This is a genomic window from Enterobacter sp. JS8-1, assembly GCF_049187015.1.
In the GTDB taxonomy this organism is placed as follows: Bacteria; Pseudomonadota; Gammaproteobacteria; order Enterobacterales; family Enterobacteriaceae; genus Enterobacter; species Enterobacter mori.
On the sequence record NZ_CP185806.1, the window covers coordinates 115,343 to 169,036 of the forward strand.

Annotated in this window: 57 protein-coding genes and 2 pseudogenes (1 of these 59 running past the window's edge); 9 read left to right on the top strand and 50 right to left on the bottom strand. The window is 54.4% G+C overall.

From position 1 onward, the window contains the following. The 5 genes from traC to ACOQH0_RS23740 all read right to left on the bottom strand — a co-directional run. Window positions 1–2,227, bottom strand: the 5' portion of a protein-coding gene (gene traC, locus ACOQH0_RS23720) for a type IV secretion system protein TraC (protein WP_148577016.1). Its footprint begins 383 nt before the window's first position; the window shows 2,227 of its 2,610 coding nt (coding positions 1–2,227); it begins with the start codon at window positions 2,225–2,227; its stop codon lies off the left edge, out of view. Then, window positions 2,224–2,478: a hypothetical protein gene (locus tag ACOQH0_RS23725; protein ID WP_234651799.1), complete on the bottom strand. Its 255-nt coding sequence runs from the start codon at window positions 2,476–2,478 to the stop codon at window positions 2,224–2,226. Before ACOQH0_RS23725 ends, traC begins: the two co-directional genes overlap by 4 nt. Continuing rightward, a complete protein-coding gene (gene traV, locus ACOQH0_RS23730) occupies window positions 2,475–3,029 on the bottom strand; it encodes a type IV conjugative transfer system lipoprotein TraV (protein ID WP_234651798.1) in 555 nt (184 codons plus the stop codon). Before traV ends, ACOQH0_RS23725 begins: the two co-directional genes overlap by 4 nt. Before the next feature lie 61 nt (window positions 3,030–3,090). Beyond that, window positions 3,091–3,489: a hypothetical protein gene (locus ACOQH0_RS23735; protein WP_421512408.1), complete on the bottom strand. Its 399-nt coding sequence runs from the start codon at window positions 3,487–3,489 to the stop codon at window positions 3,091–3,093. Then, window positions 3,486–4,016, bottom strand: a complete 531-nt coding sequence (locus ACOQH0_RS23740) for a hypothetical protein (protein WP_421512409.1) — start codon at window positions 4,014–4,016, stop codon at window positions 3,486–3,488. Before ACOQH0_RS23740 ends, ACOQH0_RS23735 begins: the two co-directional genes overlap by 4 nt. Window positions 4,017–4,162: 146 nt before the next feature. On the opposite strand from ACOQH0_RS23740, the gene istA reads away from it, so the two are divergent. Then, window positions 4,163–5,185, top strand: coding sequence for an IS21-like element ISSen3 family transposase (istA, locus tag ACOQH0_RS23745; protein WP_421512410.1), 1,023 nt, complete (start codon window positions 4,163–4,165; stop codon window positions 5,183–5,185). Next, on the top strand, window positions 5,182–5,964 hold the full coding sequence (gene istB, locus ACOQH0_RS23750; RefSeq protein ID WP_001531258.1) for an IS21-like element ISSen3 family helper ATPase IstB: 783 nt from the start codon (window positions 5,182–5,184) through the stop codon (window positions 5,962–5,964). Before istA ends, istB begins: the two co-directional genes overlap by 4 nt. 207 nt (window positions 5,965–6,171) lie before the next feature. Here the strand turns inward: istB and ACOQH0_RS23755 are convergent, their stop codons facing one another. The 10 genes from ACOQH0_RS23755 to ACOQH0_RS23800 are packed head-to-tail and all read right to left on the bottom strand — an operon-like array spanning window position 6,172 to window position 11,922. Beyond that, complete coding sequence (locus ACOQH0_RS23755) at window positions 6,172–6,903, bottom strand: hypothetical protein (protein ID WP_421512411.1); 732 nt, start codon at window positions 6,901–6,903, stop codon at window positions 6,172–6,174. Continuing rightward, complete coding sequence (locus ACOQH0_RS23760; protein ID WP_127728889.1) at window positions 6,893–7,366, bottom strand: hypothetical protein; 474 nt, start codon at window positions 7,364–7,366, stop codon at window positions 6,893–6,895. Before ACOQH0_RS23760 ends, ACOQH0_RS23755 begins: the two co-directional genes overlap by 11 nt. Before the next feature lie 10 nt (window positions 7,367–7,376). Then, entirely contained in the window at window positions 7,377–7,757 is a 381-nt protein-coding gene (locus ACOQH0_RS23765; protein ID WP_127728887.1) for a hypothetical protein, read from the bottom strand. Beyond that, a complete protein-coding gene (locus tag ACOQH0_RS23770) occupies window positions 7,754–8,029 on the bottom strand; it encodes a hypothetical protein (protein WP_127728885.1) in 276 nt (91 codons plus the stop codon). The genes ACOQH0_RS23765 and ACOQH0_RS23770 overlap by 4 nt, the downstream gene beginning before the upstream one ends. Then, window positions 8,026–8,505: a hypothetical protein gene (locus ACOQH0_RS23775; RefSeq protein ID WP_148577012.1), complete on the bottom strand. Its 480-nt coding sequence runs from the start codon at window positions 8,503–8,505 to the stop codon at window positions 8,026–8,028. Before ACOQH0_RS23775 ends, ACOQH0_RS23770 begins: the two co-directional genes overlap by 4 nt. Window positions 8,506–8,516: 11 nt before the next feature. Further along, window positions 8,517–9,920: an F-type conjugal transfer pilus assembly protein TraB gene (gene traB / locus ACOQH0_RS23780; protein ID WP_421512487.1), complete on the bottom strand. Its 1,404-nt coding sequence runs from the start codon at window positions 9,918–9,920 to the stop codon at window positions 8,517–8,519. 2 nt (window positions 9,921–9,922) lie between these two features. Continuing rightward, the gene (gene traK, locus ACOQH0_RS23785) at window positions 9,923–10,663 is read right to left on the bottom strand and encodes a type-F conjugative transfer system secretin TraK (RefSeq protein WP_421512412.1); all 741 of its coding nucleotides are present in this window, start codon (window positions 10,661–10,663) and stop codon (window positions 9,923–9,925) included. 11 nt (window positions 10,664–10,674) lie between these two features. Next, the gene (locus tag ACOQH0_RS23790; RefSeq protein ID WP_168445044.1) at window positions 10,675–11,256 is read right to left on the bottom strand and encodes a TraE/TraK family type IV conjugative transfer system protein; all 582 of its coding nucleotides are present in this window, start codon (window positions 11,254–11,256) and stop codon (window positions 10,675–10,677) included. Between the two features lie 6 nt (window positions 11,257–11,262). Then, window positions 11,263–11,565, bottom strand: a complete 303-nt coding sequence (gene traL / locus ACOQH0_RS23795) for a type IV conjugative transfer system protein TraL (protein ID WP_023338040.1) — start codon at window positions 11,563–11,565, stop codon at window positions 11,263–11,265. A 3-nt stretch (window positions 11,566–11,568) separates the two neighbouring features. Next, complete coding sequence (locus tag ACOQH0_RS23800) at window positions 11,569–11,922, bottom strand: type IV conjugative transfer system pilin TraA (RefSeq protein WP_032645467.1); 354 nt, start codon at window positions 11,920–11,922, stop codon at window positions 11,569–11,571. 196 nt (window positions 11,923–12,118) lie between these two features. On the opposite strand from ACOQH0_RS23800, the gene ACOQH0_RS23805 reads away from it, so the two are divergent. Continuing rightward, window positions 12,119–12,760, top strand: a complete 642-nt coding sequence (locus ACOQH0_RS23805) for an Arc family DNA-binding protein (protein ID WP_333482640.1) — start codon at window positions 12,119–12,121, stop codon at window positions 12,758–12,760. Window positions 12,761–12,792: 32 nt separating this feature from the next. Here ACOQH0_RS23805 and ACOQH0_RS23810 read toward each other — a convergent pair whose 3' ends face one another. Beyond that, the gene (locus ACOQH0_RS23810) at window positions 12,793–13,188 is read right to left on the bottom strand and encodes a conjugal transfer protein (protein WP_029403780.1); all 396 of its coding nucleotides are present in this window, start codon (window positions 13,186–13,188) and stop codon (window positions 12,793–12,795) included. 573 nt (window positions 13,189–13,761) lie between these two features. On the opposite strand from ACOQH0_RS23810, the gene ACOQH0_RS23815 reads away from it, so the two are divergent. After that, a complete protein-coding gene (locus ACOQH0_RS23815) occupies window positions 13,762–14,301 on the top strand; it encodes a lytic transglycosylase domain-containing protein (RefSeq protein ID WP_248229911.1) in 540 nt (179 codons plus the stop codon). Between the two features lie 28 nt (window positions 14,302–14,329). Here the strand turns inward: ACOQH0_RS23815 and ACOQH0_RS23820 are convergent, their stop codons facing one another. The 30 genes and pseudogenes from ACOQH0_RS23820 to parM all read right to left on the bottom strand — a co-directional run bounded on the left by ACOQH0_RS23820 (window position 14,330) and on the right by parM (window position 33,040). Then, window positions 14,330–15,151 (bottom strand): DUF932 domain-containing protein, encoded by an 822-nt coding sequence (locus ACOQH0_RS23820; protein WP_421512413.1) that lies wholly within the window; start codon window positions 15,149–15,151, stop codon window positions 14,330–14,332. Between the two features lie 16 nt (window positions 15,152–15,167). Further along, window positions 15,168–15,461 carry a hypothetical protein gene (locus tag ACOQH0_RS23825; protein WP_252076432.1) on the bottom strand — a complete coding sequence of 98 codons (294 nt, stop codon included), beginning with the start codon at window positions 15,459–15,461 and terminating at the stop codon, window positions 15,168–15,170. Window positions 15,462–16,165: 704 nt separating this feature from the next. Further along, window positions 16,166–16,522: a hypothetical protein gene (locus ACOQH0_RS23830; protein WP_420095165.1), complete on the bottom strand. Its 357-nt coding sequence runs from the start codon at window positions 16,520–16,522 to the stop codon at window positions 16,166–16,168. Further along, complete coding sequence (locus ACOQH0_RS23835; protein WP_421512414.1) at window positions 16,522–16,896, bottom strand: hypothetical protein; 375 nt, start codon at window positions 16,894–16,896, stop codon at window positions 16,522–16,524. The genes ACOQH0_RS23830 and ACOQH0_RS23835 overlap by 1 nt, the downstream gene beginning before the upstream one ends. Window positions 16,897–17,588: 692 nt before the next feature. Next, complete coding sequence (locus tag ACOQH0_RS23840) at window positions 17,589–17,924, bottom strand: hypothetical protein (protein WP_059312598.1); 336 nt, start codon at window positions 17,922–17,924, stop codon at window positions 17,589–17,591. Between the two features lie 42 nt (window positions 17,925–17,966). Then, entirely contained in the window at window positions 17,967–18,758 is a 792-nt protein-coding gene (locus tag ACOQH0_RS23845) for an N-6 DNA methylase (RefSeq protein WP_421512415.1), read from the bottom strand. Window positions 18,759–18,798: 40 nt separating this feature from the next. Next, window positions 18,799–18,999, bottom strand: coding sequence for a hypothetical protein (locus ACOQH0_RS23850; protein ID WP_032641245.1), 201 nt, complete (start codon window positions 18,997–18,999; stop codon window positions 18,799–18,801). A gap of 87 nt (window positions 19,000–19,086) precedes the next feature. Continuing rightward, window positions 19,087–19,548, bottom strand: coding sequence for a DUF1419 domain-containing protein (locus ACOQH0_RS23855; protein ID WP_176261213.1), 462 nt, complete (start codon window positions 19,546–19,548; stop codon window positions 19,087–19,089). A 77-nt stretch (window positions 19,549–19,625) separates the two neighbouring features. Then, complete coding sequence (locus tag ACOQH0_RS23860; protein WP_226878501.1) at window positions 19,626–19,784, bottom strand: hypothetical protein; 159 nt, start codon at window positions 19,782–19,784, stop codon at window positions 19,626–19,628. A 108-nt stretch (window positions 19,785–19,892) separates the two neighbouring features. Then, complete coding sequence (locus tag ACOQH0_RS23865; RefSeq protein WP_032664442.1) at window positions 19,893–20,207, bottom strand: hypothetical protein; 315 nt, start codon at window positions 20,205–20,207, stop codon at window positions 19,893–19,895. Between the two features lie 878 nt (window positions 20,208–21,085). Then, window positions 21,086–21,208 (bottom strand): type I toxin-antitoxin system Hok family toxin, encoded by a 123-nt coding sequence (locus ACOQH0_RS23870; RefSeq protein ID WP_224776414.1) that lies wholly within the window; start codon window positions 21,206–21,208, stop codon window positions 21,086–21,088. Further along, a pseudogene (locus ACOQH0_RS23875) lies at window positions 21,153–21,368 on the bottom strand (DUF5431 family protein); the annotation flags it as partial. The pseudogene ACOQH0_RS23875 and the gene ACOQH0_RS23870, both read right to left, overlap by 56 nt. Window positions 21,369–21,504: 136 nt before the next feature. After that, entirely contained in the window at window positions 21,505–21,726 is a 222-nt protein-coding gene (locus tag ACOQH0_RS23880; protein ID WP_081758237.1) for a hypothetical protein, read from the bottom strand. Continuing rightward, the gene (locus ACOQH0_RS23885; RefSeq protein WP_032664444.1) at window positions 21,723–21,953 is read right to left on the bottom strand and encodes a hypothetical protein; all 231 of its coding nucleotides are present in this window, start codon (window positions 21,951–21,953) and stop codon (window positions 21,723–21,725) included. Before ACOQH0_RS23885 ends, ACOQH0_RS23880 begins: the two co-directional genes overlap by 4 nt. After that, window positions 21,950–22,681, bottom strand: coding sequence for a plasmid SOS inhibition protein A (locus ACOQH0_RS23890; RefSeq protein WP_032664447.1), 732 nt, complete (start codon window positions 22,679–22,681; stop codon window positions 21,950–21,952). Before ACOQH0_RS23890 ends, ACOQH0_RS23885 begins: the two co-directional genes overlap by 4 nt. Next, the gene (psiB, locus tag ACOQH0_RS23895; RefSeq protein ID WP_063409761.1) at window positions 22,678–23,112 is read right to left on the bottom strand and encodes a conjugation system SOS inhibitor PsiB; all 435 of its coding nucleotides are present in this window, start codon (window positions 23,110–23,112) and stop codon (window positions 22,678–22,680) included. The genes ACOQH0_RS23890 and psiB overlap by 4 nt, the downstream gene beginning before the upstream one ends. Before the next feature lie 37 nt (window positions 23,113–23,149). Next, window positions 23,150–25,162 (bottom strand): ParB/RepB/Spo0J family partition protein, encoded by a 2,013-nt coding sequence (locus ACOQH0_RS23900; protein ID WP_421512416.1) that lies wholly within the window; start codon window positions 25,160–25,162, stop codon window positions 23,150–23,152. Between the two features lie 67 nt (window positions 25,163–25,229). Then, window positions 25,230–25,595: a hypothetical protein gene (locus ACOQH0_RS23905; protein WP_032641231.1), complete on the bottom strand. Its 366-nt coding sequence runs from the start codon at window positions 25,593–25,595 to the stop codon at window positions 25,230–25,232. A 43-nt stretch (window positions 25,596–25,638) separates the two neighbouring features. Next, entirely contained in the window at window positions 25,639–25,911 is a 273-nt protein-coding gene (locus ACOQH0_RS23910; RefSeq protein ID WP_023337954.1) for a hypothetical protein, read from the bottom strand. 757 nt (window positions 25,912–26,668) lie between these two features. Next, on the bottom strand, window positions 26,669–26,866 hold the full coding sequence (locus tag ACOQH0_RS23915) for a hypothetical protein (protein ID WP_032664460.1): 198 nt from the start codon (window positions 26,864–26,866) through the stop codon (window positions 26,669–26,671). A gap of 49 nt (window positions 26,867–26,915) precedes the next feature. Then, complete coding sequence (locus tag ACOQH0_RS23920) at window positions 26,916–27,326, bottom strand: DUF1380 family protein (protein ID WP_032664463.1); 411 nt, start codon at window positions 27,324–27,326, stop codon at window positions 26,916–26,918. Window positions 27,327–27,368: 42 nt separating this feature from the next. Then, a complete protein-coding gene (locus ACOQH0_RS23925; protein ID WP_008502215.1) occupies window positions 27,369–27,797 on the bottom strand; it encodes an antirestriction protein in 429 nt (142 codons plus the stop codon). Between the two features lie 356 nt (window positions 27,798–28,153). After that, a complete protein-coding gene (locus tag ACOQH0_RS23930) occupies window positions 28,154–28,576 on the bottom strand; it encodes a DUF1380 family protein (RefSeq protein ID WP_126349177.1) in 423 nt (140 codons plus the stop codon). A gap of 54 nt (window positions 28,577–28,630) precedes the next feature. After that, complete coding sequence (locus ACOQH0_RS23935; protein WP_013087144.1) at window positions 28,631–28,852, bottom strand: hypothetical protein; 222 nt, start codon at window positions 28,850–28,852, stop codon at window positions 28,631–28,633. Continuing rightward, a complete protein-coding gene (locus tag ACOQH0_RS23940) occupies window positions 28,849–29,541 on the bottom strand; it encodes a DNA methylase (protein WP_023327695.1) in 693 nt (230 codons plus the stop codon). Before ACOQH0_RS23940 ends, ACOQH0_RS23935 begins: the two co-directional genes overlap by 4 nt. Before the next feature lie 521 nt (window positions 29,542–30,062). After that, a complete protein-coding gene (locus ACOQH0_RS23945; protein WP_023327694.1) occupies window positions 30,063–30,530 on the bottom strand; it encodes a hypothetical protein in 468 nt (155 codons plus the stop codon). 374 nt (window positions 30,531–30,904) lie between these two features. Further along, window positions 30,905–31,108: a hypothetical protein gene (locus tag ACOQH0_RS23950; RefSeq protein ID WP_407365199.1), complete on the bottom strand. Its 204-nt coding sequence runs from the start codon at window positions 31,106–31,108 to the stop codon at window positions 30,905–30,907. 28 nt (window positions 31,109–31,136) lie between these two features. Beyond that, window positions 31,137–31,400 (bottom strand): hypothetical protein, encoded by a 264-nt coding sequence (locus ACOQH0_RS23955; protein ID WP_421512417.1) that lies wholly within the window; start codon window positions 31,398–31,400, stop codon window positions 31,137–31,139. A gap of 3 nt (window positions 31,401–31,403) precedes the next feature. Further along, the gene (locus ACOQH0_RS23960; protein ID WP_421512418.1) at window positions 31,404–32,066 is read right to left on the bottom strand and encodes a plasmid partitioning/stability family protein; all 663 of its coding nucleotides are present in this window, start codon (window positions 32,064–32,066) and stop codon (window positions 31,404–31,406) included. A 2-nt stretch (window positions 32,067–32,068) separates the two neighbouring features. Next, window positions 32,069–33,040, bottom strand: coding sequence for a plasmid segregation protein ParM domain-containing protein (gene parM / locus ACOQH0_RS23965; RefSeq protein ID WP_421512488.1), 972 nt, complete (start codon window positions 33,038–33,040; stop codon window positions 32,069–32,071). Between the two features lie 231 nt (window positions 33,041–33,271). On the opposite strand from parM, the gene umuD reads away from it, so the two are divergent. Both umuD and ACOQH0_RS23975 read left to right on the top strand, forming a co-directional pair. Then, entirely contained in the window at window positions 33,272–33,703 is a 432-nt protein-coding gene (gene umuD, locus ACOQH0_RS23970; RefSeq protein WP_063417392.1) for a translesion error-prone DNA polymerase V autoproteolytic subunit, read from the top strand. Further along, on the top strand, window positions 33,703–34,974 hold the full coding sequence (locus tag ACOQH0_RS23975; RefSeq protein WP_421512419.1) for a Y-family DNA polymerase: 1,272 nt from the start codon (window positions 33,703–33,705) through the stop codon (window positions 34,972–34,974). Before umuD ends, ACOQH0_RS23975 begins: the two co-directional genes overlap by 1 nt. A gap of 563 nt (window positions 34,975–35,537) precedes the next feature. Here ACOQH0_RS23975 and ACOQH0_RS23980 read toward each other — a convergent pair. Together ACOQH0_RS23980 and sopA are read right to left on the bottom strand one after the other, a co-directional pair. Further along, window positions 35,538–36,503 (bottom strand): ParB/RepB/Spo0J family plasmid partition protein, encoded by a 966-nt coding sequence (locus tag ACOQH0_RS23980; RefSeq protein ID WP_421512420.1) that lies wholly within the window; start codon window positions 36,501–36,503, stop codon window positions 35,538–35,540. Then, window positions 36,503–37,669 carry a plasmid-partitioning protein SopA gene (gene sopA / locus ACOQH0_RS23985; protein WP_421512421.1) on the bottom strand — a complete coding sequence of 389 codons (1,167 nt, stop codon included), beginning with the start codon at window positions 37,667–37,669 and terminating at the stop codon, window positions 36,503–36,505. The genes ACOQH0_RS23980 and sopA overlap by 1 nt, the downstream gene beginning before the upstream one ends. 738 nt (window positions 37,670–38,407) lie before the next feature. Between sopA and ACOQH0_RS23990 the strand changes: the two genes are divergently transcribed. Beyond that, a complete protein-coding gene (locus ACOQH0_RS23990) occupies window positions 38,408–39,418 on the top strand; it encodes a RepB family plasmid replication initiator protein (RefSeq protein WP_045325859.1) in 1,011 nt (336 codons plus the stop codon). A gap of 243 nt (window positions 39,419–39,661) precedes the next feature. Here ACOQH0_RS23990 and ACOQH0_RS23995 read toward each other — a convergent pair. Then, window positions 39,662–39,864 (bottom strand): annotated as a pseudogene (locus ACOQH0_RS23995) (site-specific integrase); the annotation flags it as partial. Between the two features lie 17 nt (window positions 39,865–39,881). After that, window positions 39,882–41,029 (bottom strand): IS3 family transposase gene (locus tag ACOQH0_RS24000; protein ID WP_421512422.1). Its coding sequence is split into 2 segments (ribosomal slippage): window positions 39,882–40,792 and window positions 40,792–41,029, totalling 1,149 coding nucleotides; the frame shifts between segments, so codons are not numbered across the junction. A 468-nt stretch (window positions 41,030–41,497) separates the two neighbouring features. Here ACOQH0_RS24000 and ACOQH0_RS24005 point away from each other — a divergent pair. Further along, the gene (locus ACOQH0_RS24005) at window positions 41,498–49,201 is read left to right on the top strand and encodes a neuraminidase-like domain-containing protein (protein ID WP_421512423.1); all 7,704 of its coding nucleotides are present in this window, start codon (window positions 41,498–41,500) and stop codon (window positions 49,199–49,201) included. A gap of 52 nt (window positions 49,202–49,253) precedes the next feature. Then, window positions 49,254–53,639 (top strand): SpvB/TcaC N-terminal domain-containing protein, encoded by a 4,386-nt coding sequence (locus tag ACOQH0_RS24010; RefSeq protein ID WP_421512424.1) that lies wholly within the window; start codon window positions 49,254–49,256, stop codon window positions 53,637–53,639. Window positions 53,640–53,694 lie beyond the last annotated feature (55 nt).

The window sequence follows — 53,694 nt, forward strand, 5'->3', positions numbered from 1 at the left end:
TGGCGCTGAAGTCCTTAATGCCCTGGGTGATGGTGATAAACGCGCCACGGTGACGACGCACGGTGCGGTAGCCGGTTTCGATAAACCTTGCCGCGTGCGGGTTGGAGCCACCCAGCAGACGCCATGCCTCGTCGATGATGCAGACTTTTTTGAGGTCGCGCGGGCTGTGGTACATCTTTTCCTGAATCGCCAGAATGAGCGAGAACAGGATGGACGAGAGCAGCTTCGGCTTGTCTTCCAGGCTCAGCAGCTCCAGCACCGCGAAGCGGGTTTCACCATCGAGCGTCGGGGTGTCTGCGTTGAAGTATTCTCCGTCAGGCCCCCAGGTGCAGTAGGTATCGAGCAGCATGGCCAGCTCAGCGAGACGCGCGATGATGGTCGGCTTATCAGCGAACGCCTGATTCACGTCCTCATTGGTCAGGTAATTATGAACGTCATCGATACGGGCTTTGTTTGCCTTTTTCTCCCACGCATCCATTACCGCTTTCTGCAGGATCGCTTCACAGACGCCATCCAGCGGCTGCGTCGGACTGGCGAGTACCGTCAGCAGGCGCACAATCCCTTCTGCAGAATGATTAATGTCCTTAACGTTGGCGAACGGGTTAAAGCGCAGCTTGGAGCCATCGAGATAAACCCCGCCGGCCTGGTGACAGTAGTTCTTGTAACTGTCCCCCATGTCGATAACCCAGCCGTAACCACCGGCGTTTAGAACATCGCGCAGCACCCCCTGTATCAGAAACGATTTCCCTGCCCCTGAAGTGCCGGTGACCGCGATGTTAAAGTTGGTACTGCCGTTCTCCTCTCCAAACATGTCATAGAACGCAACCTGGTTGCGGTAGGTCGGGAGCGGCATCCCCACGTTGGACAGCTGACGTTCGGCGACGACCGGCATCAGGCTCACCGCGTTCCATGACTTGGCGCGCAGCGTTGCTCCCGTTATCTTCAGGTCTTCCCACATACCTTCCTGCATGACGAACGGGAAGCTGGCCAGCCAGTTACGCATCTGCTGATACTGTATCGTCACCATTTCCAGCTCGTTCTTTCGGAACACGTTGACGGCGGCCAGTTCACACTTCTGCGCCTCGGTATTGTTGTCCGGCGCGAACAGGGTCAGGTTGAAGTAGGTATTGCAGAGCGCGATTTCATTACTGTGCAGCTGTTCCCGGGTACGGCGCCATTCTTCTGCCGCTTTTTTGGTACCGGGAAAGAGTGCTGCATAGGCTGAGTTGGCTTTTTTCGACAGGTCCTGGTCTTTACGGAAAGACTCGCTCTGGCTTTTGGTCTGTTCCTCCAGTTCCGTCGTCCAGGTCAGCATAAAGGGACAGGGTATCCCGAGGTCGGGAAAACGCAGGTTCTGGAGATTGTCAGCCCCCTGCCAGAGGGCGAAACGTTTAGGCGTTTTGGCAAGCTGCATGTTGATGATGCGGCATGCCGATGCAGGCAGGCGTGTCCCGCGCGCGTCGATGGTCTCCGGCAGCTCCATCCGGATATGCGATGGATGAACCTTAAGGTCAATCCCCGGATCAACCACCTGGCGGTTGAGCTTTTCATCCTCGTTGTAATCCCCGGAGGATGTCAGCACCTGCTCCTGACGGTAGTTCATCTGCTCGCGTACTGCAGACAGGAAAGCGTGCACATCGGTATTCATGCTGTCGATGCGCGCGGCCCCCAGGGAGACGCGGATGGTGTTGCGTATCTGGATCAGGTCATCCATCACCCGCTGCATCTGGGAAGCGCGCTTAATGGGCTGACCATAAACAAGAAAGATACGGTAGTTACGCAGGTAGAGCGGGTATTCCCGTTCGTTGGCCAGGCCGTGCAGCGCGGAGCGCTGCCAGAACGCACGGGTAATTTTATTGAGGTGTTCGGCCATCCCCCCTTTCCACATGTCGTTACTCACGCCGCGATCGATACGTTCCCCGACACACTTGCTGGCCAGCATAATGACGGTCACAGGGGTCTGGCGGGGAAGCTTCTTACGCAGCATGTCATCGAGCGCGGCCATCACCTGCTCGTTCGCACCAGGAAGCGGGGCGGCCTCCATAATGAAGCCCGCAGAGCCGGCGTTGACGAAAATTTCATTCTTGTCGTCGTAATACCGGTACGGCAGCGCAGCGACCAGGGACGGGTAGTCCCAGGTCTGGGAAAGGTTGTTGCGGGCCATTGCTGCCCCGTCTTCCTCTTTCCCGTTTTTCAGCATATCCATCAGGCTGTCGACAAAACTCATTTTCGGCCCTCCGCAGCGGCCCGGATCAACTCCAGGCGACGCAGCTTCTCTTCGTTCATCTGGCCGGTGTGCGGTGTATCACCGGCGGTCTTAATCTGCCAGTCACAGCTCACGCTCAGAACGGCCAGCGTTTCATCGTCGGTATCGATTGACTGTGTGGCGGTGATTTGCGCCGTTCCTTTACGTGTATGGATGAATGATTTCACCAGATGATCGACGCCGTTCTTGCCGGAAACGTGGTGGCTGCTCATTCCCCGCCCTCCCCGATGATGCGGTAGCTCTCATCCCAGTGGGATTTGTTTTTCACGAACTCGACCACAGCCGGCTGATGAAAGTTGTCGTCCGTGTCCACCCAGGGTGCAATCCACAGGCGCTGCGTGGCGTCAGGAATACGCTGAACCGGAACGCGGCCCGCAGTGTTAACCGGCACAGGGGTCGCATGACTGGATGTGGCCAGCGGCGTGACCAGCGAGCCAGACGATTTCGCCGGCGCAGTGGTCAGAGGGCGCGATGCAGCAGGCTTAGCGGCGGTGGTTCCGGTTGCTGCGGCGGAGACAGGACGGAAGGGATTCACGACCGGTGCTGAATTGCGCAGTGCCGGCAGGGTTTCACCCGCAGGCTTTTTTGCGGTTTTCTCTGCCGTCAGGTCATCCAGACTTTTACCCTGAGCGGCCAGCTTGTTGGCCTCACCGGTAGTCAGGCACTGGTCGGTCGCGGTCTTGTTGCAGTCGAAATCAGAATTGAGACCGGCGCAGCCGGTCAGTGCGCTGCACAGCAGTGCAGCACCCAGTAGATTTTTCATGGGGTAACTCCGGTTGGAATTTCAGGGTTATAAGTAAATGGGGATGATGCGGATTTGTGGCTTATACGAAAATTTCTTTCATGAAGATGAGCACAAACTGCAGGCAAAAGCTGGCCAGTCCACAGAGAGAAAACCAGTTCATTGACAGAAAATCGAAGTTCATTTGAATGAAGCCATACACGATGATGGCAATAATCGCGATGAGCCAGGGCGCGAGGGCTCCAGCAAATATCATCACCGCGTTTTCGGTACCGTGATAAGCTGCGGCACTTCCCACGATAATAATGACGCTCCAGAGTAGATATATTCGCCATTCGACGAAGTTATGGTCACCAAGTCCCTTCAGATTCAAAACCGCCCATACCGTCATTTCTGCCGCATAAATAAGCACCAAAAAAGCGACGTGTCGGTAGTCATACAGGATTTTGTTAAGTGAAAATTTTCTGGCAGTCGCTGTCATTTCATATCTCCGGCGCTAAACATACGTAAGTCACTCAACCCGCCGGCCTCACAGCGCATCACGGCTGTCATGGCCTTATCGGGGGTCCATTCCATCCGGGTGACTTCACCGTCCTTAACGCCGTAAGAGCCGTTCATTACGCAGGTAACGGGGACTGATTTACCGGCGATGCCCTGTGTTGCACTAACGGCGATCAGCGCTTGTTCCCCTGGTGTGAACGCAGATGGATAGCTCCAGTTGAATGCCACATCTGACAGTTCTGGAGGCGGTGGCGGAATCTGCTGGTTTTCTTTTTTCGCCTGCGCAATTTGTTGATTAACCCACTCCTTATCAGAGGAGGAAAGGTCGTGCTGACTCAATAACCAGACCAGCAGCGCGGTTCCCATCCAGCCCGGTCCGCTTCGTTCTTTCTCCCGAATAGCTGTCTGCAGCTTTTCTGAAGGAAGGGTTTGCGATTGAGACAAAACAGAACGGTAGCTGCCGGTTTTTTCAGGTGTCCGCGAGTTGAAGCGGTTGACCGGCGTCACGGGTACAGCGCTTTTATACGTGACCGGTCCTGACGTCGACGGTCGCGGGGAACTTCGTACTGTTACCAACGGTGCAAAACTGATCCGCCCCAACGGTTGAAAATTGATCCAGGGGTTAATCTGCTCCTCTGAATACAGGGGAGCTTATGATCACTTTTGAGATTCGTATGGAAATTAAAGTCCTGCACAAGCGGGGAATGAGCATCCGGGCCATCGCCAGGGAACTGGGTATTTCGCGCAATACTGTCCGCAGCCACCTGAAAGCCAAATCTGAAAAGCCGCAGTATTCACCACGCCCGGCATCATCATCACTGCTCGATGAATACCGTGATTACATCTCTAAACGGATCAGCGATGCACATCCCTACAAAATCCCGGCGACCGTTATTGCCAGGGAAATCATGGAGCTGGGCTATCGTGGAGGGCTGACTATCCTGAGGGAGTTCATCCGCAAACAGACCCTACCAGCACAGGCTGAACCGGTCGTTCGCTTCGAAACCGAGCCCGGACGGCAGATGCAGGTTGACTGGGGGACCATGAGAAACGGCAAGTCCCCCCTGCATGTGTTCGTTGCTGTTCTGGGGTACAGCAGAATGCTTTACATCGAGTTCACCGACAACATGCGCTACGACACGCTGGAATCCTGTCACCGCAATGCGTTCAGCTTCTTCGGCGGCGTACCGCGAGAAGTTCTGTACGACAATATGAAAACGGTGGTGCTCCAGCGAGATGCTTACCAGACCGGACAGCACCGGTTCCATCCTTCCCTGTGGCAGTTCGGCAAAGAGATGGGCTTCTCTCCCCGGCTGTGTCGCCCCTTCAGGGCACAGACTAAAGGCAAGGTGGAGCGAATGGTGCAGTACACCCGCAACAGCTTCTACATCCCGTTAATGACGCGCCTGCGCCCGATGGGGATCACTGTCGATGTTGAAACCGCAAACCGTTACGGCCTGCGCTGGCTGTACGATGTGGCCAATCAACGGAAGCATGAAACTATCCAGACCCGCCCCTGTGATCGATGGGTGGAGGAACAGCAATCCATGCTGGCACTGCCACCGGAGAAAAAACAGTATGACGTGCAGGTCGACGAAAGCCTGGTGACCTTCGACAGGCAGCCGTTGCATCATCCGCTGTCCATCTATGACACGTTCTGCAGAGGAGCCGCATGATGGTCGAACTGCAACATCAACGGCTGATGGTGCTTGCCGAACAGCTCCAGTTGGACAGCCTTATCGGCGCGGCGCCAGCACTGTCGCAACAGGCAGTGGATCAGGAATGGAGCTACATGGACTTCCTGGAGCACCTGTTACATGAGGAGAAACTGGCCCGGCATCAGCGTAAACAGGCGATGTACACGCGGATGGCAGCCTTCCCGGCGGTGAAGACGTTCGAGGAATACGACTTCACCTTCGCCACCGGCGCCCCTCAGAAGCAAATCCAGTCGCTGCGCTCCCTGAGCTTCATCGAACGTAACGAAAACATCGTACTTCTGGGGCCATCGGGCGTGGGTAAAACGCATCTGGCGATAGCGATGGGATACGAAGCGGTCCGGGCGGGTATCAAGGTTCGCTTCACAACAGCAGCGGACCTGCTGCTACAGCTGTCCACTTCACAGCGCCAGGGCCGTTACAAAACGACACTCAATCGCGGTGTCATGGCCCCGAAGCTGCTCATCATCGATGAAATAGGCTATCTGCCGTTCAGTCAGGAGGAAGCCAAGCTGTTCTTCCAGGTCATCGCCAAACGTTACGAAAAGAGCGCGATGATCCTGACCTCTAACCTGCCGTTCGGACAGTGGGATCAGACGTTCGCCGGGGATGCAGCCCTGACATCGGCGATGCTTGACCGTATCTTACATCACTCACATGTAGTCCAGATAAAAGGAGAGAGCTATCGACTGAAGCAGAAACGAAAGGCCGGGGTTATAGCGGAAGCTAATCCTGAGTAAACAAGGTGGATCAATATTAGGCCGTTGGTGGTGACGGTAAGTGGATCACTTTTTACCCGTTGTTGACACGTACAGCAGAGCCTTTGGTTGAGGACGAGCTGAAAGACCTTGAGCCAGAACCCGGGCTTTTACCGGCATGCGCAGTTAAGGTGCTGAGCAGTAGCCCTGCGGTCAGGCCTGCTGCCATAAGGCGTCTGGACATTATGTTCATTGCAGCTCCTTAAGGGCTGCCAGCCCGTTAACGGTTATGACGGTCTTATCCCGTGCCTGTTTCTGAATCCACTGAATCTGGCGGGGGTTCAGGAGTTGGGTCACCGGAGAGTGGCTTTCATCCTGCCAGATACGGCAGTTGCCGATGCAGCGAAGTTGCCAGAGATAAGCGCTGCCAGGGTCCTGCAGCTCCTGGTAGATGGAGTAAATCTTTGCAGGTGCGCTGTTCTCTCCTGCCAGCCAGGCCCGTGAGTAGTAACCCGCTGCGCGCTGGCTGTCTTTGATTGTCCACTGTCCTTTTTGCAGTATGTCCCCGGCTGTCATTAACAGCTCTTTGTCCTTCCGGTTTCCTGCTGCTTTTTCTGCGAGCATCAGGAGTGGCTCATAGAGCTCGGGTCGGCTGCCAACAAACCCCGGCGCGTCATCCCGGCTGAACACCAGGACCAGTGCATCCGGATTATTTTTCCGGGCTGCACTCAGAACCAGTGAAGCTGCCAGTTCGCTGTATTGTTCACGAATATCGCTGGAGATATTGCCTGGGTCACTGGCAGACAATTCCAGCCAGGCATGCCAGGGGGCTTTATCAGCGAGGGCCTTTTTCTTAGCCATCAGGAAGCTTTCTTCACCGCGTCCGGTCACGGACCCAAATAAAGACATCCCGGCGGTAGCAAGCTGAGGTGTACTGAGCAATACGACCAGAGAGAGTGTGAGTGCTGTTTTACGATTCATTCACTTCGTCCTTTTTGCTGTCAGCGCAGATTTTCTTCCTGAGGAACTTCAGGTCAGGTTTCTTTTCTGGCCAGACGGACCTCGCTTCTTCCTGGTACCAGCGTCTGACAATGCTGGCTGTCAGCCCTTCTGTTTCAGCCTGGTGTTTCAGTTGTTCCCAGGCGGAAAGGTTTAGGGGTTCATAAGCAGTAAGCTTCCTGTCGAATACCTCCGCCCAGCTTTCGTTGTAGCGGGGGACAATTCGCCTGCATATCCATTGACTCAGAAAAAACCAGACAACCAGGAAACCCAGTGCCCATAGAGTCAGGTAGTACGCGAGTACCAATGCTGCTGCACCGAGGAACATGGCAAGCCAAACGAAGATGAACGTACTTCTTGCAGAAGTAGGTCGCCGAGCCTCCCATTCAGCAATATGCATCCGCATGCTCCTGAGCAGACTGTTATTACGCTCTTCATCACGCATTCCAACCTCCTTATTTAGCGGTTCTGCAGGCTGAGACTAACGATGAACGGAGTACACGAAACTCAATCACATCGTTACGCTCAAGGAGCTTGAGGGCTTCTGGAGAACAGGTCATTGCGGCCTTAATTGCCAGTGAGACAGCGAGGCTGCGGTAGCGATTTTGCAGTTCGGTAGGTGCATCCCCAGGGACTGAGTCAGACACCTGCTGATACGCTTTCCAGGCATCAGGAAGGGCCAGTGCTTCGCTTTCCAGAGCTTCAAACCGGGCTGCGCGGGCAATTTGCTTTTGCGCTGCCATCTGGTTAAGAACCACCACTGTCGCGGCAGCTTTCACCGCATCCGGTGTTGTGAGGGAGAGCACCATCAACAAAGCTGAGGCAATGCGTTTCATTTGCGCTCCTTTTTGTTGTCGTCGTTCAATCCCGTCAGGGGGACGGCGGAGCTACCTGGCCAGGGTAATAAAATAAGGATGATGGCTATCAGCTGTGCTCCCAAACGACGGTAGTCATACACCTCCTCTAACCCTTTTATATTTAGCCAAATTGCCGCTATCCACCCGAGCCACCAAAGGATCGAATAGAGCCAGTTAACTGTTATCCTTACTCGACGGTTCACATCCTTTGCTTTGCAGTCTGACCCGCCCCCCTGCGCTGTTGTTTTCATTTGCCCTCTTCATTACATTCGGCCTTCAGGTCAGACTCCCGTTTTTCCAGCCATTTAGTGAAGCTGTAGCGTTGCTGCTCATCTCGCTGACGCTCGAAAAGCGCACGCGCTTCTTTTTCGTCTTTGAGCCATGCAGCAATGTCATCAGGCTCTATAGCCCTCTTCTCATTCACTGTGCGGCACAGTTTTTCGAACGCGTCTTTATCTCTCGGGCTAACCGACTGCAATGCCTGATTGATTCGGCCTTCCCAGCTATCGGGAGCGTCCATTTTGCCTGACGCTGCCAGGAACAAGAGGAAACCGAGGACCACGCCCATAATGATAAATCCAGGCTGTTGATAAAAAACACCGTAGAGAAACATGCTGCCCGGGATGGCTGCTGCGCACCAAAATATCCGGTACTTATGTAGCCTTTTCCCGGCACGCCATTTCTTCAGGTCTTCTTCGATAACATCCAGCTCAGTTTTAAACGACATATGCGGCTCCCTTAGTTGATGGTGTCACCGAGGCGCAGCTGGCTGGCCTGGCGGAGAACGTCATCCGGGTTGATGTTGCCGACTGAGGTGGTACTGGATGCCGTGGTCTGGCTCGCCGGTTGAGGAGTCACGGCGTTCTGCGCGGCGTTGCCGGCTTTCTGCAGTTCCTCTTTCGCTTTCGCGTCCTCGGCGTCCTCGATGGTTTCAAGGCGGAAACCCTTCTGGAACACGACTGTGACCTGGTTGCCGGCACCGATATCAATTACCGGATGGTACTGCTCGGCGCGCTTAATCCAGTACTGGCTCAGCGTTTCAGCGGCCTTATTAGCCCCGCCGCCAAAGCCCTGCTTAAACACATCAGCGGCGCCAACATCAGCAGTAGCACCGATACCTACTGATGGCGTAGCGGCAGATTTGATACCTTCACCAAAACCTGAGAGGAGGCCCGCTGCACCGGCGTAGCCGACAATCATGCCGTTTCGCATAACGGGCTTGCCGCGAATGCCTCCTTTACCCTGGAAGCTGACGTGCCCCTGAAACTCCATGTCCACGTGCTTGCCGTTTTTCAGGATGCAGCTGATGGACTGGGTGCGGACGTTTCCGCGTTCGCTGGAAATATCGCCCCACATCTCACCCACAATAAAGCAGCCGTCAGCGTTGAACTCCTTGTTGTTGGGCATCTGAATGTTGCCCTGCAGGCGGATGGTTACAGGACTGGTATTCTGCTGACCGGTGACGCTGGCGTTCGCGTCGGCCCCCTCAATCAGAACAGCATCAGAGAATGAGCCGGATGGAATCCAGGGGAGTTTGGTTGGCCTTTTCTTCAGGCTGTCGTAGCTGAACTTTGTTGTCGAGAGACCGCCTGTCATGCGCTGGCCAGAGTCGCCCGGATAGAACGCTGCGCCCTGCCCCATATTCACACCGGTGGCGGCCGGTGCACCTGCGGGGGTCACATTGTATTCGGGTGGTCGGGCCTGACCGGCAGCAACGGGACCGGGGAGTGGTGTTCCGTTCTGGCCAGCAGGTGGTGTCTGCTGGCCAGTGGTCTGGTTGCTGCCGGGGGCTTTCGTAAGCTGGTCATTCAGGCGCTGAATTTCAGCATCCTTTTCAGCCAGCTTTTGCTCGGTGGTGAGCTTGTTCTGCGCGAACTGCTGAGCAAGCGTGGCAAGGTTTTGCTCAAGAGCGGAGGTCTTTGCCTGCTGCTGTGTCAGCGCGGCATCGTTGACCTGTTCGTTAAACGTCGCGGTCACAACGCCGGTCAGGTTTGGTGTTGCAACCGGTGCGGGTTGCTTTTGTTTTTGCTGGTATTGCCCGTACCACATTACGCCGCCTGCTGCAGTTGCGCCGCCAATGATGACAGCGGCCAGGATGGCCAGCTGCTTGCGGCGGGTTTTCAGGTTTTCATTCAGGCTGATGGTCATGGGCGGGCATCTCCGTCATCTGAAAACACAATCCAGGCATAGCCTTCGCCGCCAGCGTAGAGCTGATTCTGCGACAGCATTACGGCCCGGACACCCTTGCGCCAGAAATCGCGCTCGCGGAGGTTTCGGGTGATGCTGCCCGGGTTGCTCATCCGGAAGCGAACAACGCGCAGGTGGTTGCCCACGAACTGGCGTTCCGGCGTCAGGCGTACATCACTGGCGGGTGTGTAAGCCGGCATGCGGCTTACCGGGTATTCCCGGTAGTCTTCCGGTACCTGACCATTGACTACGGCGCGGGATAGCGCAACCAGCGTTTTTTCATAGGTCTGCCCTTCTTCCCATGCCTTCGCATCGTCGTTCTTGCGAAGTGGTGGTGACATTGGGGTGAAGCGCAGTGTTTTGCCGTTACCCGGCTGCGGCCTGACGTTCAGGCTCAGCGATGAGCCGTGGTCAGTCTGGATAAACAGGGTGAAGTTCTGGCCGACAAGCGGAGACAGGATAAGCGCTCCGTCCTCGGTCTGGCTCTGGTCATACGCACCGGTTGGTCCGCTGATGCTGGTAATGAGTTCCCCGTCTACAACAACCTTGCTCGGGTTGGTGTTGCTGAGAGTGACGTTAAAGGCGGCGTCGTTCTCAAACGGAATGGCTGCGGGTGCGGAAGCGGCCCGGAGGCCGCTGGTAAATAATCCCGCTGCCAGAAACACAGCAGCAGCTGCCGGTGAAATGCGAAATTTCATGGGCAGTCCTGTCAGTTAGTGGAAGATACCGGCTTGAGTTCTTCAAAGCTGTGGAGGTTAATCACACCGTTGTCATAACTCAGTTTTAGTCGGTAGGTTTTTTCCTGGTCTTTCAGTGGCGTGATGATTGCGCCGTTTGTGGTGGAGGATTTCAGTACCCCGCTGTACTGCACGGAGCCATCATCCATGACGCGAATTTCTTTCGTGTCGAACTGGGTGGTGATGCCCGCTTTCTGGATGCGCTCAGTTTCTATGTCCAGGGCTTTCTTGAGTACGTCCCGTTCGGCGGAAGGGACAAATCCAAGAATCATTTTCTGGTTATGTTCGATGTTTTCCGGGGTAACGTTGAGTCGCCAGTAAATAAAGGAAGCGGCGAACTGTGTCAGACCGGTGGCATCGACACTTTTAGAATCTGATGCAAATGGGCGGTTAAACGTTAATGGCGTGGTAATGGTTTTCTGGGTTGTGGCGAAATACCATGCCAGTGACCCTGTCATTACATTCCCTACGCCCATGAGTAAAGTTAAAGCTGAAAGACCAATAAACGCATAGCGGAGTTGTTTATCGCGCTCTCCTTTAATATTCAGTTTCATGAAAAACTATGCCCTCCAGTGCCGGAAACTTGAATCAGGTATCTGGCGAAAGGTTACTTTGAATAAAAGTGATGGCAGGTGCCAGTAACAGAAATTAAGTAACCAGTATGACCCCTGCCCTTTTTTCAGATATCTGACGATAAACCAGAGGATTCCCGCGATTACGCCAAGTTCGAGTGACAGGTTGTTAAGCACCCCCAAAACTAACAGGGGTGCGGTAACAATCAACTCGTCAATCGGTAAGCCTAAATAACGGTCCTGCTGGTTCATTGTTTCCGGGAAGTTATATTTATCTCCTTCCCCATTCATCATTTAGCTCGCGATGCCGAAGGCGACACGGGTAAAGATGATTGCCATGACGATACCGACGAACACCAGTGGTGAGCGGGCCTTAATGTAAATAAACAGGCCCATGATGATTTCGGCGATGTAGAACCATTTAACCAGTGAAGAACCAGAACCGAAGGTGGAATTAACCGTGGTGTTCTGTGAGGAAAGAAGGTCAGTACCAGATGCGAATGCCGGGTGAGTGACCATAAGTGCAATTAAAAAAGCGCCTGCTGACTTTAAGTAAAATTTAGCTTTGCGATTTTCGCGTGCTTTGCGGAATAAAGACGCTACCGCCCATCCCTTACCGACGTTAAGGGCACTGCCTTTGGTTAACATGTTTGTTTTCTCCGAAGTAAACAAAAGTGAATCGCGTAAGTGCTTGTTTACGCGGGCGCAATTGTCCCATGACCCTAAAAAAAAAAAACTGTGACGCATGTCACACTTTTTGGAATCATTCAGATTTATCCGAATATGTAAGTGAGTAGGCTTTGTTGACCAGAACGTTCAGAAATGGCCTCCGGGATCTATAGCTATGAAAGTAAAAGAGAAAATGTGGGATGGTCGCGGCCGTCCACGCAAGTTCCAGCCAGGTGAAGCGGTGGAGTGGCGATTGCGTGCTCCGGATAATCTGCTTATGGAGCTGAGAATATGTGCCAGGGCTGGCAACAGAAGTGTGAATGAGGAGATTATTGCCAGGCTTTTGTTGTCGCTGAATTATCAGCCTGGGAAACCTGTCATTAAAACTGCGGAGGGTGAGCGGCTTGTTGCACTGGCGGTGAGATTTGAAGAGTGGCTAGGGCAATTGCTTGATAGTGAATCTGTTGATGTTGTTGGTGAAATTAAATCCTCGCCCAAGCAAGAGCAATTATGGATGTGGCGTGAGGGTGAGCGGATTTTGCTTCCAGGGAAAACAACCGGATATAGCATGCGTATTCCCGAGAATCTTGCTGATGAAATCAGGGCAATGGCGAAGGTGCATAACCGTAGTCTGAATGACGAAATGCTCACCCGCCTGATGAATACGCTGGGTTATTTTACGGAAAGGTTGCTTGACCAGAACGAGGATGCTCAGGCACTTAAAGTTCTCTGTATGGAGTTTGAAGTTTTCCTGAAGGAAAAAATAAGAGAGGTAGAAAAAAGTGACCTCCCCTGGGATGAAAAATCGTCTCAGTGATCGATGCGAGCCGGAGTGTCCGGCTCGCAGATTTATTCTTTTTCGTTGATGAAGTGCCTTGCTTCCGCTTCGTTCTCAGCTGTATTTATGCCGCTAATAATCATATCGAGCGTATCTTCCAGGCTGCCCTCGCCGTCTTTTCCTGTCATTTTTAAATACATTTCAGCGAGTAGTGTTGCAATGAGAACTGTGCCTTCACGTGAGCCGGCTGCTTTTCTTATGAGGTCTCTGCGATATCCTTCAATATCAAACTGGTTACCATCCTCGCCATCGCGCTTATAAACAAGAAGTCCAAGCCTGATTAATTCGTTGCAGGTGGCTGATATGTTTGCTTCTCCAGCATTGGCGCCGTTTTGCAGGTCTTGTTGAACAATATCACGAACTTCACGTTCAATTTTATCTTTAAGGTAGATGCCGACTCTTCCCATATTTCTTACCTGTTTTAAGTTAGTGTCGGAACCGACACTGCATATAGCCTGTTGGTGGATTATCAGATTGCTGTGCAAAGGTGCAATGGATTGATACTGCTGTGAATTTACGCTCTGTACAGTAGTACAATCCAGCACCAGGATGTGCGACAGTGTGACACTGTGCGATATATAATTCAATGGAATTAAAGCATATCTACAATTGTACGATACATGTGTGACATACCGACACTAACAGGTATCAGGATTATACGATAGTGTAGTGTCGGTATGTGCGACATTTAACGGTCTTAATCCAACAACGCGCAAAATTCTTGCAGACATCATCATGAAACTAAAGGAAAAATCTGCAAGACGAAGTCTTGCGTGGGGTGTGATGTTTTAAAGGGTTAGTAAAGAGCGGCATGTTAATACCGCCTACTGCTCTGACATGTTTATTTCGGACAGGTGTTAAATCCCATCAGGAGAGCGCTCACGCGCGTTTGTAGTGAATTTACTTGATTACGACGATCCGCCGGGGTATTTTTTAAAGCGCGTCTCCAGAGCCCGTTTATTCCGCTAAAAGGCCAAACCATGAAAATATCGTTACTGCCTGCTGCTTTGCTGACTCTTTCACTATCTGCTGGCGCAGCTCCGCAGATGTGCTTTGATCAGGCCGGGAAAGATTACCAAATTGATCCGCTGCTGCTTATGTCAATTTCGATTAAAGAGAGCCATCTGGTACCGGATGCGATAAATGGATCAAACAGGAATGGAACGGAAGATGTCTGCGGTATGCAGGTGAACAGTTCCCATTACGGTAAACTTAAAAACTTCAATATTACCCGTGAGCGCCTGTTAAATGATCCATGTATCTGCGTTTATACGGGAGCATGGGTACTGGCGCACAACTTTCGGTCATACGGAAAAAACTGGGACAGCGTGGGGATGTATAATACTGGACCGAGCAAAAAGCTCATTGTACAGCGCAAGGCCTATGCACAGGACATCAAAAATATATATCGTGTATTACTGGCCAGAAAAAAGTTACTTTCAGAACGTCTTGCGCCAGCTGCGGGAAAGGAACATGATATTAAAATTACAGAAACAGCATCGTCACATAGCGTGCAGTAAAAAGCCGCTCTGTTGAGCGGCTTAATTTTCAGGCCTTCAGTTTTGCAAACTCCTCAGCCATTTTCCAGAGCGCCTGATTTAATTTGATGTCACCATCTATTCCGGTGACTTCCCGCGTTCTGGTCATCTTCCCTTTTTCCGTTCTGCCACGAATTCCCCCACGGATCACATTTTCCTGCACCACGTTAAACGTGGTCCATAAATCCTGGCCTCTGTCGAGCACACGGCGAGGGTTAATAATTTGCTCCGGTGTAATCGGCGCTGGTTTTCCATCGTATTTCAGTTCCAGGGCGGTCGCACCAAAAAGGCGCTGCTCAGGCAAAGTGAGCTGAATGCTTTTCATGAGGTCAATATTTTCATCAACCGCGTCAAATGTTTTCAGCACCGTGTAAGCGCCTTCAATAACCTGCCCGACAATATCCCCTTTGTGGGGTACGCGGATTTCACCAAAATCCTTCCATGCAACCAGACCATTACTGCAAACCTGACGAAACATGCCTGGGATCATTTTATAGCTGCTTGAGCCATCATGGCTATTCAGCAGAATAATTTCCGGTACTTCCTTTCCGTTAATCTGGTTATGACGACGCAGGCGAAGCATATGTTTTGTAAAGTCGCGTTTATCCTGGTCACGTGTACGTGACTGCGTTGCATAATACGGCTGAAAACCTTCATCACGTAAGCGATCAAGAATGTTAATGGTCGGGATATACGTATAACGTTCAGAGCGTGAATCGTGTTTATCCGATGAGAAAGCGCTCGGAACGATGAGCTGTAATTCATCATTCGTCAGCGGACGGTCTTTACGGATCGAGGTAGGCATACGATAACGGCTTGCGAAACTGACCATTTTTATTTACTCCTGATTATTTAGTTAGAGATGAAGAAATAACGCGGTGAAAATTATCCAGCGGCATTGCAGCTGCCACCGGGCGACCATCTACAACCCAGACAGAGATATAATCCGGGCATTCGTCATTTATTAACGTCAGCTCAGTGGAATTCTCTGGCGGCGTAAAAATTACCGGTTGTGGCTCCCCTTCCGATGCTGCCAGGACCCAGCAAAACAGATCCGTGAACTGGGACGTGGTGAGGTTTGAATCACATCTTCCGGTAGATTCTTGAGCGGCGGTTTTGACGTTGACGTTTCGTGTGTGCATCCTGGTTTTCTCCTGTGGTGATGGTTGTCCATCTCCCTGGTGAGTTCTCTCGCGGCAAAGGGCAAAGGAGCAACGGCGAAGGGCGGAAGGAAAGGGGCGGAGACTAAAGTTTTTGCGGCACGCAAAAAGTTTTGGCGGAGTGCATTTCACCCCTTGGATGACGACCCGACGGTGCTACGACAAGCCCTCCGCGTGAGGACGCACGGGGGATGGCCTCACCGGGGGAACAGGATGCACACACCCGACACGTCGGAACGGCGTGGCGCCATTAAAGCGACGGCATCAGCCGGCGCGGTGAAGGCGTTCCGGACGGCGCGGCCGGAGAAGCCGCAGCCCTTGACCTTAGCCATCAGACCCTAGCCGTATGGCCCGAAACCCGGAGGGGTTCGGCGGAGCCTGGCGGGTGCGCAGCGGCCGCCCTGGCGGAGTGGGGCTCGACGACCGGACAGCAGCGCTGGCCGGGAGCCGAAGGGGGCCATCGCCCTGCCCTGTTTTTCGGTTATGGCCATAACGGAGCTGCAGCAGAGAAAGTTAACCAGCAGGATGCCGGTTATGATCGCAGGGAAGGAGTGAAGCACAGCAACGGGGAAAGGCAGGAGCGCCGGAGGCGCTTATGCCCTCCCCGTTTCCCCGAAGGGGAAAGAGGGTTTGTGCGGTTGCCCTGATGAATGCCACCAGGGCTAGACCGAAACCGGGATCAGGAGCTAGTAATCACCTGACTCAATTCCCGACTCAAATGCCATCTCGATCATAAGGTCGTCATACCTCTCCTTCGCACGTTCTTCCTCAGCCCACGTCAGCATTAAGCCGCGCATCGACGCTGCTCCCATGAATACCGGGCGGTCTTTAAGAGGTAATTTAGCCAGGTAGTCCAGCGCCATTCCCAGCAAAGTGACATCATAGATTTCGTAGTACGCGCCGCATGTTTTACCAGCCCGCTTTTCCATACGAGCCAGAACCACATCAGCACGAATGACGTCGAACGGATTACGTGAGTGAATATTGCGTACAAAGCCATCAGTGCGCAGGAGCGTTGTTTTATGTGTCACCGTTGTTTGCATCATGATTTGTCTCCAGCGAAGATATTTACGAAAGAAGGTAATACGCGTGAGAAATTTTCCAGCAATGCAGCTGCGGCAACCGGGTAACCATCCAGTAGCCATACAGAGAAGTAATCCGGGACTTCCGGATCGATATAAATCAGTTCGACACTGTCAGCCGGTGCGACAAAATTTACAGGCTTAACATCAGCTCGTGATTCGCTGACGACCCATGAATACAGATCCCAGAATTGCTCAAAAGTGAGCGCAGAGACTGTTTCACTCTGCCCGACAGTTTCCACAACAAAGCCACTGGACTCAGTTTGTGTTTTTCCCCCTATCTTCCTGGAAGATTCGGGAGCGGCGGTTTTGACGTTGACGTTTTGTGTGTGCATCCTGGTTTTCTCCTGTGGTGATGGTTGTCCATCTCCCTGGTGAGTTCTCTCGCGGCAAAGGGCAAAGGAGCAACGGCGAAGGGCGGAAGGAAAGGGGCGGAGACTAAAGTTTTTGCGGCACGCAAAAAGTTTTGGCGGAGTGCATTTCACCCCTTGGATGACGACCCGACGGTGCTACGACAAGCCCTCCGCGTGAGGACGCACGGGGGATGGCCTCACCGGGGGAACAGGATGCACACACCCGACACGTCGGAACGGCGTGGCGCCATTAAAGCGACGGCATCAGCCGGCGCGGTGAAGGCGTTCCGGACGGCGCGGCCGGAGAAGCCGCAGCCCTTGACCTTAGCCATCAGACCCTAGCCGTATGGCCCGAAACCCGGAGGGGTTCGGCGGAGCCTGGCGGGTGCGCAGCGGCCGCCCTGGCGGAGTGGGGCTCGACGACCGGACAGCAGCGCTGGCCGGGAGCCGAAGGGGGCCATCGCCCTGCCCTGTTTTTCGGTTATGGCCATAACGGAGCTGCAGCAGAGAAAGTTAACCAGCAGGATGCCGGTTATGATCGCAGGGAAGGAGTGAAGCACAGCAACGGGGAACGGCAGGAGCGCCGGAGGCGCTTTCGCCCTCCCCGTTTACCCCGAAGGGGTAGCGTTTTTTGCGGTTGCCCCGATGATATGCACCGGGGCCAGGATTTCCGATCAGATCGGTTCTTCGCTGTCACCTCCGTTTTCCTGCTCATAGTGCATCATGGCCATATTCAGCAGGACATTAAATCCCTCAATGCCAGCCCCGTCCGGCTCGCACTGTTCGCAGAGGTGCAGCAGATTTGCCAGAAAATCCGTGATGACAGTTTGCACGCTTTCGCTTTCCCTGTTCAGCCCGGTTTTACGGGCAAATTTCCAGAGCACATCTGCAGCCAGCGCGGCGTGATCATCGTTGCTGCGGATTTTTATCGGTTCAGCCTGGCCTTGCAGGCGTTCTGCCATCGTCTCCAGCACGGTGGCCGGAACAGCGTTCAGTGTGTTGCTCATCATTTTATCTCTCCCTGCGGCAGGTCTGCCCTGCCGCTCTGTCAGTCAGGCGGCCACGGTGGCCAGAAAGTTTTTCATAGCTTCGAAACGACTGCGAAACTCCAGACGTCCCTGCCAGTCATTGAAGTAATAAACGGGGGTATAACGCGCGCGATTTGCTTTCAGAGTCAGCGTATTACCGGTCACGACTTTCGCAGGGATACCCAGCAGTGACAGCTGGATAAAGGCCATATCAGCCACCATCGGATCGATATCTGTGCAGGTGGCATACAGCTGTTCTGAGGGGTTATATCCCGCCTCAGCCATCCAGTATGCAAAGGCAATGACCATACCGCCGCTACCACAGGTAGGCTCATCTAGCGTCATCCAACCCTCACGCTTTATCGTCTCCTGAGCGCCGGGCATGAGTAGTCCGGCCATCAGGCGGGAGATGGAGGACGGAGAGAAATACTGCCCCATTTCGTCCGCGCCCAGCTCATGCTCCATATACAGTGCGCCCAGAAAATCATGCATTTCACCCGCCAGCCCCTCCACCAACAGGCAGAACAGCTGTCTCATGGCGTCTAAATCGTCCGGCTGATACCGCCCGCAGATTCGTCGGCTGTTTTCGATGCTTTCTGGCGAGCGTATGCTCGCTATATCAAGCCCGCTGGCGGCCAGGGTGATAAAGTCGCGGAACACTTCGGAACGGCGCATATATTTCGCGGTTTGACGGAACACACTGGCGAACTGCTTACGCGCCTCAGCTGGGGACTGCACCCGGACAGGAGCGGAAGCCCGCGGCTTCGGATCAGCCTGGTCTGCCAGGAACAGGGATTCAAAACTCAGTTGTGACATGGTTTCACCTTACCGGCCACCCGCAGGCGGCCGCCTCCTGTTAAGCCAGTCCAAGCGCCGGATAGACGCTGACAGCCAGACCACAGTCAGCCTCGGCGGCGTAGCCCGTTTCGGCATTTACCACGGACAGAAACTGCTGCCACTGTGAGAAGCGCAGCGCGGGGACGCGTGCGCGTTTTCCGGCGCGGAGGGCATTTACAAATGCCTTCGCCTGTGCGACAGTTTGCGGGTCAAATTTCACGATCAATCTCCTTACTTTGGTTGTGATTGCCGGTTCACCGTTCCAGCGGCTACCCGGCGTTGAGAAAGCAGGGGCAACCCTGCTTTTTTAATGCGCGGAATTCAGCGGCGCATCGAGACAGAAACGTGCGATCACGTCGCCAATCAGCTCACGGTGATGGCGGGTGTGCAGGTCATGGCACTCAAAGAAACGCGCGCCGTACCGGACAAAAATTGCGGTCACATCCCCGCCCGTAAACTCCATTGATTTGAACGACTCCCCGCCAAACCCCCTGCACCAGTCCACTGGCGGCAGTGTTTCCAGCTGGTCGATATACCGGGCCTCGGTGATTTCCGCCCAGGGACGGCGATAGCCGTCATTCTGCTTTTCCTGTACCAGAGTCGCGGGGATCAGCTCCGCATCCGGATAGAGACGGCGAAGGGATTCCAGCGTTTTCGCTTCACGCTGAGTCACCCACTGCCCGTCCAGTTGTGTTGCGCGGTCATAAACGGCGTTATGAGACGGAACGAAAAAGGCCATTGGTGCAGCGGTCGGGGGGTTAACGTTCATCTTTCAGGCTCCTGTTTGATTTAGTTCCGGGCAGTAGCTGCTATACAGCACCGCATCGGGTCGAAGGTAAGTCCGGGTTACTGAACGCCCAGACGGCGGAACATATCGGCGATAATATTTCTGCGGGTATAAGAAGCACCTGCAGCTTTCAGATCCTCCAGAACGTTCCATGAATAGCTCGCCTCATTGCCATAAATCGCAATTAGAGAGGCTGTTTTAGGCTCCGGGCCTGACATATGCCCATTTCCGGAACAGGCCTTTGCGGTCGGGGTGTTAACGCTCATGTTTCTGGCTCCTGTCTGATGAGGTTCCGTGCAGCGGCTGCCGCACGGGGTGAACCGGATTTAAATGTCGATACCTTCGCGCTCGATCAGGCGCACAAACTGTTTGAAGTGGTCAGCTTCAGCCACATGGATATGGCGGAACTGTTTATCGACGCCGCTGCTGAGGGCGTAGAAATAGGTGCAGCGCATTGTTTCGGGGCAGCGTCTGCGCAGTTTCTTCAGCTCTGCAAGGCTGCTGAACTCCAGAACGTCCGATTCCTCCTCAGAGTTTTTTTTCGTCTCAGCGACGAGGATCGTGTACGACACGGTTTTTCCCCCTATCTTCCTGGAAGATTCTTGAGCGGCGGTTTTGACGTTGACGTTTCGTGTGTGCATCCTGGTTTTCTCCTGTGGTGATGGTTGTCCATCTCCCTGGTGAGTTCTCTCGCGGCAAAGGGCAAAGGAGCAACGGCGAAGGGCGGAAGGAAAGGGGCGGAGACTAAAGTTTTTGCGGCACGCAAAAAGTTTTGGCGGAGTGCATTTCACCCCTTGGATGACGACCCGACGGTGCTACGACAAGCCCTCCGCGTGAGGACGCACGGGGGATGGCTTCACCGGGAGAACAGGATGCACACACCCGACACGTCGGAACGGCGTGGCGACCTTAAAGCGACGGCATCAGCCGGCGCGGTGAAGGCGTTCCGGACGGCACGGCCGGAGAAGCCGCAGCCCTTGACCTTAGCCATCAGACCCTAGCCGTATGGCACGAACCCCGGAGGGGTTCGGCGGAGCCCGGCGGGTGCGTCAGCAGCCGCCCTGGCGGAGTGGGGCTCGACGACCGGACAGCAACGCTGGCCGGGAGCCGAAGGGGGCCATCGCCCTGCCCTGTTTTCGGGTTATGGCCACGGAGCTGCAGCTGGAAAAGTTAACCAGCAGGACACCGGATATGACGCCCGGGATGAAGAACACAGGGAAAACCATGCTGAAGCCAGGTACAGGCAGGTAACTCATGGTGCTCTGACTTCAGCAAAATCAGGCAGGAAAGCCTGGAGTGTGGACAAGGCGGGGGGAGCAGAGGGGCAGCGCCGAAGGCGCGTCCCCCCTCCCCCGTTCCCCGCAGGGGAACAGCCCTTCCCGGAAGTTCAGGCGTGCGGTCGCGTCAGGAAGGAAAAAGGGGCTACCGGTAAACCGGTAACCCCTTCATAAAGGCGCTTCAGGCATGTCCAGACAGCCTCAGCCCCTTAATGGCGGGGGTTTCCCCCCGCCGGGGTTGGCTACTTAGCGGATTCGTAAGCCATGAAAGCCGCCACCTCCCTGTTCGTGTCCCTGTAACGGATTTCGCAGAGCGATTTCCGTGTCAGGTAAGTGAATATCAGTAGTGTGAGACACACAATCAATACACACCAGATCAGGGTATTTCGTGGCAGTTTCATAGCCGTCTTCTCCTTGCCTTGCGGCTGCTAAGAGGCTATTCTGTTGGTGTCTAGTCAAGCAGATGGCCTCGTTTGGTTGGTTAATGAAAATTAACTTCCTACGGGGCTTTCTTCTTTTTGCCACACAACCGGTAACAAACCACCTTCACGTCATGAGGCAAAAAGCCTCAAGCGCCATCGCCATTATATCCCGTTGTCGATCATCTGCCCAGGAATAACAGTCTGAAAACTGTATAAATCCTCATCGTTTTTCCGCGTCATTAAGTTCCTGACATCCCCAGCGCCTCACGAATTTCAGCGGCTCGCTGTTCGCTTCCGGCGGTCACGCCGGCGTTATAGACAAGGCTGATCATCGCCTGCAACATTTCCCAGTCATCCCGCTCCAGCCGGGCATCAAGACGGTACAGAATCTTCCCGCTTTCAGCATGCCGGAACACGGTACTCGTTTCTTTTTTGTCGAACCTGCGGCTGATAATGCTCAATATCCCTCCCGGTTATCCGTACCTTCTGACCACTCGCGGATCTGGTCTTCGAGCGCCTCAAGATGCCTGTCTATACTCTCAGCCAGCTGCTCGGTTTCGGTTTCCAGCCAGCCACTGAGTCCGTCCCACTCGCAGCACATCTCTTTCAGCTTTGCCGACATGGTACGGAGCTTGTTACGCTGGCTGCGGGCGACTTTCAGCTCCGTCTTGCAGGGGTTATTTCTCATTCTGCCCCCTGCTGATACCGCAACTTGTTCGGCACCTGCCAGCGCTCAGCAGTACGGACAGATTCCGGAGTCTCCCGCACGATAAACGGGATTTCGTACATCACTGCATACAGCGGCTCACCGCTGATGCGAAGCCAGTCAAGTTCCTTCAGCGACGTGAACCGCGACTGCCAGCGCCAGAACGGTGCGGCAAGCTCTGCCGCGTCAAACTCGTCGCTCCACCGGGTGTACCAGGTGCAGACGGTTTCCGGTGACTGAAAATTCAGGTCGATTTTCGCCTGCTCCAGCAGGTTCTGGCGCAGTTTCCAGCGCTGTTCGTACTCGCGGGACTGGCGGCGCAGCTGGCGCGTGGTCTTAATGCCGGACCTGTGCAGCCGTCGACCCGTGCGGGTGTGCATGACTTCAGGAAACAGTTCGGCCTGTACGTCAATCGTGAGCGGCAGCGGGCAGGCTTCGCCACTGGTGGCGATCATCGTGTTAAGCGCCTCCTCGACCTGTTTCAGGTTCGAATGACGGTTATTTGGCACCCAGTGCAGGCCAGGTATTTTATTGGCCACCGTGGCGTTGAGACGCCCGCTGCCCGTGAGAAGGCGCAGAAAAGTACGCACATACGGCATGGCGGGAAGTCGTGCGCCGCGTTCGCGGGCAGACTCAACATGGCTGATAGCCTGTATTGCAGCCTGACGGGCGGGCTTCAGGGAAACGAGCGCGTGTGAGGACGGGATCATGCTGTCACCTCCACGCTCATCAGGTTCACCACGGTGCTGGCTGTGCAGTTAAAGCGGCGCATACCTGCCAGCTGCGCGATCAGCTGGTTTATCCGGTCAGGCTGGAGCTTGTCGCTCTGGTAAAGGGTACGCACCACTTCACCGCCGGAGGAGAGCAGCACCAGAAGCCAGTAAGGCGAGACTTCGCCGGGGCTGCACACGCACAGATGCCAGTCATCGCTGCCGTCCGCGCTGAAGCGGCACTGGACGGGGAAGAAGCCGCCAAACTCGGTGCGGAACTCGGCGCAGACGCACCATCCTTCAGGTGTCGACAGAAGGCCGGTCACGGCATCGCTGAGGGCGCGGCGCGCGTCCTCGCCCTGCTGACGGATAAACTCCAGGTCTGTGGCGGTCAGTGTGTTGATTCGGTTCAGGTCATATTGCATGGTCATGTCTGTTCCCGCCGCCCGAAGGCGGCGGCCTCCTGTATTAAGCAGCGTGGTCAGTGGTGTGAGCGTCGGATTCGGTGGCTTCTTCAGCCTCAGCGGCTGGCGCTGGGCGCACCATCCAGTCAGGCAGCCAGCCCTGAGCATTCAGATCCTGCTCGGCGGCCTTCGCCGCATCGCGGCGCTTGAGCTTCACAACTTCACCCGCACGGGCGCTGAGTCCGGCTTCTTCATAGGCTTTGCCAATCTGGGAAATAGTGAGCTTACCGAAGTAGCTCTCAGCATCCGGCTGCCACCATTTGCGCAGGTCAAAGTCCAGCGCCGCTTCCAGCCCGTCCAGTTCACTTTTCTGCGTATGGTTATACATACGTTCCTGAATACCGTTGATACCGTGCGCTGCACAGAATCCCAGCAGGGTGTTCACCTGCTCTGCTGACCATGACAGCAGCCAGGTGACATCGAGATGCCAGTTTTCTGGCAGCGTTGCCTGAAGCGCTATTTTCTGTGCATTGAGCGCCGTCAGCGCCTTCCCTTCGTCACCGGATGGAGCCAGTGATGCAAGGTGATACTGATTCGAGGACACGGAGGCTTTCAGCGGTTGGCTGCGCTTGCCGTGGGTGCGATCAAAGAGCGCAAGACACAGCGTCCACGTCAGCAGCGCCACCGACACGTCAGGACGCCCCGCCAGTTCGGCCTGAACAGCCAGAGTACGTTCGGCTGACATGGCCTTAACCAGCGTTGCCGGATAGGCGTCAGCGGGAATGTCAGGCGTGGTGTATCTAATCACGTTCTTTTCACGTTCCTGACGCGCCTGTTCTTCTTCTGCCCGGTCTTCGTCGGTCAGCTTGCGGATACCAGGCTGAACCTGAAAATTGCTACCGTCCCATGACACCCAGATTCCGTGCGCGGCGCGAAATTCCGGCGTGGCTTCGCGGTACTTCGCCTCGCAGTAAATGTCATCGATCTGCTGCTGAAGCTCGTATTCGTCATCGTAGGTTTCAGTGGCTTCCCTTTGTTCTTCCAGCTCACTGACGCGCTTCTGTTCTTCTTCCGTGAGGACAGCTTTTGGCATGGCAAAACGGTACAGTTCACCGTCCTCACCGCTGAAGCTGAGTTCCGTCATACGGAACTCAGCCCAGCCCCAGCCCTGCTCCTGCTTAACACGGGCGGCGAGCACGGTGAGCTTGCCAGCCAACAGAGATTTCACCAGCGCAGCATCGGCAAAGGTGCTGTCCTTGTCGCTGAACAGGTCGGCGGTCAGCGTACCGCCAGCGGCGGTATAGGCTTCCTCGCCCACATACTCAAACATCGGGTGACTGATGGCCATCTTGTCGTCAGTCACCATTTTGCGCAGGGTCTGTACGGCTGGATCGCGCCACTGTTCAACAGCCTCTTTCCAGACCTGCTCCTGACGCTCATGGGTATCAGCAAGTGTCAGGACTTCACACTGTTCAAGGGAGATTTCATCCCGCGCCAGCGCATCCAGCAGGGAGGGGGCAAGATTCGCCAGTTTCAGGCAGCGCTGAACGTGGCGCGGGTGATAGCCCATCAGTGCGCCGATCTGAGAGGCCGTTTTACCTTCCTGCTGAAGAGTACGAAAACCGATAATCTGCTCGGCGGGATGCATGTTTTTACGTCGACCGTTCTCGATCATCGAGGCCGCCACAGCCATCTCAACGGGCAGGACTTTCACCGGAACAAACGGCGTGTCTGCATCGAGCACACCGCGCATCACCAGAATGCCTGTGCCTCTGCGACGACCTTCCCCGCCGACAATGCCGATCGTACCGTCCGGCAGTTCTGCACCGATCAGGTTCTGGAGGATGCCCATTGCCTGAATGCTGTCTGCCATCTCTTCCACTTCCTGATCGGTATGCGGAATGATGCGCGTGTTTAAGCCCGTGTGTGACAGGCGGGAGTACGGGAAGATTTGCACAGGCGTATCAGCGAGCAGCTGGACGAGCTTCTGCTCGGTAGACTGCGCGATTTTTTCCGCAGATTTTGTCTGACGGGTGGTCTTAGCTGGTTTTTTTGCCGTAGTATTGGTGGCGACCATGATTTTTACCTCTCAGTGATAGTTGTGGTTAGCCGTGGCCGGATTGCCCTCCGGTCACGGCACTCGGTTAACCGGTAATGCGTTTCGGGTGTGCTGCCAGTGCTGCAAAGGACGGATAGCCATCAAGAACCTGCATCATGACTTTTGCCCCTTCCAGCATCGCTTTATCCGTTACGCTGCCGCTGTTTTCACACACGTTGATCGTTGCCACGATCCCCGATTTCACATCTGAAAAACGCTCATACATGCGGTTGCTGAACAGGACGCGTTTGCCTCCTGCCATAACCTGCCAGTTGTTGCAGTCATTAAATCGGGTGTCCACGTTGTCAAACTCGACTACGTGGGTGTCGCTGGCCTGAATGCGCAGCAGCTTCACGATTTCGGTGCTCTGCCCGACCTTACGGGTCGCCGGACGGGTGTTAAGGTTCTGCATGTTTCCTCCTTCTCTGGGTTAAGGCCGGACATCCGGCCTCCGGTTAAAGCTGCACGTATTGCAGGTTGCGTTTCAGTTCAAAAAGAAAATCAGGCTCAAACGACCAGGCGCGCCAGTTAAGCGTTCCGTTGGTGCGGATCTCCACCTGCACGTCGCCGTATCGGGACACATCGGACAGGGTGACGGTGACACCCGCTTTCAGCGAAGTGGCCTGAGCCACCCACTCCCGTGCGACAGAAACAGGGTTTTGTTCTTCCCCCATCTTCCTGGAAGATTCTTGAGCGGCGGTTTTGACGTTGACGTTTCGTGTGTGCATCCTGGTTTTCTCCTGTGGTGATGGTTGTCCATCTCCCTGGTGAGTTCTCTCGCGGCAAAGGGCAAAGGAGCAACGGCGAAGGGCGGAAGGAAAGGGGCGGAGACTAAAGTTTTTGCGGCACGCAAAAAGTTTTGGCGGAGTGCATTTCACCCCTTGGATGACGACCCGACGGTGCTACGACAAGCCCTCCGCGTGAGGACGCACGGGGGATGGCCTCACCGGGGGAACAGGATGCACACACCCGACACGTCGGAACGGCGTGGCGCCATTAAAGCGACGGCATCAGCCGGCGCGGTGAAGGCGTTCCGGACGGCACGGCCGGAGAAGCCGCAGCCCTTGACCTTCGCCATCAGACCCTAGCCGTATGGCACGAACCCCGGAGGGGTTCGGCGGAGCCCGGCGGGTGCGTCAGCAGCCGCCCTGGCGGAGTGGGGCTCGACGACCGGACAGCAGCGCTGGCCGGGAGCCGAAGGGGGCCAGAAGTGGGATTCGGGTGTTTTGAGGGAATTTGCTGATCGGGTTTCAGAGCCGCCACGCCACGCCACGCCACGCCACGCCACGCCACGCCACGCCACGCCACGCAGGACCGTATCAGTGACAATTCGCCCTCACAATGCCTTTCATGTGCATCTCCCCGGGCTTACATCAGAGCGGGAGGGGGCAGCGCCGCAGGCGCTGGCCTTGCCGTCCGTCAGCCCGAAGGGATGACAGGGTTTTCGCGCGCGAACAGGCGGCGCATATGCCCCGCCCGGATTATTTACTGTGCATCCCCCTGACCGCCCTGGAGAATGAAGTGGCCGCAAAGATAAACGGCACACTGGCGGGTAGCCGATTCGCAGATCTCATCCAGCACTTTCGCCGTGGTTACGGGGTTGAGTCCGGATTCGCGACGTCGCTCGTTGATGAGCGTTTTATACTGGCGCAGGATGCTGCGGGTTTCCGGTGACAGTTGCATGGTGTTCTCCTTTTTTCAGTTTCCGGAGGCAACGCCTCCGGTTTCTCTGTCAGGCATCGAGCGCTGCGCGCAGGTTCAACATGACGTCGTTTTCTTCTTTCAGGGTTTCTTCTGCCGATCCGCCGCCATCCTCAGCGCATACGGCGATACGCTCCATTTCCTTCCCTGCAAGCTGCATCACCACCGCAAGCGCTGCTGCCGGAATGGTGACATTACGGTGTTTCCGTTTTTCTTCCACCATCACCTCAACAATGTTGTAGATGAGAGGGACACATCCGGAGGGATACAACTCTGCCTCCAGTCTTTCCATCACCACGTCGATCTCTTCATCACTGAGATCCCAGTCAATGCAGAGACCGCGAATATCGTTCCGGCTCCAGCTGGCGAATACAAATTTCTCGCCGTCATTATCGTCATCACGCAGCATTTCGATGGCTATCTCTTTTGCTGTACCAATCATGTTTTTCTCCATTAGTCGGGCGGCATTGCCGCCCGTGGTGAATCAGTCAAGAGCACGCCAGATCGTGGCGCTTTCAGGATGGGTATCAGCAAATGCCATAAGCTGCTCATAACGGCGGCAGAAGTGGCGGCACAGCTCCTCATGGTCATGGTTACTGTGGTGCCAGCTCCGGTGATTCAGTACCAGCGCCGTGAGGATGATCCCCGCCACCTCCCCGCTGACAGTCTGCTCAAACCAGTTGTCCGGATTGCACAGGGTCAGGCTCTCCACGTCAGGCGCCATATATCCGCCACCTTCCGGCAGCCGGTAAAACTGCCAGAATCCCCCCTGATACTCAGGGCAGTAACGCTGGGCATAGGCGTACACGGATGCCTCGGACGTCATAAAATCGCCGCCAAACAAATCAGGCAGGAAAGTCAGGCGCTGCGCACCCTCAAGACGAACAGCATCACAGGTCACGGTCTGGTTCATAGATCCTCCACGGTTAACATATTCTCGGTTCCGGCATCGCCGTGACGACACGACAGACCGGCGAAAAGCGGAGGACACAGGGGCGACGCCGCAAGCCGCAGCGCAAAGCCTTCACGGGCTGAATGCACCGTGAAGGGTGCGAACGGGTGAGGACGGAGGCGTCAGCGAACCCTTGTGGCCGATGCGGCCGGGCTACAGTGAAGTCACGGCGCATGCCGTCACCGCACGGAGCTTCAGGGGAGTTTCATTGTCCCGACGTGGCCCGGAGGGCAGCGGCGGATAGAAGCGGAAGGCACTGACATCCTTTTCGCTGTGGATGTCCACCGGTTGCCGGGGCGTTACCCCGGCTCTTTCCCTTACGCGGCCAGCGTCTCCTGTAATGCGTGAACGTCCTTCAGCTCATTCCTGACGGATTCAGGCTCCTGCCGCCCGGCTTCCCAGGCCATACCGATCCGGTTTTCCAGCTCGCATTCATAGTTACGCAGGACGCGGGACAGGAGTACCGCCGGAACACTCACCTGACGGTTTGCCACTTCCCGCTGACGGGCCAGGAGATCGCTGACAGTCAGATTATTTACCCCCTCCTGGCGGTATTGCGTCATTTTCATTTCGCCGATCGCCTTCATCAGATTCCGGATTTCAGTCCCGTCCGGTTCTGGCTGGGCTTCACGGCAGGCCACGCTAATCCCCTCTTCCGTCCAGACCAGCAGAACCAGGGGTTCGTCAAACGTGAACATGTTTTCAAGCTGTACACAAAGTTCTTCGCGGGTTCCGTACATCGTTTTTCTCTCTTGTAAGGTGTTACAGGCCGGGCATCAGCCCGGCAGGGTCAGTCAGTCCTGAAAGGTTTCGTCCAGCACCAGGGCTTCGCGGTAGGCTTCAAGAAGCAGGGTGTTGATCCGGCGCAGAGTCTGCGCAGCCATACGTTCGGTAAGCGTTGCCGCGTCGTGCCGGTGCTGCGATTCGAGGCGGTTCAGCAGCATCCGCACGTCACACATGGCATTGCTGAGCGCGGCCACGTCCGCGCGCAGGTGTTCAAGGCCCGGGTAGTTCATGCCGCCTCCGGATAGTCGGGATAAAACGCGCCGTCATTGGCCGCCGGCATCCTTCTTGCCCGTTCAACCTGTGCCAGACGTCGAACGCCGGCGGCGTGGTACTGCTCAAGCATCTCAATCCCGATATAGCGGCGGCTGGCTTCGGCGGCTGCCACGCAGGTGGAGCCGCTGCCGGCGAACGGGTCAAGGACAATAGCCCCCGGACGCGTGAGCGATTCAATCAGCGGCCGCAGGCTCTGCACCGGCTTCTCCGTCGGGTGATGTCGGTTGCCCGTGTATTTCCAGGGGATCACGTCCGGGATGGGACGGTCCGGGGTTTGCGGCCTTCCCTTTGCCAGCAGGTAGGCACTCTCATGGGTGTAACCCACGAACGTCGATTTTGAGGCGTAGCTCTTGGCAAAGACGATATGGCCAACCACCCGGAAACCGGCCGTTTTCCACGCATTCAGAAACAGATCCGCGCGGTTCCAGGCATAGAAACTCACCATCAGGCTGTCATTTTTCAGCACGCGGTACATTTCATGACAGGCGGGCTGGAGCCATTCGGCAGAGTTGTCCCCGGCCAGGGTGCGGCCGGTACGGTCCTTATAGCCAACCAGGTACGGTGGATCGGTAAGAATAAAATCGACGGCACGCGCCGGAAAACGGGACATCACCTGCACGCAGTCACCCAGAATAAAACGGGACATAGACACACTCCTCTCTGATATGCGGCACCCTGTTGCGCCGTGCCGCCACAAAAACCCGGCGAAAAGCGGAGGGCGCAGGGGCGACGCCGCAAGCCGCAGCGCAAGCCTTTCACGGGCTGAATGCACCGTGAAAGGTGCGAACGGGTGAGGACGGAGACAACGTGAACCCTTGCGACCACAGCGGCCGGGTTAGCGTGAAGGCACGGCGTTGAACACGCCGCCGGCTGGCGGCAATAAGGCGGAGGGAACCGACATCCTTCGGGACCGGTTCTGGTAGCTGATGAGTACGTGAGTGTATGGCAGAATGCACGCTGATAATGGATTCGCGCCGTTATCTGACATGTGTGCCTTTGATTTCAGGACGTCCCCGACCGGAGACGTCTTTTTTTGATTCGGATATATGGCAGGTGAAAGTGCGAAGTGATTATGTGATTATCAGCGCCGAAAACATCTTAAGGGTTTTCACCTGTAACGAATTGCATGGCTTCAGGACACCCCCTCCCCGGATGGTGTCCTTTTTTTCAGCGCCCCTTCACGTGGTCGATAGCGAACTGCAGCGTGTCCCAGTTAAAACCGATGCCTGCATCGTGGCTGTGGTCGCAGATACGCATGGCTTCTGCAATTTCCTCCTCCGACAGACTGCCATCAAGCGACAGAAAATCATCTTCCAGCCAGAACGTCCCCATACACAGTGCATCCGGTGGGTACTGCTTCAGCCTGGCGATGAGCCCTGCCACCGTCACATCATCACGACATGCAGGACGCGACGGCAGGACGCGATCGGCGATGTCGTTCCAGCACCAGTCATCGCACTCCGGTACAGGTTCCAGCAGGGTCTGTAATTCCACGCCCGGCAGCAGTGAGAGCTGCTCCAGAACCTCCCCCAGAGAAAGTCGCTCTCCGCTGGCATCTTCACTCCCCAGGTAATGGTGATTGATATAGACGGCAAACTCGCCGTTATCGAGTTCAATACAGGTCAGTCTGAACATGGTTGTGTCCTCAGCATCCGGCAACCTCTTGCGCCGTGCCGCCACAAAAACACGGCGTAAAGCGGAGGACGCCAGGGCGACGCCGAAGCCGCAGCGCAAACCCTTCACGGGCTGAATGCACCGTGCAGGGCGCGAACGGGTGAGGACGGAGACAACGTGAACCCTTGCGACCGCAGCGGCCGGGTTAGCGTGAAGGCACGGCGGGTAATTTTTTACGGGAGATAAAAAACGGAGGGAAAATTTCACATTAAATTAAAATGTGATTTACATCACAAAACAATACATTATAATCGCCGAAAAATTAAGCGTTTAGTTTTGACGGCAGGGATGAGATGTCACCCTGCCGTTTTTTTCTGAAGTGTACGGGGCCGGATTTAACGCGCAGGAGCTGCACCAATACGTCTCAGCGCATCCTCTACTTCACGCAGCCCAAAAATATCTTCCGACGGCTGCTCTTTTCCGGACAGGCTACATACCGTAAAGACGGCATTTGATGCGGTTAATCTCTCGCGGAACAACGCCTGCAGTGCCACAACGACCAGCGTACGTTCGTCTCCTGTCAGTTCTTCAAGCTGCATACTGTTTCCTTCAGGTTAATGTTCATATTTATCCCCGCCCCTCTGGTTTTTTCTCGTCAAACGCCAGGAGAACCCCGAGGCCGATCAGTGAGGCATAGCAGACCTGCATCGCGATAGTCACCGGCAGTGAGATGTTATCAACCAGAACGCCAGGAACCACGTCGGCCACGCCTGCCAGTATCATTCCCCTGCCGGTCTTTTTGACCCGTTCCGGCCACTGAGATTCAGGCACGTTCCGGGCGCGCAGAAAGTTATGAATGCACTGCACTGCTTTTTGTTTAATCACTGACATGCTCTAGTCTCCGAATGCCCGGCGCATATTTTTCTTTATGCTGGTCGCTTCAGCGGATACCGGTGCGGCAGGCTCCGCTGGTTTCTCCGGCACTGCAGCCATACTCACGTCAGCCGTACCAGCCATCTGCTGAACCAGAACCTGCAGCTCGCTGACCGTGCCGGGCGGTACCGGCATACTGGCCAGCAGACGCGGCAGCTCCGGTGCGGTCGTATGCAGGGCCAGACCGGTGATAATCAGGTTTCTCAGCAGCTCTCCGCGCAGGCGGGATGACACGCCCGTCAGCACACGCTCAACCCGTTCGCTGCTCCGGTCATCCTGAAGCGTCAGGGTGTAACGCCGGCGCTGGTATTCCGTCTCCGGTGACATGGCCAGAGCAGCCACGCCACCATCAGGCTCATCAGGAAGTCCTGAGAGTGAAGACCAGGTGCCGGATACCAGCGCCATCACGGCACAAAGCCGGATGGCACTCAGATGTCCGTCAAAGAACACCGGGATCAGCGCCGGTAAACGGGCATCCGTCTGGTACATCACCGCCCCGGCGGTGGCGGCGGTCCGGATGAAGTCACCGCGCAGGGGCTGTGAGATGGTGCTGATGGTCGCCATCGCCGCGATGTCGGTGCGACCGTCGCTGTGCAGATAGAAAGAATACTGGCCGTCCGGCACGTTTAGTCCTCTTTATTGTAAAGGGCAATCTCTCTGGCCAGCGCCAGCTGCGGATCGCCGATAACCTCGATACGGTCAGGAGCCAGAGGCCAGGCCTGACGGATAGCCTCTTCAATGAGGGATGCCCCTCCCCCGACCAGGAATACCCGGTTAACGTTCCTGAAGGCCGTCAGCTCACTGGTGACACGCGCCCCCAGGAAAGTGATTGCCTCTGTAATTTTGTTCAGAACATCATCAATTTTTCCGGCATCGTTGATCACTCGCTGCAGATACTGACGATCGTTGCGGTTGCGGATGACCGTGTCAGCAATAAGCGCGCTGGTTTCGCTGTCTGCAGTCCGCAGCGCGCCTGCAGCTGCACGGGTGACCTGTGACACGCCGACAGACGGATTACCGTGTACCGCACTGATATCATCAAACTGTCCGACAATCACGCCGGCATCGAGCGTGGTTCCGCCGAGATCGATAATCAGGGTGGTCTCAGCGGGTCCGGGCTTCAGCTCCGCGAGACGGGAGAACGCCGCCGGCAGTGATTCCGGCATCACCTTCACGTCCGTTACGGTAAATGCCCTGCCCTTATTCAGAACCAGCTCACGCATCAGGTTTTCCCGTTTGCGTCGGATGTTCTCCTCGTTCCGCTGGCAGTCCCCGTCATAATACTCGCTCAGGGGCAGCGTCACGGTCAGGCTCACCGGCTGCGGCTCAAGTCCGCTGTTCAGCAGGGCATGATGCACGGCCAGCAGGTTGAGATCACCGTACTGGTATTCCACGTTTGTCGTCGGGATGGCATCCCGGCTGACGCTGTCCCAGGTGTATTTCAGCGTGCCCACCTGATAGTTAAACGTTGCGGCACTGAATTCCGCCACTTTCCAGCCATGCCGGAAGGAGTTAGCCGAAACCCGGGTCTGCAGCTCGTTTCCTTCAAACCATGCCAGCTTAACATTAGTTGAACCATCATCGCAGTAAATATTCATCATTATGCTCCGTCAATTAAACTCAATTTGATAAATATTATAAGAGCAAAATGGAAAAATAAAAGCCTTATCTCTCATTGTGAGTAATTTAAATATCTCATAATGATATTAAATAGCATTTTGAGTAACTTAGGTTACTCACCCTGTTCATGAAGCAGGTGATCTGGATTATCCTCACGCTGTTAAATATACTGTATGCATAACCAGTATATTTAGACGTCAGGAGGAAAGATGAAACTGCAGCTTTTCAGCACCGGGAAAGCACTCCCGCCACAGGCCCGTCCGTTGTTTGCAGACCTGGCCAGCTGCGGTTTTCCCAGCCCTGCCGCTGACTATGTCGAGTCCGACCTGGATCTCCATGATTACTGCATACGGCACCCGAGCGCGACTTACTATCTCCGTGCCAGCGGTGACAGCATGTCCGACGGCAGCCTTTACAATGGCGATCTGCTGGTTGTGGACAGTGCAGAGAAGCCCCGGCACGGCGATATTGTTGTGGCCAGTGTGCAGGGGGAGTTTACGGTTAAACGGCTTCTGCTGACGCCACGACTGACGCTGCAGCCAATGAACGCCGCCTGGTCGCCGATTTATCCCGACCCGGACGATCTGGATATCTTTGGCGTCGTCACGCACATCATCCACCGCCCGAGGGAGATGTACTGATGTTTGCCCTGGCCGATGTGGACAGCTTTTATGCCAGCTGCGAACGTGTTTTCCGCCCTGATTTGAAAGGAGAGCCGGTTGTGGTGCTCAGTAATAACGATGGCTGCGTCATCGCAAGAAGTGCCGAGGCAAAGCCCTGGATCAAAATGGGCACGCCGTGGTTTCAGATGAAAAACGAAACGTACCCGGAAAAAATATACGCGTTCTCAAGCAACTATGAACTTTATGCCTCGATGTCAGCGCGCGTGATGAGCTGCCTGGAGGAGCTGGCCCCAAGGGTGGAACAGTATTCGATTGACGAGATGTTCCTCGACCTGACCGGCGTTGAGCACTGCATGGACCTGGAGGACTTCGGCCGGCAGCTGCGTCAGCACGTGTATGACTGTACCCGTCTGACCATCGGCGTGGGTGCCGGGCCGACGAAAACCCTGGCAAAATCAGCCCAGTGGGCCTCAAAGGAGTGGAAACAGTTTCGTGGCGTGCTCGCCCTGACCCGGGGGAATCCTCAGCGAACGCGGAAACTGCTTTCACTGCAGCCGGTCGAAGAGATCTGGGGCGTGGGAAACCGTATTGCACGCAAGCTCAATGTTCTTGGCATCAGGACCGCGCTTGATCTGGCCCTGACGAACCCGGCCTTCATCCGGAAAAATTTCTCCGTCGTTCTCGAGCGAACAGTGCGCGAACTGAACGGGGAAAGCTGCATGTCGCTTGAGGAAGCGCCGCCTACTAAGCAACAGATTGTCTGCAGCCGCAGTTTTGGCGAGAAGATCACTGAATACGATTCGCTGCGCCAGGCCGTCTGTCAGTACGCAGAACGGGCCTCAGAAAAGCTGCGTAAAGAGCGCCAGTACTGTCGGCATATTTCCGTATTCATCAAAACGTCTCCGTTCGCCGTTAAAGAGCCTTACTATGGCAACGTGGCCACGGAGAAACTGCTTACCCCCACTCAGGACACCCGGGACATCATTGCGGCCGCCACAACGGCTCTGGAGCGTATCTGGAAGGAAGGGCACCGGTATGCCAAAGCCGGTGTGATGCTGAACGACTTCACCGGCTCCGGCGTTTCGCAGCTGCAGCTGTTCGACGAACGTCCTCCACGTCCTCACAGCGCTGAGCTGATGAAGGTTCTCGATGGCATTAATCATTCCGGGCTGGGACAGGTCTGGTTTGCAGGACGAGGGATTGCGCCTGCATGGCAAATGAAACGCAATATGCTCTCCCCTGCGTACACCACCCGCTGGAAAGATATTCCCGTTGCGAGGATCAGATAAATTCTGCTTTTCAGAGAGAGCCAGTAGTGCTCGCCGCAGCCGAACGACAGGGCGAAGCCCGCGAGTGAGCGAGGAAGCATCAAGGAACAAAACGAACATAATCTTCTTACGCACCTAATACAGGAATCACTGTAACGTCTCAAAATCGGTATTGTGCTAGAAACAGCTGAACAGAGTGGGACCGTGGTCCCAGTTAAATCCGGTGTGTGGCATTGACATTCTGGGCGGGGTTGCCGGTGAGTTCTGACACGCAAGTAAGAGGTGGGACCATGGTCCCAGTTAATCTTGTGTGTGGAATCAGTATTCCGGGATGGATTACCGTCTGAGTTCTGATATGCAGGTTGAGGGGTGAACCGTGGTACTAGTTAAGAAAAAGTAGCAGAAACTAGATCTTAGATTGTGGTAACAATCAGGGTGGGACAAGAAATCAGATCTTTTTAACGACACAGGGCTATAGTGCAGAGAATAACTGCTCCGGGTGTATATATATATTCCGAAGCAGCATATAATGCATTAAGGATATTGGAAATTAATGATAACGCTCGCTTGTATCATTAAACAGGCTAAACTTTTTGTAAGTCGCGCAGTATGCTTTCTATCTTCTCAATACACCCGGCAGGCAAACGAGATTTATCAAGATTAAAAATCACCTTATCGCCTTTGTATAGGGCTGTCGCACCAGGTACAAATTGATGACGGGTATTAAGGTTAACTTTTTTACCTGATGGCTCTTTCAGAACATCCATCAGTAAACCAATAACTTCCTCGGATTCAAAGATAACTCCCGCTTTCTTTTGCTCATGAAGCTGTTGTGTCCGTTGCAACAATAAAGCTTCTTTTCCCGAAAATGCTTTGTACAGCAACTCCCCAGAGCGGGCGGAAAGTTCACCAGGATGAGTAAACAGGGCAACCACTGATTTTGGCAAATGGGCCGTGTTGATGCAACGCGTGATGATTTTACGGGAAATATTCTCAGCTTCAGCCAGAGCAGAGATATTGCCTTTAAAATCATTTTCCAACCGCTGTGCATAGCGCTTGCCCCGTTCATAAGCACTGACTGGGCGGTAATCATTACCTAACCTAGATAACGACATCATCTGTTCGTCATCGAGATCGCCCACGAGAACGCGATAATCCGATGATGTCATTATGGCGGCCTTACGGCGACGACTGCCATCTGCAATCTCAATTACACCTTCTACCCGTCGTCCGAACGCAGGCGTCTGCTGACCACTCAGGAGAAAAGAGGGGATCAGATCATCAAGCGCGTCTTCGGTCAGTAGTTCCTGGTCACGTTCATTACCTGACCAGACTCTTGATGCCGTTTCAACACTCCCGCACGGGATGGCTTCTAGAACAAATTTCACTTCCCGGCCACAAACCGGAAGCAGAATGGTATTCCCGCGGGCCATAGCTCCCACCCGTGCAATTAATGAATCAACCATCGGTGCCGCGGGTGCCGCTGACGGTTCAGTTTCGGGGCGGATATCTTTTACGGTATGTTTTGGAATGACTGGTGCACGTTTCATTATCTGATCTCCCAGCGAGGTTTAATCAGACGATCAAAAATTTCATTACAGACAGGCTCCCAGATAGAAAGCGCATTTCGCCATGCTCCTGTAGATGAGCGCTGATCGATAGCTTGCTCAAACACCGTTCTCATACGGATCTGACCTTTACCGACTTCGTCGGTCTCGCGAACAACGTTTTTCAGTACCATGCTTCCCCAGGCATCGCGGATCTGTTCTTCCATCCAGGGTGACTGTGAGCCATTGTTATTACTGTACTTGGTCAGAAGAATTCTGACGTCAGGTTCAAAACCCTGCAGGTCCACGTTTTTTAACAGATCGCGCAGCATGTCAAAAAACTGAAGGGCAGAGGTGTAATCAAATAACTCTGCTGGCGTTGGCACGATGAGTACATCAGCAGCACAGACGACATTGATGGTACCAATACCGAGGTTCGGTGCACTGTCGATAACAATGACATCATAATCATGAGCCACCGTTTCGATGGCTAGACGAAGCATCATATGAGGTTCTGTCGGCAGTTTCCCGTTGTCAAACCTTCCCATGAGCTCTGTCTCAATACGATGCAGGGCCAGGCATGACGGAATGATGTCGAGACCCGGCCAGCAGGTGGGTTTGACAGCATAGGCTGCATCATCGCGCTCACCAAGATAAAATGGTAGCAGTGTGTCTTCGGCATGGATATGCAAATCAGGGACCCAGCCGTGGTACATGGAGGCTGTGCCCTGTGGATCGTTCCCTTCGACAAGCAGTACCCGCAGCCCTTTCAGCGCCAGATCCTGTGCCAGGTGGACAGATACCGATGTCTTATAGACACCCCCTTTATGTGCTGCCACCGCGATGAGGGGCGGAACGCTGTCATCAGGACGGCGCAGACGGGTGCCAAATACATCCCGCATATGGTTAATTTGTTCAATGGTGTAGCCCACCCGCTGCTCCACACGTCCACGCATTTCCATATCAGGATGGGGAAGGCGTCCTGCTTTTTCTGCATCACGGATTGCCTGAGAAGAAACGCCAATTAGATCGGCGGCTTCACCCACACGCCAGCGACGGGTAATTTTCCTAGCTTCCGGGCTATCATCGTTAAACTGTGCAATCGCGATAGCTTTCGTCATTTCATGACCGGCCGTAATGCACTGGTCAAGCGTTTCCATCAGTCCCATTCTCTGTTCCTTGTCATCATCTTTGCATTAATCTATTAAATCTTGGTGAAATGCGCAAAGCAACATTAAAATTGCAAACCATCTTAAAAATTGCAAAGCTGATCAAAATGTAGCCGTATTCAGTTTAGCATCGGCCTGAAGGTTGTCGCATGCTTCAGTCATATCATCCGCTCGCCGCAGAAAGCGTGCGCACGCATGCGCAAGCGTCGAGGAAGCGGAATTACTGCGTACTAACAGGGTATGGCTGACGCTCTGAAGCTAACGAAGATCCACCGGATGGATCTGAATGGTGAGGAATTGACTACAGTATGCAGATTATTGACTGCGGTATGAAGCAGAACAGGAATAGAGAAGGGTAATGAAATGTATTTTTCTGCATATCACAGTCAAGATTATTGCCTTTCAGGGTGTTGTATTACTGGGTTGTTGTACCAGGATTCATATTGTGTCATGTCAGTTGTCCATATGTACGGGATGCTGGCAGTTATTCCATATTTCGATCCAGTAAATGATCCTTAAGGAGATCATGGTGAGATCAAAAAGAGATCCCCGGATCGTGCAGCGCCCCGCTACGCCTGAGCGCGGAGACTGTCTTCATTAACTGTGGTGTGTGGTATGTTGACTGTTGTGTGCAGGATCACCTATTGCGGTATGCAATTGTATTAACTGGGGTATGTATTTCCGTTGACTGTGATATGCGTATATACTTTCCTTTGTGGATAACCGCGGGTTAATAAAATGGCTATGGAAAATAATGAGTTACCCCTGAATCTTCAGGAGGTCAACAAGACAACGGGCGAAGTTGTTAAGCTGGATGTCAACAGCGCCAGTACTGTTCAGCCTGTTGCCCTCATGAGGCTTGGTCTGTTCGTTCCTACACTGAAATCGACCTCCAGGAGTAAGACGAACCGCAAAAACGTCACGGATGCGACTGAGGAGCTCGTACAGCTGTCTATTGCCCGGAGTGAAGGGTATACCGATGTCAGGATCACCGGATCGCGCCTCGATATGGATACGGACTTCAAAGTCTGGCTTGGGATCATCCGTTCAATGTATGATTTTGGCGTCAAGGATGACACGCTCAAGCTGTCTTTTGTTGAGTTCGTTAAAATGTGTGGCTTTGACTCCCGGCGCTCTAACAAGAAAATGCGCGACAGGATCAGCAACTCCCTGTTTAAGCTGGCATCCGTAACCCTCAAGTTTCAGAGTGAAACGAAAGGGTGGACTACGCACCTAGTTCAGTCTGCCTATTACGACATCACTGCTGATGTCGTGGAGATCAGGGCAGAGCCCAAGCTATTTGAGCTTTATCAGATGGATAGACGGGTCCTGTTGCGTCTGAAGGCGATCGATGCCCTGCAGCGTAAGGAGTCCGCACAGGCACTCTATACCTACATCGAAAGCCTGCCGCAGAATCCGGCCCCAATCTCAATGAAGCGCATGCGAGACAGACTCAACCTGACGTCTAACATCTACACGCAGAACCACACGGTGCGCAAAGCTATGGTGCAGTTGAAGGATATCGGCTATCTGGATTACACCGAATTCAAACGAGGCCGGGCCACCTACTTCAGCGTGCATTACCGTAATCCGAAACTCATCAGTAGCAAAGTCGTTGTTCCCCGTGAGCCGGAAGAGGAAGTACCTGAGCAGAACTATGACGAAGTGATTAAAGCCCTGAAGGCTGCAGGTATTGATCCTCAGAAACTGGCAAAAGCGCTCGGCAGCGTGAAACCGGAAAATGACTGAGGTATGCCGTTTTAGGGTTTGTTGACTGTGGTATGCGTTCTGCATACCACAGTCAATTTATACTGATTCATCATCCCATTTAGGTTTTGCCTGCCTTGACTGCGATATGCGGATACGCCTACCGGGGTATTGATATTGACTGCGGTGTGTGGAAGAGCGGTCAGTCTGCTGAACATCTTCACTGCGATATGTGTTCCTTCATCACTCAGTCAATATTGTGCGTCAGGCCGGATGCCCTGAGCCCAGTACTTTCACAAAGGGTCTTAACCTGTCGAGAACAATGGATTCCGGGGTCAGCGTCTGGGATTCACCGATCCGCACACCAGTGTTTCAGAAAGTGGAGAACAGCATGTAATGGCGCAGATCCGGCATATAGTAGAGCAGGGCTTTCACTTCGGAGGAGAGTAGGTACGCCGGGTGTCGCCGGTAAAGGTGGCTATCCTTCTGAATCGCCACGGATAATCTAGACACTTCCGAGCCGTTGATAATATTGATTTTCATATTCCGTCGGAGGCATCTGAGCACTCGAACCATGCCGACGCTTACTGTTATAAAACATTTCGATGTAATCAAAAATATCGCTGCGTGCTTCTTCCCGTGTTGCGTAGATCTTTTTCTTTATCCGTTCACGCTTCAGTAGCTGGAAAAAGCTTTCTGCAACTGCGTTGTCGTGACAGTTACCACGACGGCTCATACTGCCCTCCAGACCGTGTGATTTCAGGAACGACTGCCACTCATGGCTTGTGTACTGACTACCTTGATCAGAATGAACCAGCACCTGTTTTTGGGGATTACGTCGCCACACGGCCATCAAAAGCGCATTCAGAACAATATCTTTTGTCATCCGGGGTTGCATTGACCAGCCGATAACTTTGCGCGAGAACAGGTCAACAACTACGGCCAGATACAGCCAGCCTTCGTGGGTTCGGATGTAAGTTATGTCCGTTACCCAACGTTCATCCGGTGCTTCCGGGTTGAACTGTCGCTGGAGCCTGTTGGGTGTCACGATACTGGCTTCATCTTTACGCGCTCGTGGGCTTCGATACCCGACCTGAGCTTTTATTCCGGCACGCTTCATCAGCCGCCAGACCCGGTTAATCCCACATTGTTGCCCGCTATCTCGCAAGTCGAGATGGATCTTGCGATAGCCATAAACGCAACCGGACTCCAGCCAGAACTGTTTGATTTGTCCTGTCAGTCTGAGATCCGCCTGATGCCGTGGTGAATGCGGCTGCTGAAGCCAGGTGTAAAACCCACTCGGATGAACATTCAGCACCCGACAGAGCAGACGAACAGGCCAATAACAGGAGTTGTCACGGATAAAGGCGTACCTCAGTCGGACAGCTTTGCGAAGTACGCCGCGGCTTTTTTTAATATGTCCCGTTCGTCAGTAACCCGCTTCAGCTCCTTCTGGAGTCGGCGGATCTCGGCCTGAGCATCTGACTGCTCTTTGTTGGTGGAAGAGTCCGGCCCGTATTTCTTTATCCAGGCATAAAGGCTGTGGGTAGTGATATCGAGACGTGTTGCGACACTGGAAACAGAATGCCCACGATCAACAACCTGCTTGACGGCTTCAATTCTAAACTCTTCAGGATAACGCTTACTGCTCATATGCACCTCTCTTTAAGTCATCTTAAATGACTCTGAGGTGTCTGTTAAACCTGTGGCGATTCAATCTGTTACGAATCCAGATTGGTTAAATAATGCGCTTAACGTACAAAAATTTCCGTTCTCCAAACTGACCCCAGTTAAAAGCGTTACTCTATCAACTATCCAGCTGTGCCGGGTAGCCACAAACTACCAATTTTAGCGGGTGTAGAATAAACATATGATTGTAAAAGAAATAGTATAAAAAATCGTTTTTTTTATTTCCGCGATATAAATCTATACTGCACACACTCTCCTTCATAAAAACAAAAGAATAAACTTCACTATAAGAATATTTTAGATATTTATATTTAATTTTAGATTGTTGTCAGCGTAATGCGTTAGATTAATTACTTTATATCAATATTTACAACCAAATAAGCGAGCAATATCACCACTGTTAGCGCCCGCAAACTATCGAGGACAATATATATGTACGAAACGGCATCATTGTTGAAAAAAGCCGCAAAAGGCTGCAAAGACACCCCACTCTCACTGGGCACCCTTCAACCCCTCTCGTTCGCTGAAATCAGAAAGAAATTTGAAAATGTATTGTCATGGAGCGAGGCACAACATCTCTACCGGGAAGCTCAGGAACAACTGAAAAAAAACAAAATTCTTGAGTCCCGTATTTTTACCCGCGCCAATCCACAGTTGCCACAGGCCATCCGCTCTGGTATCCGGGATAATGCAACGTCCCGCAGCTATGACAGTATGTTTGGTTCACGCTCATCCTCCTTTGTTAAACCCGGCTCCGTAGCATCGATGTTTTCCCCGGCAGGCTATCTGACTGAGCTGTACCGTGAGGCTAAGGGGCTTCATTCTGCCAGCTCTGTCTATAATCTTGATGTCCGCCGTCCCGACCTGGCAGGGCTGCTGCTGAGTCAGGAGAATATGGATGAGGAGATTTCCACCCTCACCCTGTCCAATGAGATTCTGCTCAGCCATGTGGAGAAAAAAACGGCTATCAGCGGGGATGAACTGCTTGAGCACTTTTCCACCGACCGTTTTTCAGGCGCAACACCGTATCATCAGCCTTATGAGACCCTGAGGCAAAGTATCCTGGCGCTTGACCCTGAACTGGATGCGCTCGCGTCAGCCCCGGATGTCATGAGCCAGGCTGACCCCTCATCCCTGCTCGCCATCATGGCCAATATCTCCCCTGAGCTTCACGATATTCTTAAGGAAGACCTGAGCGGTGACCCGGATCTCCTGTTTGCTAAAAATTTCCCGGACAGCGTTACTTCTGAGCAGTTTACTGAGGTCGACTTCATTGCTGATTACTATGACCTGACTGAAAGCGAGGTTCAGAGGTTTGTCGGCTTAGCCGGATATATTTCAGATGAGATGCTTCATGGCTCTCAACAATCTTTCTACAAAAACAATGTATTATCATCAATTTATATCGGGAGTGACGGCGTATTAAACAGTTATCAGATGAGCAGGAATATGTCTTACCCAACCCAAACCTGCTTTACCTTCACCGAGTTATTCTGTCGTAACGGTGGTGGCTTTATTGCCCGGTGCTGTTCCAAGAAAGACCTGAAAAAAGTGGTGGTCAGAATTGGTCAGAATGGCCCGGCTCTTGCAACCATGGAAGGCGTATTTCCTGCGGGAACTGTGATTACTTCCACCGAATTCAACCTGACTGCTGCCAATCAGGCAGAGCTGGAGACAGAGCTTCGTCTGGTATTTACGGTGGAGTTTGCAGATGGGACCTCCGACTGGTTTAGTACCTGGATGATCCGGAGGGAATATCCGCAGACAGAATTTACTCTGAGGCTCAACAAAGCCATTCGCCTCTGTCGGGCGACGGGTCTGTTACCGGAAGAACTGGAGAGGATAGTCTTTACGACTGGTACCGACGGACTGATTACCGACAGCGTTCTGGAGCAGATTTTCCTGACGCTTTTATTCCGCGACCGCTACCGTATATCCATTCCGGATGCACTGGCAATTAGTGGCGCGAAACTGGCCATATTTTCCAGCGACGAGGGCGTCAGCCACTTCGACCAAATTTTCAACACGCCTGCCCTGGCAGGCGAGTGGTTCAGCGCCGATAACAGTAACATCAGCCTCGCACCGGATGCGGTTGATGCGTCCTTTGCCCGCGACAGCCTGCTTCGTGGCCTGACCGTTACCCGCGGCGAGCTGTATCAACTGGGCCTGATGTCTGGCCTGATTACAGCTACCAGCACCACCCTGAAGCTGACCCTGGCGAATGTCTCCGCTCTGTACCGCCTGTCCCTGGCGGCTCGCCTGAGTGGGCTGACCATCAATGAACTGTACCTGCTCTTTACCGTCTCGCCGTTTACGGTCGCGACCAGTACGGCTTTTGTGCAGTACCTCTACCAGCTGTCACGCTGGATGGGAGATGCCGGTCTCAGTGCTGCTGAAGTCTGGATGCTGACTTCTGCTGACCATCCGCAGGCCCTGACGCCGGAGATGCTGACCCTTCGCAGCACCATTGCTTCCGCAGTCTCTGTACAGGATGTCAGTGCCGCAGCAGATGATGCTACCCGTCGGCGCCTGATTGCGCCGTATATCGCCGGTACCCTGGGGCTGTCATCGCCTGACCTGGCCGCCTCCCTGGTATTGTGGTGTGAAAATGCCGGATGCTTTACGCTGGAAAGCTTCCTGACTTTACTCCTGAAAGAAACACTGAGTGCTGATGAAGAGGGCACCCTGGCCGGATACCTCCACGTACTGGCGCAGTACAGCCTGACCACTCAGGCTCTGAGCCTGAGTGAGGCTGAAGTGAGTGTGCTGGCCAGTGTCCCGGGCGCTCGCCAGCTCCTGCCGGATGTGGCTCAGGACAATGCCCTGGCGCGTCTGATGTCCCTCCACTATTTTCATCAGTGGCTCAATACCCTGGGGCGCGAAAGCAGCACCATTCTGGCTGCACTGAATGAAGGTAGACTCACCACCACACTGATTGCTTCCGCCATGGCGCTGGATGAGGCCGTCCTTGCCCAGGCGCTGTCCTGTGTGGATGAAGATGCCAGCGCTGAATCCACACTCGGTAACTGGCAGACCATTTACCAGATACTGCAGTGGGTGAATGTGGCCACTGCACTGAACACCATGCCGGCGGTGGTGAAACAGCTGGTCGATATCCGTCTTTCCGGTATGGCAGACGAGCAGCCCTCCTGGGAGGAATGGAAAAATCTCTCCCGCAGCCTCGAGGCCGCGCTGACGCAGCGTCAGGCTGCCACGCTGACTGCCTCAACCGCCGAACGTCTGAGTGATGTTTTGTGCAGCTGGTTCCTGGCTAATGTGGAAAACGACGGTGTGACTCTGCGTTCACATGATGACCTGTACAGCTATTTCCTGATTGACAACCAGGTCTCTTCAGAGGTGACAACCACCCGCCTGGCAGAAGCCATAGCAGGTATACAGCTGTATATTAACCGCGCCCTGAACCGGATTGAGCCGCATACGGTTAATGATGTGTCCACCCGCCAGTTCTTCATCGACTGGGAAATGAACAGCCGCTACAGCACCTGGGGCGGGATGTCCCGTCTGGCGTACTACCCGGAGAACTACGTTGATCCGCTGCAGCGTATCGGGCAGACGAAAATGATGGACGAACTGCTGCAGAACATTAACCAGAGCCAGCTCAGTGAAGACACCGTGGAGGATGCGTTCAAAACCTACCTGGCCCGTTTTGAAACGGTAGCTGACCTTAAAGTCATCAGTGCCTATCACGATAATGTCAACAATGACTCCGGGAAAACCTGGTTCATTGGTCGTGGCCGTGAAGCTGTAGGGGAGTATTACTGGCGTAACGTGGACATGTCCCGTTTCAGCGAGGGAAAACTGCCCGCTAACGCCTGGAGCGAGTGGGTTAAAATTGACACCCCAATTAACGCCTGGCGGGATACCGTGCGCCCGGTGATATTCCGTGACCGCCTGTATGTGGTCTGGGTTGAACAGGAGGAGGTTGCCACCAATGGTACCAGTAATCCGGTTATCTCATACAGGCATACTCTGAAACTGGCGTTCCTGCGCCATGACAATAACTGGAGTTCACCATGGAATTACGATATTTCCGAGCAGATCGATGGAGTGTTGGGTAAGACTGTTATAGAGCAAAATGATAATCTTTTGGGGCTGACTGCGTCGGGGTATAAGGGGGAGGATACTATTTTAATTTATTTATATAAAGTTAATGAAAGCTATTCTTTCCCGGAGGATGAATCTAAAGAAAATAACATCAGAGGTATGATGATTTACTCTGATGGGAACTTTTCTAATTTAACCAAGAGTAAAATGAGGCAATGGGCTGTCATTGCAAATACTTTTGATTCATTTGATGAGATAAGTGAAGGGGTGTTTGAATTAACTAAGAGGGCGAGCTATTGTTTTGCAGTTGACTATGAAGCACCATCTTGGTTTCCGATGGGGGAGGCTAAAGGGGATTTTGATTATAGCGTAATGACTAACGCGTCAATCCCTAAAATAACTATAAAAAGCTCATCAGAAGACATCAAGGTTGTTTTTCATAGCCCTGCTTTCGATATAAGGCATGAAAGTAACCAATGGCTAGTACAGCGTCAACTTTATGCGATGAAACTGACACAAGGAACCGGGAGCGATGAATATGCTATTCATGGTCAAATCCTTGATTTTGAAGGTAAAGATATAAATACTACTGATGCTAGTCAAAGGAGTGTCGCGCCAATAACGGCATATAATATTGATCGAAAAACCCTTGCGTGGACTGCTGAATATACACAGTTTATAAATGGTGGTCATTACCTATCGCTGACGAGCATTAACAATAACCGCGTGTTTTTCGAACCCTATTTAAATGTCAATCATGGTGGGGATGGCGTTAAAACCTATACGGATGATCGTAAAGACGATTATATCAGTTGTGCAGCAGCAGCTGATAGATTTGAATCGAATAGTGGAGGGTGGCTGTGGTCGAATCAGATTCTCAAATCACCTTTTATTTTAACAGCGAAAACTCCAGCTGAGAATGTATGTGTTTCAATAGATTTTGGCAATGAACCTATCATATGTAAGGCATCTGAGCATGTAACCCAACTGCCTGAGGCTAATTTTAATTTAATGAACTATACGTTTAAAGATATTGAATTTAACATTCCTCATGATGCATTTGAAAAAAACCTTGTATATATAGATGTAACATTCATTGCGACTGCACTATACCAACGTTCATTAGGTATGCTATCAGGTACTATTGCCATTCGTCGTGTCGATTACTCTGTTGAATCAATAATTCAACTGCACGAGACTGACGCAGGCGTGCAGTATATGCAGATTGGTGCACACCGCATTCGTCTGAATACTCTACTGGCATCACAACTGGTATCCCGGGCCAATATCGGCATCAATGCCATTTTGTCCATGGGAACCCAGCGACTGCCAGAATATCAGTTGGGTAAAGGGTTCTGGTTCCAACTGACACTCCCTAAATATGACCCGAATGTACACGGTAATGAATCCTGGTTCAAAATATCCTATGCCTTCTACCATACTTCAGGAGACCGGCACCCAATCATGTCTGGATATCTTTCCAGCACTGAAGAGACGGTTATATTGCTCTTCTACACTTATCCGGATGGTGGATGGCAGCAGAAAGAAAAATGCCATCTGGAAGTGGCTTATAGCAAGAATGCGAATACCGCTACAAGTGAGCGTAGCGTAATATTTGAGTTTAATTCAGAAACCGGAGCAGCTAAAGTCATTCGTCCCGGAATAAACCCCCTTCCTGAAGGCATCGTCTCTTCGGTTAGTATTGTTAATAGTTCAACCTCCTCGCTCGATTTCAACAGTTCCTGCGCCCTCTACTACTGGGAACTTTTCTACTACGTCCCGATGATGTGTTTCCGTCGCCTGCTACAGGAGAGCAAGTTCGAAGCGGCCCGCAACTGGATGAACTACGTCTGGAACCCTAACGGCTATATCGTTAACGGCGAAATTGCTCCGTGGGTCTGGAACTGCCGTCCGCTGGAGGAGACGACTTCCTGGAACGCCAACCCACTGGATGCGATTGACCCGGATGCGGTTGCCCAGAATGACCCAACCCACTATAAAGTCGCGACCTTTATGGACTTTATTGAGATGCTTGTCACCCGTGGCGACATGTGCTATCGCGAACTCACCCGCGATGCGCTGGCAGAAGCCAAAATGTGGTACGTCCATGCCCTGGGCTTGATGGGCGATGAACCTCAGGATTACGGCACTGCGACCTGGAACACCCCATCCCTGGCCGATGCTGCCAGTACCACCACCCGTGACGCCTGTCAGGACCTGCTGGCGACTATCGAGCCGGCTATCACCTTCCCTGATGTTCAGGATGAGGACGATACCGGTACTGACGACAGCACGTCGGCGGATGTTGTGATGGTGACAGAGGCTGAAGTTATGGACGAGGAGGATGCGCAGACCCGCACCGCCAACTCTCTGACCGACCTGTTCCTGCCAGAGTACAACCCGGCCCTGACGGAGATGTGGGCCACCCTGCGCCTGCGTCTGTACAACCTGCGCCATAATCTCAGTATCGACGGTCAGCCGTTAAGTCTGTCCATTTACGCTGAACCGGCCGACCCGGCAGCGCTGCTGTCCAGTATGGTGCAGGCTTCTGCGGGCGGCGCGGCCCTGCCGGCCGGCAGGCTGTCGCTGTTCCGCTTCCCGGTGATGCTGGAGCGTGCCCGCAATCTGGTCAGCCAGCTGACGCAGTTCGGCAGCGGCCTGCTCAGTATGGCAGAGCATGATGATGCGGATGCGTTCAGCACTCTGTTGATGCAGCAGGGGATGGAGCTGATAACCCACAGCATTCGCCTGCAGCAGCGCAGCGTGGACGAAACCGAAGCCGATATCGCCACCATGAAGGTGACTCTGGCCGGGGCTCAGGCCCGCCTTGATAAATACACAAAACTCTACGATGAGAACGTTTCTGCCGGGGAACGTCAGGCTATGATACTGGCTGACCAGGTTTCCTCGCTGGCACTGGCCAGCCAGACCATCGGTATTATTGGCGGCGCCGCTGATTTAGCCCCGAGCATCTTCGGTTTCGCCTGTGGGGGATCCCGCTGGGGGGCGCTTTCCACGGCAATGGCCGCAGGCATGGGGATGGAGTCGACCTCAATTCAGACGGCTGCAGATAAGGTGAGCCGGTCTGAAATGTACCGCCGCCGGCGTGAAGAATGGGAAATCCAGCGTAACAATGCGCAGTCTGAAGTTGACCAGATTGAAGCCCAGCTGGCCGGGATGGCTATCCGCCTTGAGGCCGCAAAGCTGCAGGTGGATTATCTGGAGACCCAGCAGGGTCATACCCTGGCACAGCTGGAGTTCATGCAGCGGAAATTCACTAACCAGGCGCTGTACAGCTGGATGCGCGGCAAGCTGAGTGCCATTTACTACCAGTTCTTCGACATTGCCCAGTCCTGCTGCCTGATGGCACAGGAGGCGCTGCGCCGTGAGCTGAACGACAACAGCGTGACCTTTGTCCGGGGCAGCGCGTGGAACGGCTCCACCGCCGGCTTTATGGCGGGTGAGACTCTGCTGCTGAATCTGGCGGAAATGGATAAGGCGTGGATGGAGCGGGAGGAGCGGGCGCTGGAAGTGACGCGTACCGTATCACTGGCACAGGTCTATGCCGGCCTGACGAGTGGCAGTTTCAGCCTAACTGATGCTATTGCGGACAAAATCCAGGCCAGCAGCAGTAAAACCCGGGGCGCAGACGGCAACGAAGTGAAGCAGGATGGGGATAAAGAACTGACTGCATCCGTGAAACTTTCCGGTCTGAATATTAAGGACGACTATAAGTCCAGCCTGGGAGCAACCCGCCGAATCAAACAGGTGAGCGTGACGCTGCCGGCACTGGTTGGCCCGTACGAGGATGTGCGTGCCGTACTCAGCTACGGAGGCAGCGTGGTAATGCCGCGCGGCTGTTCTTCCATTGCCGTCTCTCACGGGATGAACGACAGCGGCCAGTTCCAGCTTGATTTTAACGATGCGCGCTACCTGCCGTTTGAAGGTATCCCGGTGGATGACACCGGCACGCTGACCCTGAGCTTCCCGGACGCCACCGGGCGTCAGAAAGCCCTGCTGGAAAGTCTGAGCGATATCATCCTGCATATCCGCTACACCATTCAGTCCTGATACCGTCCATTATCTGATTCAGGCCCCCGCGGGGGCCTGCAAGGAGTTTGTTATGCAGGAATCAGCATCGTTGCAGATTCAGCCACCGGCTTTACCTAAAGGCGGCGGCACACTCAGCGGAATGGGAGAGTCCCTTTCCGCCGCCGGACCGGACGGTACGGCATCTTTTACCGTACCGCTGCCTGTTTCTCCGGGTCGTGGCTATGCACCTGAGCTGGCGCTGTCTTACAGCAGTACAGCAGGCAGCAGTGAGTTCGGTATGGGGTGGGGGTGTCAGTTACCCTCCTTCAGCCTGCGCACAGCAAAAGGCGTCCCTCAGTATGCCGGCGAGGATGAGATTGTTGGCCCCGATGGTGAGGTTCTGGTACCCGTTGTGGACGGGCAGGGTAAACCACTTCAGCGAACCGGCACAATGGGCAGTACATCCTGTACCGTGACCCGCTGGCAGTCTCGCGTGGTGTCATCGATGCCCCCGAGGATGGAATACTGGCAGCCCTCAGCCAGCAGCGGTGAGCAACCCTTCTGGGTCATGCTGACCCCGGACGGGCAGCGCCATCTGTTTGGACGGACAGCTTCAGCCCGCGTCGCTGACCCGCAGAATGTCAGTCATATTGCAGTCTGGTTACAGGAGGAAAGCGTCAGTCCGACCGGGGAACACATCCATTATGCCTGGCGTGCCGAAGACGATGCCGGATGTGACAAGGATGAACTGGCACTGCATCATGGTGCCCACGCGGGTCGTTATCTGACACAGGTCAACTACGGCAACGTGAAACCATCCCGGACCTTTATGCTGGAGAATGGCGGCGCCCCGGCTGAAAATTCGTGGCTGTTTCATCTGGTATTCGATTATGGCGAACGCTCATCGTCACTGAACGATGTGCCGGCGTACGCGACTGCGGGAACATGGCCGTGCCGACCGGACAGCAGCTCGCGATACGGCTACGGTTTTGAAGTTCGCACCCGCCGTCTTTGCCGGCAGGTACTGATGTTCCATCGTCTGGCAGCCCTTGCCGGGAAATCTGTTCAGAGCGAAGTGCCGGCGCTGGTCTCCCGGCTGATACTGACCCACGACATGAACACCAGTGCCTCTCTTCTGCTCAGCGTGCGTCAGGTCGCACACGAAGCTGACGGTACCCCGGTGACGCTGGCCCCGCTGGAGTTTGACTACCAGCGCTTCGTGCCGGAAATGAACACCACCTGGCAGGCCGCGCCGCAGCTGAATAAGCTGAATGCGTATCAGCCGTGGCAGATGGCCGACCTGTACGGCGAGGGTATCCCGGGGCTTCTGTATCAGGACATGCCCGGCGCCTGGTGGTATCAGGCACCGGTCAGGGATACGTCGGGAAGTGATACTGATGCGGTTGCCTATACTGCCCCGGTGCCGCTACCCCGCATTCCGGTTCAGCAGGACAGTGCAGTTCTGATGGATATCAACGGAGACGGGGCGCTGGAATGGATGGTGTCAGGTGCCGGTGTTCAGGGCTACCACGCCATGTTACCGACTCAGGACTGGACCTCATTTGTTCCCCTCAGCGCCGTGCCGCTGGAATATTTTCATCCACAGGCTCAGTTTTCCGACATCACCGGTGCCGGACTGCCGGATTTAACCCTGATTGGTCCCCGCAGCGTACGGTTCTGGGCCAGCGAGCGGGAGTTCTGGTCGAAAGCGAGTGATGTGGCACACGCCGCCAGCCTGCCACTGCCCGTGCCGGGGCGGGATGACCGTCGCCTGGTCGCATTCAGTGATATGACCGGCTCTGGTCAGTCGCACCTGACAGAAATCAGCGCGGATACCGTCCGCTACTGGCCCAATCTCGGACACGGTGTTTTTGGTGAGCCGGTAACGATGACCGGTTTTCATGTCGATGGTGAAACGTTTAATCCGGAACGCCTGCACATCGCAGACCTGGACGGCTCCGGAACAAGCGATTTGATTTATGCCCGCCATGACCACCTTGAGGTGTATCTCAATGAGAGCGGCAACCGTTTTGCGACACCGATCTCCATCGCCCTGCCTGAGGGCGTCTTCTTTGATGATACCTGTCGTCTGCAGGTTGCCGATATTCAGGGGTTGGGGGTCAGCAGCATCCTGCTGACCCTGCCGCATATGCCGGTGCAGCACTGGCGCCTGGACCTGGTCACCCGCAAACCGCTGTTGCTGAATGCCATCAACAACAACATGGGGGCCGACACCACGCTGGAATACCGCAGTTCGGCCCAGTTCTGGCTGGATGAGAAGCAGCAACTGACAGACGCAGGCCGTCAGGCCTTCAGCTACCTGCCGTTCCCGGTCCATCTTCAGTGGCGCACGCAGGTGCTGGATGAAATCAGCGGCAACCGCCTGAGCAGCCAGTGTGTCTACCGTCACGGGGCCTGGGATGGTCGCGAGCGCGAATACCGGGGGTTTGCCTGCGTGGAGCAGACAGATACGGATGCGCTGGCCATGGCTTCGCGCGGTGCGCAGACGGACAATCCGGCTCCCGCTCGTACTGTAAGCTGGTTCACCACGGGGGTGGATGCCGTGGACAGTCAGCTGGCCGATGAGTTCTGGCGCGGCGACAAACAGGCATTTCCGGGGTTTACTGCGCGTTTTACCCGCTTTGATACCACGACCGGACATGATGTCATCCTGGCGCCCGATGATGAGCAGACGTACTGGCTGAGTCGTGCCCTGAAGGGCTCACTCCTGCGCAGTGAGCTGTATGGAGATGACGGCTCTGACCGGGCGGGTATTCCCTATACCGTCAGCGAGTCGCGGTCCCAGGCACGGTTACTGAACGGCATGGACGGGCGTGACCCGGCCGTGATGGTGTCGGTCACGGAATCGCGCAGCTGGCAGTATGAACGGGTGGCTGCCGACCCGCAGTGTTCCCAGCAGATTGTGCTGAAGCAGGATGAAAATGGTCTGCCGACTGACAGTGTGGAGATTGCGTATCCGCGTCGCGATAAGCCCGCCAAATCGCTGTATCCGGATACGCTCCCGGAGACCCTCTTTGACTCCAGTTACGACGACCAGCAACGGATGCTGCGTATCAGCCGCACCCGAAGCACCACATATACACTGTCAGATAACGACACCTGGCTCCCCGGGCTGGCAGATACAACCCGCACAGATATCTGTGAGCTGACGGCTGAAAGGGTACCCACAGGTGGCATTTCGCTGGAGTGGTGCCTGGGGGCTGGGGCTTCGATGCTGCCGGGTGTTACCGCACAGGACTATGCCGGGCATTCCCGCGTGGTGTACACCGGTGATGACGGCAAGCCGGTCTTCCCGCCACTGGTTGCCTGGACGGAAGTGACCGATCTGGATGAACATGCCCTGAGCGCCTTTGACGGTATTCTCAGTGCCGGGGCTCTGACATCCTTGCTGAAGGAAAGTGGCCGACTTACCGTTTCGGTACCCTTTGATACAAGTAACGTAACTGTCTATGTCAGTCGCCAGGGACTGACAATATACGCAGGGGCTGTCGAATTTTATTGCCCCCTGAAACAACGTCAGACTGAGCTGACAGGTGTCACCACGCTGGACTGGGATACTCACCACTGTGCGGTCGTCACGACAACCGATGCTGCGGGATTACAGGTTAGTGCGGAATATGATTACCGTTTCCTGGCCCCCTCGAAAACCAGGGATGCAAATGACAATGTCACGCTGGCACATTACGACGCTCTGGGACGCCTTATTTCGACCCGCTTCAGCGGAACGGAAAACGGACTGAAGCGGGGCTACACCTTACCGGAAGAGGAAAAAGAGCCGTTCAGGGTACCTGTAACAATTGACGACGCACTAAACCTAAAGCCAGGCATTCCGGTAGCAGGTTTCCAGATCTACGACACGCTCAGCTGGATGTCCACAGCAAAAGATAGCGGGAAAATGCATGCCGCGGATGTGGATTACGTTACGGAGGACGGGTATATCACCCGTCTGGCCTGGCGGCGCCGGCATGAGCGTGCTGGCGACACGCCACGCGGCGAACCACCGCACATTATGTCTGTGACCACAGACCGCTATGACAGTGAGCCGGAGCAGCAGCTGAGTCAGTCCGTCAGCTTCAGCGACGGATTTGGTCGTCTGCTGCAGGCTGCAACTCGACATGAAGCTGGTGAGGCCTGGCAGCGTACGAAGGAGGGCGGGCTGGTTGTCGGTAATGACGGTCCGGTGAACGCTGAAACGGATTTTCGCTGGGCGGTGTCCGGGCGTACGGAGTATGACAGTAAAGGCCAGCCGGTGAGGGCATACCAGCCTTATTTTCTGGACAACTGGAAATACGTCAGTGATGACAGCGCCCGCCAGGACCTCTTTGCCGATACTCATCACTACGACCCTACGGGCCGGGAAATCAGCGTGACGACGGCGAAAGGCTGGCAGAGACTGGTGTTCTATACGCCGTGGTTTGCGGTCAGTGAGGATGAGAACGACACGCTGGCTGACTAACCAGATACTACAGGCAGTCCCGCCAGGGGACTGCCTCCATAAACAGGAGAATACC

Coding starts and splice junctions, on each gene's coding strand:
- ACOQH0_RS23945 (WP_023327694.1), bottom strand. CDS start 30,530: ATGTTCAGACTGACCTGTATTGAACTCGATAACGGCGAGTTTGCCGTC.
- ACOQH0_RS23990 (WP_045325859.1), top strand. CDS start 38,408: ATGGCTATGGAAAATAATGAGTTACCCCTGAATCTTCAGGAGGTCAAC.
- istB (WP_001531258.1), top strand. CDS start 5,182: ATGATGGTCGAACTGCAACATCAACGGCTGATGGTGCTTGCCGAACAG.
- ACOQH0_RS23835 (WP_421512414.1), bottom strand. CDS start 16,896: ATGCACACACAAAACGTCAACGTCAAAACCGCCGCTCCCGAATCTTCC.
- ACOQH0_RS23940 (WP_023327695.1), bottom strand. CDS start 29,541: ATGTCCCGTTTTATTCTGGGTGACTGCGTGCAGGTGATGTCCCGTTTT.
- ACOQH0_RS23760 (WP_127728889.1), bottom strand. CDS start 7,366: ATGCGTGATGAAGAGCGTAATAACAGTCTGCTCAGGAGCATGCGGATG.
- ACOQH0_RS23775 (WP_148577012.1), bottom strand. CDS start 8,505: ATGTCGTTTAAAACTGAGCTGGATGTTATCGAAGAAGACCTGAAGAAA.
- ACOQH0_RS23955 (WP_421512417.1), bottom strand. CDS start 31,400: ATGTCAGTGATTAAACAAAAAGCAGTGCAGTGCATTCATAACTTTCTG.
- ACOQH0_RS23900 (WP_421512416.1), bottom strand. CDS start 25,162: ATGGTCGCCACCAATACTACGGCAAAAAAACCAGCTAAGACCACCCGT.
- ACOQH0_RS23915 (WP_032664460.1), bottom strand. CDS start 26,866: ATGCAACTGTCACCGGAAACCCGCAGCATCCTGCGCCAGTATAAAACG.
- ACOQH0_RS23925 (WP_008502215.1), bottom strand. CDS start 27,797: ATGAACCAGACCGTGACCTGTGATGCTGTTCGTCTTGAGGGTGCGCAG.
- parM (WP_421512488.1), bottom strand. CDS start 33,040: ATGAATATTTACTGCGATGATGGTTCAACTAATGTTAAGCTGGCATGG.
- ACOQH0_RS23840 (WP_059312598.1), bottom strand. CDS start 17,924: ATGATGAGCAACACACTGAACGCTGTTCCGGCCACCGTGCTGGAGACG.
- ACOQH0_RS23890 (WP_032664447.1), bottom strand. CDS start 22,681: ATGATCCCGTCCTCACACGCGCTCGTTTCCCTGAAGCCCGCCCGTCAG.
- traV (WP_234651798.1), bottom strand. CDS start 3,029: ATGAAAAATCTACTGGGTGCTGCACTGCTGTGCAGCGCACTGACCGGC.
- ACOQH0_RS23810 (WP_029403780.1), bottom strand. CDS start 13,188: ATGGGAAGAGTCGGCATCTACCTTAAAGATAAAATTGAACGTGAAGTT.
- ACOQH0_RS23905 (WP_032641231.1), bottom strand. CDS start 25,595: ATGCAGAACCTTAACACCCGTCCGGCGACCCGTAAGGTCGGGCAGAGC.
- ACOQH0_RS23930 (WP_126349177.1), bottom strand. CDS start 28,576: ATGTACGGAACCCGCGAAGAACTTTGTGTACAGCTTGAAAACATGTTC.
- ACOQH0_RS23860 (WP_226878501.1), bottom strand. CDS start 19,784: ATGTCAGGCCCGGAGCCTAAAACAGCCTCTCTAATTGCGATTTATGGC.
- traL (WP_023338040.1), bottom strand. CDS start 11,565: ATGAATGGGGAAGGAGATAAATATAACTTCCCGGAAACAATGAACCAG.
- ACOQH0_RS23845 (WP_421512415.1), bottom strand. CDS start 18,758: ATGTCACAACTGAGTTTTGAATCCCTGTTCCTGGCAGACCAGGCTGAT.
- ACOQH0_RS23805 (WP_333482640.1), top strand. CDS start 12,119: ATGAAAGTAAAAGAGAAAATGTGGGATGGTCGCGGCCGTCCACGCAAG.
- ACOQH0_RS23725 (WP_234651799.1), bottom strand. CDS start 2,478: ATGAGCAGCCACCACGTTTCCGGCAAGAACGGCGTCGATCATCTGGTG.
- ACOQH0_RS23950 (WP_407365199.1), bottom strand. CDS start 31,108: ATGCAGCTTGAAGAACTGACAGGAGACGAACGTACGCTGGTCGTTGTG.
- ACOQH0_RS23735 (WP_421512408.1), bottom strand. CDS start 3,489: ATGACAGCGACTGCCAGAAAATTTTCACTTAACAAAATCCTGTATGAC.
- traK (WP_421512412.1), bottom strand. CDS start 10,663: ATGAAATTTCGCATTTCACCGGCAGCTGCTGCTGTGTTTCTGGCAGCG.
- ACOQH0_RS23765 (WP_127728887.1), bottom strand. CDS start 7,757: ATGAAACGCATTGCCTCAGCTTTGTTGATGGTGCTCTCCCTCACAACA.
- ACOQH0_RS23855 (WP_176261213.1), bottom strand. CDS start 19,548: ATGAACGTTAACCCCCCGACCGCTGCACCAATGGCCTTTTTCGTTCCG.
- psiB (WP_063409761.1), bottom strand. CDS start 23,112: ATGACCATGCAATATGACCTGAACCGAATCAACACACTGACCGCCACA.
- ACOQH0_RS23935 (WP_013087144.1), bottom strand. CDS start 28,852: ATGAACTACCCGGGCCTTGAACACCTGCGCGCGGACGTGGCCGCGCTC.
- ACOQH0_RS23975 (WP_421512419.1), top strand. CDS start 33,703: ATGTTTGCCCTGGCCGATGTGGACAGCTTTTATGCCAGCTGCGAACGT.
- ACOQH0_RS23865 (WP_032664442.1), bottom strand. CDS start 20,207: ATGCACACACGAAACGTCAACGTCAAAACCGCCGCTCAAGAATCTTCC.
- ACOQH0_RS23980 (WP_421512420.1), bottom strand. CDS start 36,503: ATGAAACGTGCACCAGTCATTCCAAAACATACCGTAAAAGATATCCGC.
- ACOQH0_RS23790 (WP_168445044.1), bottom strand. CDS start 11,256: ATGAAACTGAATATTAAAGGAGAGCGCGATAAACAACTCCGCTATGCG.
- ACOQH0_RS23885 (WP_032664444.1), bottom strand. CDS start 21,953: ATGAGAAATAACCCCTGCAAGACGGAGCTGAAAGTCGCCCGCAGCCAG.
- ACOQH0_RS23910 (WP_023337954.1), bottom strand. CDS start 25,911: ATGCACACACGAAACGTCAACGTCAAAACCGCCGCTCAAGAATCTTCC.
- ACOQH0_RS23825 (WP_252076432.1), bottom strand. CDS start 15,461: ATGCACACACGAAACGTCAACGTCAAAACCGCCGCTCAAGAATCTACC.
- istA (WP_421512410.1), top strand. CDS start 4,163: ATGATCACTTTTGAGATTCGTATGGAAATTAAAGTCCTGCACAAGCGG.
- ACOQH0_RS24010 (WP_421512424.1), top strand. CDS start 49,254: ATGCAGGAATCAGCATCGTTGCAGATTCAGCCACCGGCTTTACCTAAA.
- ACOQH0_RS23800 (WP_032645467.1), bottom strand. CDS start 11,922: ATGTTAACCAAAGGCAGTGCCCTTAACGTCGGTAAGGGATGGGCGGTA.
- ACOQH0_RS23830 (WP_420095165.1), bottom strand. CDS start 16,522: ATGCAAACAACGGTGACACATAAAACAACGCTCCTGCGCACTGATGGC.
- ACOQH0_RS23815 (WP_248229911.1), top strand. CDS start 13,762: ATGAAAATATCGTTACTGCCTGCTGCTTTGCTGACTCTTTCACTATCT.
- umuD (WP_063417392.1), top strand. CDS start 33,272: ATGAAACTGCAGCTTTTCAGCACCGGGAAAGCACTCCCGCCACAGGCC.
- ACOQH0_RS23770 (WP_127728885.1), bottom strand. CDS start 8,029: ATGAAAACAACAGCGCAGGGGGGCGGGTCAGACTGCAAAGCAAAGGAT.
- sopA (WP_421512421.1), bottom strand. CDS start 37,669: ATGGGACTGATGGAAACGCTTGACCAGTGCATTACGGCCGGTCATGAA.
- ACOQH0_RS23755 (WP_421512411.1), bottom strand. CDS start 6,903: ATGAATCGTAAAACAGCACTCACACTCTCTCTGGTCGTATTGCTCAGT.
- ACOQH0_RS23820 (WP_421512413.1), bottom strand. CDS start 15,151: ATGGTCAGTTTCGCAAGCCGTTATCGTATGCCTACCTCGATCCGTAAA.
- ACOQH0_RS23920 (WP_032664463.1), bottom strand. CDS start 27,326: ATGATTGGTACAGCAAAAGAGATAGCCATCGAAATGCTGCGTGATGAC.
- ACOQH0_RS24005 (WP_421512423.1), top strand. CDS start 41,498: ATGTACGAAACGGCATCATTGTTGAAAAAAGCCGCAAAAGGCTGCAAA.